Raw genomic sequence first — 55,889 nt, forward strand, 5'->3', positions numbered from 1 at the left:
CAGGAGGGCGGCTATCTCGGCGCGTCCGGACCGACGGCCCCGATTCGTCGCGCGGTCGGCGCGACCATCGGCGTGTGGTCCGAGCTGCGCTCGGACGAAGCGCGGCACAAACTGTCGCCGACCAGGGAACCCGATCTCGGCTTCGTCGACGGCGTGTACAAATGGGCGCGCGGCGATGGATTGGCCGAGTCGTTGCTCGCCAGCGGCGATCAGGGCGCGCCGCTGTCGGCCGGTGACTTCGTGCGCTGGTGCAGACAGGTGATCGATCTGCTCGATCAGATCCACGGCACCGCCGACGATCCCGAGGTCGCCGCGACCGCCGCCAAGGCGGTGCGGGCGATCCGGCGAGGTGTCGTGGCGGTGGACGCCGCCTGAGCGGCGCGAGCTACGGGCGCGCGGCGGGCGGCAATAGCAACACGGCGGATTCGATTGTGATTTGATTTCTTTCGCGTACCGACCGTGGCGGAGTAGTCGTGTCATGCGACGAGGCCCACGCGGGGGGCTACCGTGTGTACAACGATGCGAGTGGAGGCAAGCAGATGAGCGGCCCGTACGGACCGAACGACCCCGGGGAGGGACGCAACGATCCCACCCAGCAGTGGGGTGGACAGCAGGCGCCGGGCGGGGCCGGTCCCACGCAGCAGTGGGGCGGTCAGCCGCAGACCCCGGCCTCGGCTCAGCCGACCCAGCACTGGGGTGACCAGCAGCAGTGGGGCCAGCCCCAGCAGCAGTGGGGTCAGCAGCCGCAGCAGCCCCAGCAACCGCAGTGGGGCCAGCAGCCTGCCCAAGGCCAGCAGCCGCAGTGGGGCCAACCGCAGCAGCAGGACTGGGGCCAGCAGGGTCAGCAGCCGCAGTGGGGGCAGCCGCAGCAGCAGCCGCAGTGGGGTGCTCCCGGTCAGCAGCCGCCGCAGCAGGGCGGCAAGAACAAAGGCCTGATCATCGGGCTGTCGGTGCTCGGTGTCGCGGTGGTCGGCGCCATCGTCGCCCTCGTGCTCGTGTTGACCGCCAAGGACCAGCTGGACCAGGCCGCCGTGCAGGACGGCGTGAAGAAGGTGCTGTCGGACTCCTACGGCATCCAGGACATCAGCGACGTCTCCTGCCCGTCCGGCCAGGAAGTCAAGGTCGACGCCACCTTCGAGTGCAGCGTGAAGGTCAGCGGCGAGGCCAAGAAGGTGACCATCAAGATCACCAAGGACGACGGCACCTACGAGGTCGGCCGCCCCAGCTGAGGTGGGAGGTCGGTTTTCCAGCGCCTTCGGCGCTGGGGATCCGGCCGTATCGCACTCTTCCAACGCCCCGCGTGATTCGTGCGACGCGCTTGCGGGTCAGGCGGTGCGGGCCGCTAGTGCCGTGATCAGGCGTGTGACCGGACTTTCGGCGTTGTAGGCGGTGGCGAGGGCGCGCAGGCGGTCGGGGTCGGCCGGTTCGGTGGGCAGGGCGTCGTCGCGGGACAGGGTTACTTCGGCGTCGCGGACCACCCGCACGACCGGTGCGGCGGCCTTCAAGTAGGCCTCGGCGGCGCGCAGCTTGGCGCGCACGCCTTGCGCCAGGTCGGCGCCGGGATCGTCGACGGCGGCGACCAAGGCGTCCAGGGAACCGAAGCGGGAGATGAGAGTGGCGGCGGACTTCTCGCCGATGCCTGCCACGCCGGGCAGGCCGTCGGAGGCGTCGCCGCGCAGCGTCGCCATGTCGGCGTAGGCCGGGCCCGCGTTGCGCAGCGGCACACCGTACTTCGCCGACACCTCGGCCGGGCCGAACAATTCCGCCTTTGCCAGCCCGCGCCCGGCGTAGAACACCCGCACGGGGGGTGCGGGTTCGTCCCGGACCAGTTGCAGCAAGTCGCGGTCGCCGCTGACCACGACCACCTCGGCGGCGCGCTCCCTGGTCGCCAGGGTGCCCAGCACGTCGTCGGCTTCCAGGCCTTCGGCGCCGCCGGTCGCGATCCCGGCGGCGTCGAGCACCTCCAGGATCATCTCGACCTGCGGGGTGAGCGTGTCGGGAACGGTCTCGGCGCCGGGCGCGGCCTCCGGCGAGGTGTCCAGCCGGTGTGCCTTGTAGGACGGGACCAGTTCGACTCGATACGCAGGCCGCCAGTCCAGATCCAGGCACACGACCAGCCGGCTGGGGGCGAACCTGGTGATCAGCGACGCCACCATGTCGGTGAAACCACGCAGCGCGTTCACCGAGCGGCCGTCGGGCGCGGTGATCTTGTCGGGGATGGCGTGGAAGGCGCGGAACCACAGACTGGCTCCGTCCAACAGCAGCAGGGGCCCACCGGAAGCAGAGGTCACGGGCTGAGGCTACTCGGTCGCACCGACACCGCCCGGCGAAGTTGGGCGTTCGCCGGGCGGTCGCGGCGGGTAACGTCGGACGAATGAGCGCGCATACGGATTCGAGGTTCGCGGCGGACGTCTACGGAGCACGGCTGGAGCGGGCGGTGGAGCTGATCCGGGCCGCCCACCTGGATGCCATGCTGATCACCCCCGGCCCGGACCTGCGCTACCTGATCGGCTCGGCGGCCGAGTCGTTCGAGCGGCTGACCTGTCTGGTGATCCCGGCGGACGGAGCGACGCCGTCGGTCGTGATCCCGAAACTGGAGCTGGCGTCGCTGGAGGCCTCGGCGGCGGGCGAACTGGGGCTGCAAGTGCTGGAGTGGGTCGACGGCACCGACAACCCGTACGCGCTGGTGAAGTCGGCGCTGCACGTCGGTTCCCGGGTGGCCGTTGCCGACGTCATGCCGGCTCTGCATCTGCTGCCGCTGGCCGAGTCGTTCACCGGTCTTCCGGTGTCGGCCACACCCGTCCTGCGCGAACTGCGCATGATCAAGGATCCGGCCGAGGTGGACGCGCTGCGGCGGGCGGCCGCCGCGATCGACCGGGTGCACGCGCGCATGGGCGAGTTCTTGCGGGCCGGGCGCACCGAGGCGGAGGTCGGCCGCGACATCGAGGACGCGATCGTGGCCGAGGGGCATACCGAGGCGGCGTTCGTCATCGTCGGCAGCGGCCCGCACGGAGGAGACCCGCATCACCGCGTGTCCGAGCGCCGGATCGAGACCGGCGACGTGGTGGTCATCGACATCGGCGGCTCGGTCGAGCCCGGCTACTACTCCGACTCCACTCGCACCTACGTCCTCGGCGAGCCCGATCCGCAGGTGGCCGCCCGATACGCCGAACTGGAACGCGCGCAGGCCGCCGCGGTCGCGGCGGTCCGCCCCGGCGTCACCGCGGCCTCGGTGGACGCCGCGGCGCGCGAACCGTTGACCGAAGCCGGTCTCGGGCACGCCTTCGTGCATCGCACCGGGCACGGCATCGGCCTGTCGGTGCACGAGGAGCCCTACATCGTCATGGGGAACGATCTGGTCCTGCGGCCCGGCATGGCATTCAGCGTGGAGCCGGGCATCTACTTCCGCGGCGAGTGGGGTGCGCGCATCGAGGACATCGTGGTCGTCACCGACGACGGCGGTGAATCGCTGAACCAGCGGCCGCACGGCCTGATGGTGCTGTGATCGACGGCTGACGGCGAGCGATGACGGCGCAGGGAGCCGCTACGCGCCGGCGCCGTTCCCTTCCGCGGCCGGTGCGACCAGCGTGCTGCTGGACAGGACGCGCCGGACCTGGATGGCGATCACCACGCGTGTCGGGTTCTCCCGCGGCACGCGATAACGACCCGCGTACCGCTCGACCGCCTCGGCGACGTCGTCGGGGGCGTCGAGCACCGTGGCCGGGCCCTCCAGCGTCAACCACCGGATCCCGTCGACCTGGCTGACCGCCGCATAGCCGGAGCGGCGCACGTTGCGCACTTTCACCGACCCGTCGTTGGTGATGACGCGCGCGATCCCGGCCTCCTGGTCCCAGGTGAAACCCACCGCCACCACATGGGGCGTTCCGTCCGCGCGCAACGTCGTCAGCGTGGCGAGGTGCCGTTCGGCGACGAACTCGAGGGCGGCGGGCGACAGCTCAGCAGTACTCGTCGGCATTCCCCGACCGTAGCCTTCGGCGCCCGACGACGCCGCACCAGCCCGGAGCCGGGGATGCGGCCGCGCCGGTGCGCGATGACGAGCCCCGCCGGCGCGAATGACAGACTGGGCGCATGGGAACGCGTGGTTTGCCCGATGGGACCGTGCTGCTGCTCGGCGGCCGGAGCGAGATCGGGCTCGAGGTGGCGCGGCGGCTGGCACCGGGACGAGCGGTCGTGCTCGCGGCCAGGCGCAGCGGCGACTTGGACGCGCAGCGCGCGGAGATCGCGGCGGCGGGTGCGAGCGAGGTGCACACCGCCGAATTCGACGCCGACGACATGGCGAGTCATCCGGTGTTGCTGGAGAAGATCGCCGCCGAGCACGGGCCGATCGCGATCGCGGTGCTCGCCTTCGGCGTGCTCGGTGATCAGCAGCGCGCCGAGCGGGATCCCGCCCACGCGGCGGCGATCCTGCACACCGATTTCGTCGCCCAGGCCGGTGTGCTCACCACGCTGGCGAATCTGCTGCGCGCGCAGGGCACGGGACGGATCGTCGTGTTCAGCTCGGTCGCCGGGGTGCGGGTCCGGCGCGCGAACTACGTCTACGGCTCGGCCAAAGCGGGACTCGACGGCTTCGCCTCCGGTCTCGCGGACGCCCTGCACGGAAGCGGCGTCGGGTTGCTGCTGGTCCGCCCCGGATTCGTGATCGGGCGGATGACCGAGGGGATGTCTCCCGCGCCGTTCTCCAGCACGCCGGATGAGGTCGCCGACGCGGTGGTCCGTGCCCTGCGCCGTGGCGCGAGCCGGGTGTGGGTGCCCGGCATCCTGCGACCGGTGTTCTTCGCGATGCGCCTGCTGCCGCAAGCGATCTGGCGCCGGATGCCCCGATGAACGCGACGCCCGTCTCGTGGGCCGGCGCGCCGATCACGGTCATCGGGATCGGCGCCGATGGCTGGGACGGCCTCGGTCGCGCCGCGCGGGAGGCGGTCGGCGGCGCCGAGGTCCTGTTCGGTTCCGCCCGTCAGCTGGCGCTCGTGCCGCCGGCCGTCGCGGCGCGCCGCGTGAGGTGGCCTTCGCCTTTGCTACCCGCGTTGCCGGATTTGCTGGAACGGCACAGCGGGGCACGGTTGTGCGTCTTGGCCAGCGGTGATCCGATGTTCTACGGAATCGGCGTCACCTTGGCCCGGTTGCTGGGCCCGCAGGCGCTGCGGGTGCTGCCGCAGCCGTCTTCGGCTTCTCTCGCCTGCGCCAGGCTGGGCTGGCCGCTGGCGCAGACACCGGTGGTCAGCGTGGTCGGGCGTCCGTTGGCGACGGTGCTACCCGAGCTGGCCGACGGAAGGCGGCTGCTGGTGCTCAGCGCCGACGAGCACACACCGCGCGATCTGGCGCAACTGCTGGGGCGCAACGGTTTCGGCGGTTCGGAGCTGACGGTGCTCGAGCAACTGGGCGGCCCCGCCGAACGGCGCCGCGCCGGAATCGCGAAACAGTGGGAACTGCCGCCGGGCGATCCGCTGAACATCGTGGCGATCACCTGCTCGGCGGACCGGGACCAGCCGCGTGCCACCCGCTTACCCGGACTGCCGGACGAATTGTTCGGCGGAGACGGCCAACTCACCAAGCACGAGGTCCGCGCGCTGACGCTGGCGGCGCTGGCGCCCGCTCCCGGGGAACTGCTGTGGGATGTCGGCGGCGGTTCGGGCAGCATCGCCATCGAGTGGTGCCGGGCGCATCCCGGCAACCGGGCCGTCGCGTTCGAGCGGCTCGAACGCAGGCGGCGCCAGATCGCCGACAATGCCGAGGCGCTGGGCGTGCCGCACATCCAGGTTCGCGGCGAGCTGCGCGCCGAAGTCGCCGCCGACGCCGGAATCGCCTCGCCCGACGCGATTTTCGTCGGTGGTGGCCTGACCCAGGATGGCGTGCTCGAGACATGCTGGGCGCAGTTGCGTCAAGGCGGCAGGCTCGTCGCGAACGCGGTGACGGCGGAATCGGAATCGCTGCTGCTCAGCTGGGCGGGCGCCGAGGGTGGCGGATTGCGGAAGTTCCAGATCTACCGCGCGGAACCGCTGGGATCCTTCACCACCTGGCGTCCGCAGCTTCCGGTCACGCAGTGGTCGGTGGTGAAAACCGCGCGGGCGTTCCCCGCGCAGGGGTGAACACGTTACCGGTCACGCGGTAGGGTCGGGGCCGAGTTCCGATCATTGATCGGAAATCCGAATCCTGTTGGGGAGATAGATGAGATACAAGAAGTTCGCCGCTACCGCATTGCTGGCCGTCGCCGCCACCGGAGTCACCGCAGGCACCTCCTACGCCGCTCCGGTGCCGCCCGCGGCGCAGGACCAGGCCGCCGCATCGCCCACCGTGACGGGCACCGATCAGGGCGTCGGCTACGCGCTGCAGCTCGCCGACGCGGGCAAGTCGGTGGTCACCAGCGTTACCGGTGGCGCGTTCAGCGTCGATACCGACAACCGGTCGGTCACCCTGAAGAACGCCGCGGGTGAGACCGTCACCACCGTTCCGCTCACCGCCACGGCCAAGGGCCAACAGGTCCGGATCGCCGCGTCCGTCGCCGACGAGGGCAGGCAGCTGACGCTGACGCCGCAGGTGGCGCCGACCGCGAACGCGCCGGTCGCCGCCGAGTTCATCGGCGCGCAGGAGTGGTTCTTCGCGGAGTTGCAGCGCGCCTCGCTCGGCGCCCTGGTCGGTGGCCTGATCGGCGCCGCGATCGGCATCGTGTTCTTCGGCGTCGGCATCCTGCCCGGCGCGGTGCTCGGCGCGCTGATCGGTCTGGCCGTCGCGGGCGGGCCGTCGCTGCTGAACGCGGGTATCGCCTACTTCAGCGGCCAGCCCTGAGAATCCTGATTCTGGGCGGCACCCGGGAAGCGCGGGAGCTGGCCCATATCGCTTCCGGCGAGCGAGGATGGGAGATCGTGTCCTCGCTCGCCGGTCGTGTGCGCGCGCCCTTGCTGCCCGAGGGCAAGGTCCGCATCGGCGGCTTCGGGGGCGCCGAGGGGCTGCGCGCCTGGCTCGCGGCCAACGACGTGGCCGCGATGGTCGACGCCACCCATCCGTTCGCGGCGGCCATCAGCGCCAACGCGGCGGACGCCGCGCGAGTTTCGGGTGTGCCGCTGGTGCACCTGCGCCGGCCCCGGTGGGTGGAGCAGAAGGGGGACAGGTGGACGCGCGTACCCGATCTCCCCTCGGCCGCGACGCAAGTCGCCGCGCTCGGCGAGCGCGTGTTCCTGACCATCGGCAGGCAAGGCGTCGACGCGTTCGCCGGACTCGCCCGGCAATGGTTCCTGATCCGTACCATCGACCCGCCGGAGGGCGCGCTGCCGCCGCGGCAGGAACTGCTGCTCGCCCGTGGGCCGTTCGCGGTGGAAGACGAAGCGCGGCTGCTCGCGCGGCACCGGATCGACGTGCTCGTCACCAAGGACAGCGGCGGGGAGCAGACCGAGGCCAAACTCGCCGCCGCCCGCGCCGCGGGCATCCCGGTCGTCGTGGTCGACCGCCCGCCACTGCCGGAGGGCGCGCGGATCGTGGAATCCGCTGCCCAGGCACTGGATTGGTTGCGCGACCGGCGCGGCTGACACGGGTCCTGGCCGTCAGCCGGAGCGATCAGCTGCCGAGAAGTTCCGGCAGGTGATCGAACCAGTCCAGCACCGTTCGTTCGTAGCGAATCCCGAAATCCAAAGTGGCGCGGGCGAATGCGGACTTGCCCTCCGGGTCCTCGGCGAGATATCTGGTGAGCCGGGCCTGATGGATCTCCCGGTTGGCGGCGATGATGCCGTCGAGCCGATCGCGATCGAGATGCTCGCCGAAGGAGAGCGTGAGCAGCAACGGCACCCGGATGGTTTCCCCGCCGGGGTCGCGGGCGATCCATTCCAGGAACGCTTCCCGGCCCGCGTCGGTGATGTGGTAGGGGGTGCGCTCCCTGGCTCCGGTCTCGCCCTTCTCCACGAGTCCCGCCGCGTCCATGGCGGCGAGTTCCCGGTAGACCTGGCTCTGCGTGATGGTCCAGAAATCGCCGATGCGGTCCTGTGCCTCGGTCACCAGATCCCATCCCGACATGGCGCCTTCGTGCAGAAATCCGAGCAACGACGCCGCCGTCGAGTTGAGTGCCTTGCGTTTGGTCGCGGTATCGGTCAACGACTGCTCCCTTCGCTCTCAACATTCCATAGTGGAATGTTACCTGAACGGGGTGGGTCAGGCGCGGCCGGTCAACTCGTCGAGCCGGGCGAGCACCTGCGCCATTCCCTGCTCCAGCCGTTCCTGTCCTTGTTCGAGCTGTTGCTGCCCGCGGGCGAGCGCGGCCTGCCCCTGTTCCAGGCGGACCTGCCCCTGTTCGAGCACGGTGACCCTGCGGGTGAGTTCGCCCACATTCTCGCGCAGGTCTCCGACGTCGCGGCGCAGCTCGCCGACGGCTTGGTCGATGGATTCCGCGCGCCGGTCGATGCGGCCGATCCCGTCGAGCGCCTTCCTGGTCAGCGCCGCGACTTCGTTGAGGACCTCGCCCTGCTCGTCGAGTGCCTGTTCGCTCGCGGTGGCCCTGGCCTCCAAGGCTCGGGCGCGCAGCGTCAGCTCCGACAGTGTCGCGGCCAAGGTCCCTCCGATCTTCGGTGCGTCAGGCGATCCTACGCGCCGCCGAGGGCCGCGTCGCGCGCGCGACCGTACCGGCGGGAGGTGTAGACCCGGGTGCCCGCGCGGGTTTCCAGCGCCGTGGTGGTGGACGCGCCGATGATCAGCAGTGTCCGCATGTCCACCTCCGCGGGGTCGAGGTCGCCGAGCGCGACCATTCGGACCGATTCGGTGGGTCCGCCGACGTCGCGGCCGATGACGACGGGGGTGTCCGGCTTGCGATGCTCCAGCAGCAGATCCCGCATCGCGCTCACCTGCCAGGTGCGTTGCGAGGACGCCGGATTGTAGATCGCGATCGCCATGTCGGCCGCCGCGACGGCGGAAAGACGCTGCGCCACAACCTCCCACGGCTTGAGCCGATCGGAGAGCGAGATCATCGCGTAGTCGTGCCCGAGCGGTGCGCCCGCGCGGCTGGCCACCGCGTTGGCCGCGGTGAGACCGGGCAGCACCCGCACCGGCACCTCGCGCCACTGCGGGTCGGCGGATTCCTCCAGCACCGCCGCCGCCATCGCGAAGACCCCCGGATCGCCCGAGGAGACGACCGCGACCCGCGCGCCTCGCTTGGCCAGATCCAAGGCCATGGCCGCGCGTTCGGACTCCACCCGGTTGTCGCTGGCATGACGACGCTGGCCAGGGCGTTCGGGCACCCGGTTCAGGTAGGTGGTGTAGCCGACCAGATCGGTGGCCTCGGCCAGCGCCGCGCGCACTTCGTCGGTGGTCCACTCGGGCGCGCCGGGACCCAGCCCCACCACCACGACCTCACCGACCCGCTCGGTTGTGTCCTGCTCGCGATCGCCGACGATGTCTCCGTCCAGGCGGGGCAGCGGCGTGGTCGGCTCGGGCCCCGGCACGAGGGTGATGGCGAAGTAGGGCACCTCCGCGTCGTCCACCGCACCCGCGTGCAGCACGCGCTGTTCGGTGCTGCTCGCGCGCTCGACGTAATACGCGCCCGCGAGCCGGCCGGAGTCGGCGAGTGCCTGGCGCACACCGGGATAGGTGCGTCCCAGCTTCATGATCGCGGCGGCGTCGGTGGTGCGCAGCCGCCGGGTGAGCTCGTCGACCGGCATGGTGCCCGGCAGCACGGTGAGCACCTGCTCGCCTTCGACCAGCGGCGTGCCCAGCGCCGCCGACGCCGCGCTCACCGAGGTGATGCCCGGGATGATCTCGGCTTCGAACCGGTCGGCCAGCCGCCGGTGCATGTGCATGTAGGAGCTGTAGAACAGCGGGTCGCCCGCGGCGAGCAGTGCCACCGAGCGGCCCGCGGCGAGGTGCTCGGCCAGCCGCTGGGCGGCCTGTTCGTAGAATTCGTCGATCGCGCCCTGGTAGCCGCCGGGATGGTCGGTGGTCTCGGTGGTCACCGGGTAGACCAGATGCTCCTCCAGCTGACCGGGGCGCATGTACGGCGCCGCGATCCGGCGGGAGATGCTGCGGCCGTGGCGCGCGCTGTGGAACGCGATCACATCGGCGGCGCCGATCACGTTGGCCGCCTTGACGGTCACCAACTCGGGATCGCCGGGACCGAGTCCGACGCCCCAGAGCTTGCCCGGAGTGCTCATTCCTGTTCGCTCGCAATCGCGTTCAGCGCCGACGCGGTGATGGCGCTGCCGCCGCGCCTGCCGCGCACGGTGAGGTATTCGACGCCGCCGAACTCGATCAGCGCGTCCTTCGATTCGGCCGCGCCGACGAAGCCGACCGGGATGCCGAGCACGGCGGCGGGCCGCGGCGCACCCGCGTCGAGCAGGTCGAGCAGATGGAACAGCGCGGTCGGCGCGTTGCCGATCGCGACGACGGCGCCGTCCAGACGGTCTTGCCACAGTTCGAGCGCGGCCGCGGAGCGGGTGGTGCCCCTGGCCGCGGCCAACTCCGGCACCCGCGGGTCGGCGAGGGTGCACAGCACCTCGTTGTCGGCGGGCAGTCGCTTCCTGGTCACGCCGGAGGCGACCATGGTGGCGTCGCAGAGAATCGGCGCGCCCGCGCGCAGCGCCGCCCGTGCCGAGGCCACGACGCCGGGGGAGAAGGCGATGTCCGCGGCGAGATCCACCTGACCGCAACCGTGGATCATCCGCACCGCCACCTGCGCCACGTCCGGCGGGAACCCGCTCAGATCGGCCTCGGCGCGGATCGTCGCGAACGAGCGACGGTAGATCTCGGCCCCGTCGGTCAGGTAGCTGGCACGTACGTCGGACATGCGGTCCACCATATGGGTGCGGGTCCGGACAGATCGGTCCGGGTCGGGCGCTGCGCGTCACGGGCCGGACGGCAGCACAGCGCGGCGACGGCGCCGCCGGATCAGGTCCGCGGACGCTCGAGAATCCGGGACATGACGATGGCGCTGCGGGTGCGCCCGACTCGCGCGTTCTCCCTGATCCGTTCCACGGTCACCTCGATCTCGGTCATGTCGGTGGCCATCACGTGCACCAGCGCGTCGGCTTCGCCCGCGATCGTCCACACGCCGACCACCTGCGGGATCGGTTCCAGACTGCGTTTGAGTTCGGCCGGGGAGATGTTGTCGCGGTAGTACACCTCGACGTACGCCTCCGTCCTCCAGCCCAGCGCGGCGGGATTGACCAGCGCGGTGAAGCCGGTGATCTGCTTGCCCGCGACGAGCCGGTCTACTCGCCGTTTCACCGCGGGCGCGGACAATCCGACCACGCCGCCGATCTCCTGGAACGAGGCCCGCGCGTTCTTCAGCAGTTGTTCGAGAATCCGCCGGTCGAGGTCGTCCACGTCACACCTTCCCGCCGTCCGCGCAATAATCCGCGCAATTTTCGCTGAGATGCGCAACGAATCGTCATTTCTGGCGCAATGCTATGCGACTTACCGTCGTGGCAGCCGCAAGTTCCCATTCACTGCCGGGAGTTCCGTTGACGTCTGTAGCCACCCTCCCCCTCGAATCCGCCGCCCGCCGTTGGTCGCCGCGCCGGTTCCTGATGTGCCGTCCCGACCATTTCGACGTCACCTACTCCATCAATCCCTGGATGAATCCCGCCGAGCCCGTCGACCGCGCGCTGGCCATCGCGCAGTGGGAGAAGTTGCGCGCCACGTACACCGAATACGGGCACACCGTGGAGGTGGTGCCCGGTGTCGCGGGCCTGCCCGACATGGTGTTCGCCGCCAACGGCGGGCTGATCGTCGGTGACCGCGCCATGTCGGCTCGTTTCACCCATTCCGAGCGCGCCGCGGAAGGCCCGGCCTATCACGCCTGGTTCGCCCGTGCCGGCTTGCCGAACCTGGTGGCCGCCGCGGAATGCAACGAAGGCGAAGGCGACTTCCTGCTGGTCGGCGACCGGTTGCTGGCCGGAACGGGATTCCGCAGCTCACGCGCCGCGCACGAGGAGGTGGCGCGCCACTTCGGATTACCCGTGGTGTCGCTGGAACTGGTCGATCCGCGCTTCTACCACTTGGACACGGTGCTGCTTCCGCTGGACGCCGACACCATCGCCTACTACCCGCCCGCCTTCAGCCCCGCGGCGCGCGCGGTGCTGGCCGACCTCTATCCCGACGCGATCGTGGCGACCGACGCGGACGCGGCGGTGCTCGGACTGAACGGGGTCTGCGACGGCGCCAACGTCTTTCTCAGCAGCGCGGCCGCCGACCTGAGCGCGGCCCTGCGCGCCCGTGGTTACCATCCGGTGGGTATCGAGATGTCCGAACTGCTCAAAGCCGGTGGCTGCGTCAAATGCTGCACCCTCGAGATCCACGGCAGATGACCTGACGCAGGCATCACGGGAGGCGGCGCGGCCGGACGATATAGCCGTCGCCGGTAGCGACGATGTCGGTGACCTCTCCACGGGGACGGCCGCAGCGGCGATCGCATCCGGACCAGTGCTGACGCCCGGCCACCGCGACGTCCGCGGCGGCTGTCGTCGGCGGTGGATCGAGCGGAACGGCCGGTCCCGGCAGGACTCGGCCCGTGGCGACGGCGTCCGCCGCGTCGGCTCGGACGTCGGTGTGCGATTTCGCGCAGCCCGGCTGCCCGGCGCACGCGCTGACCAGCAGCCACGGGGAGTCGGCGTCGAAGATCGAGCCCATCGGCGCGAGCACGCGCACCACCTGTTCGGCGGTCCACTCCGCCAGATCGGTGATCACCAGACTGCGCCACGGCGTGACGAAGACCGGTCGTTGGACCGCGGCGATGAATTCGGCGGTGCGGGCGGGCAGGGAGCCGAGGCGCACGCCGACGCCGAGCGAGACCGATCCGTCGTCCTGCTGTAGCCAGCCGATCGGAACGCTCGGCGAGGCGGTGAATGCGAGTCTTTCCGCACCAGGGGACAGGCCCAGACGATCGACGACGCGTTCGGCCCCGTGTTCGATCTCGTGCAGCCGCCACCGGCCGGGGTCGTCGCCGCGCAGATCCAGGAATTCGTGCGCGGCGGCCAGCATGACGTCCACAGCATCGGCGGCGGACAGCCGCAGGCCGCTGTCGCCGCCTGCCAGCAGCAGCGCGAACTCGTCCTGCCCGACCGCGTGCACGCCGATGTCGGGGCCGAGGCCGCTGACGTCGCCGCGTCCGTCGTCGAGGGTGAACAGCACCCGGCCGGGCAGGCCGGCCAGCCGCGGCGCCGCGAGCAGGCCGGTGTCCAGCGGGGGAACCAGCGGGCGCACGTCCGCCAAGCCGCCGATCCGGCCCGACAGTGGTGAGGCGATGATGTTGCGCACCCGTTCGTGCGTGGTGCTCGGCAGCAGATCCGCCGCCGCGAGCCGGTCGGTGATGGCGGCCGCATCGCTCACCCGGCGCAGTTGCACGTTGCCGCGCGAGGTGAGCTCGATGGTGCCGTCCGCCAGGTCGCGCGCGGCCTCGGCCAGCGCCTGCAACTGGGCGGGTTCCAGTCGGCCGCCGGGCACGCGGACGCGGGCCAGCGGCCCATCGGCCGCCTGATGCAGCCGCAGCACGCCCGGACAGGAATCAGGAGCACCTCGTGTCATAGCGGCTCCAGCCTACGGACGCCGCCGCCGGGCGGAACGGCCGGTCACTGCCCGATCGATCGCACCCAGTCGACGACGGCGGCCCGGTATTCGGCGGTGTTGCGGGCCAGATTGACCGAGTGCCCGCTGCCGGGCAGCACGAAGGTGCGCAGTCGCGCCGCCGGGCCGAAGAACGGCGCTTCGGTGGCGCGCAGTGTCTCGGCGTCCGCGCAGACGGCGTACGCGGGGCCGCAGGACAGCCGGTCCAGGCTGCCGTTGACGACCAGGACCGGGACGTCGACGAAATTGGTCATCGGCGGAATGGTGGAGGTCAGGCCGTCGGGATACTCGGTCGGCGAGAACACTTCCTTGTTCGCCTCGTCCACCGCGAGAACGTCGGGGTCGGCCGTCTCCGGTGCGAAGAAACTGGCGGCGCGGGTACCGGGTCGCGTCGCGAGATAACCCGGGTCGTAACCGCGCCCGGCGAATGCCGGATCCTCGGCGGCTTGGTGGTAGGTGGAGATGACGCCGAGCACCTCGGAGACGTTGAGCGCATGGGAGAAACCGGTGAGCAGAACGCCGTCGACGTCCTGGTACGTGGTCGCCTCCAGGACGTCGATGCCCGAGCTGAGCGAATGCCCTCCGGTGATGACCTTGCCGAACGGGGGCGCGCCCGCCAGCCCGGCGCGCAGGGACCCGACGATGTCGTGCAGGGCACGGGCGGAGACCGTCGCCGTCACCTGCGTGCTCGGCGGGCGGGTGCTCGCCCCGTTGCCGAGCCGGTCGACCACCAGCGTCGCGATGCCAGCGGCGTTCATCGCGCGCCGGAAGCTGTAGGTCTCCGCAGCGTAGGGGAAATCCCAATAGGTCGCGTTGTAGTTGGAACCCGCGATCAGCACCATGACGGTGTCGGTGGCGTGTGCCGTGGGAGTGCACAAGGAGCCGGCCATCTCTCCGAGCGGTACGGGGATGGAGACCGATACGCAACGTCCTGGCGCGGTGTCCTCGGCGTGGGCGGTGCTCGGTGCCAGACAGAGAAGGATCGCGGCCGCGGACGCGGCGATCGACCGTAGCGAGGTTCGCACGCGACGCAGGCTATGCGTCCACTTCGCCGGACGCAATACCTCTCGTCGCAGGCCGCAGCTGCGTGTGGGCTCCGTAACACCGTTTCCGCCAATCTATTTCGGCGCGCGAGGCGCAGCTGTCGAGATCGGTCGCACGTGCCGATCTTCGCGAGCGTCATCGATCGCGAAGGACAAGACGGAACTGATGTTGTCCGGCGAACGGCCATACCGCGCACAATGATCCGTGGCTATCACGCAGTCGATGCCGCATGCGTGTACCCGGCCGCGCCCGATATCGCGTCGGGACGGCGGATGTCCGGGACGACGCGATGGACAAGGAGCGCGGGAACGTGGGTGCGACGGGACAGGAGGCGGGTATGCGAACGGTGCACTTCGTCGGAAGTTTTCCGGCCGATAGCACGGACGTCGCGATGCGGGCGATGCTGGACAGCGCGGGAACGCGACTGCGTACCTTGCCCACCGGGGAGACCGGGCGCTACGAGTTCTACATCCAGCCGATCATCGAAGACCTGGTCGACCAAGGGGTTCTTGCGGTGAAGAAGCAGGGGACCTGGGGATCGAGCCGGCAGCGGACGATTCATCGCGTCGCGCGCGGCGCCGAATTGCCCGGCGAGACCATGCGTCTGGGCTATCTCGCGGAGGCCGAGGAGGCGCTGCCGATCTTCCGCGCGTTGCGCGCCGAGCGCGAGATGCCCGGTCTCGCACTGCAGATCGGCATGCCGACCGATTTCACGCTCACGTTCATCGCCATGGGAGCCGCAGGCGTGCGGCGGCATCGCCGCGCCTTCCTCGACGCCACCGTGCGTGACATCACGGCCATCCGCGAGCTGGCCGGCGACGACGTCGTCGTGCAGCTGGAAGCCACCGCGGAACTGGTGCTGATGGCGAAGGCGCAGCCGGCGCACCGGCCGGCCGATCGGGCGCTGGGCCTGGGGAAGGGCATCGCCGCGCTGGCCGCGGCCGCTCCCGAGGGCACCCGGTTCGGGGTGCACCTGTGCCTGGGCAGTCTGCGTAACAAGGCGCGCGGCCGCTTGCGCGATGCCAGGCCGCTGGTCGATCTGGCCAATTCGGTCGTCCGGCACTGGCCGCGGGGGCGCGTGCTGGAATACGTGCACGGTCCGCTCGCGGGGGGCGATGTGCCGCCGTCGGAGAAGGCCGAGTTCTATGCGCCGTTGGCGGAACTGGCCCTCGATCCGGGCACGAATTTCTACGCGGGGTTCGTGCACGACGTTCCCACCGAGACTCAGCAGTCGCGGACATTGCGGGTGATCGAGAAGGCGCTGGGCCGCCCGGTCGACGGCGTCGCCTGCGCATGCGGTTTGGGCCGCCGTCCGCGCCCGGTGGCGGACGAGCTCATGGCGCGAGCGCACCTGCTCGCGGCGGGTGGGACGCCCGCCGTGTGAGCCGGTGCGTATGCCGATTCGAAGAGCGCTTCCCACAACGAGATTCGCTACGCTGGTGCTATCGCACGGTCGGGATTGGCAGCGATGGTGCGCGACTGTTTGTCAGGATCCTGATCGGGGCGATCGGGAGGTACGGTGTCCGGCATGGAGCGAGCACCGCGGGGCGTCGATCCGAACCTGCCGAACTCCGCCCGGGTATACGACTATCTCCTCGGTGGCAAAGACAACTACGAGGTGGACCGGGCAGTCGCGCACCGCATGCTGTCCATCGCCCCGGATACCAAGACCCTGGCCTGGTTCAGCCGCCAATTCCTGGTGCGGGCGGTCCAGTCGGCCGCCGAGGCTGGGATCCGGCAGTTCATCGATCTGGGCGCGGGTATCCCGACTTCGCCGAATGTGCACGAGGTCGCCCACAAGGTCGATGCGTCGGCGCGAGTGGTGTACGTCGATTTCGACCCGGTCGTCCACGCGCACTGCAATGCCCTGCTCGCGCACGCGGACGGCGTGACGGCGATGCTGGGGGACGTGCGCCGTCCGGACGACATCATCGACCGGCTGATCAGCGGGGGTGCGATCGACTTCGCGGAGCCGGTCGCGATCACGCTCGTCGGTGTCCTGCATTTCGTGATGGACGACGAAGGTCCCGCCGAGATCGTCGCTCGGCTGCGCGAAGTCATGGCTCCGGGCAGCTATCTGGCGTTCACGCACGGCTCAGACGACAGCGATCCGGACTTCATCAACCAGTCGTCGTCGGATACCGCGAAATCCTCGGCGCAGGTGGTCTATCGGTCCGCGGCCGTGGTCGAGTCGTTCTTCGAAGGATTCGAGATGATCGAGCCCGGTGTGGTTCCCCTGCAGCGGTGGCTCGGTGACGACCTGCCGGAAACCGCGCTGGTGCTGCTCGGCGGTGTGGTCCGCAAGGCGCGGGACGCGCGCGCCGACTAGGGTCGGCGTATGTCCGAAATCGCCACTCTCGCCGACCGGCTCGCCATCATCGATGTGATCACCAAGATGTTCGTGTACACCGATCAGAAGCGCTGGGAGGACTTGTCGGCGGAGGTGTTCACCGCGACCGTGGATTTCGACGGCGGGTTCGGCGGGCCGGTCGGCGAGCGCGCCGCGGCCGACATCATCGCGGACTGGCGCACCGGGCTCGCCGACCTCGACGGGGTGCACCACCAGTCGGGCAACCATCTCATCGATCTGGACGGTGACACGGCGCGCGTGCACGCCGACGCCATCGCGGTGCACGTCAAGAACGCCGCGACCGAGGGCAAGACGCGCACCTTCGTGGGCAGCTACTCCCTCGGTGTCGAGCGCACCGCGCAGGGCTGGCGGGTCAACCGGTTCCACTACCACCTCGAGGTGATCGACGGGAACGCCGACCTGGTCTGATCCGGCGCGCCGGCCGACGCGGCCGTGGTGAAGTGTTCGTGGTGTGCCGGCGAGCGATCGTCATGGTGTCGTCGTCGATCGCGTCCGCGCTCCGGACGCCGGGTTCGCCGTCCTGCGTGAGGCGCGTCCCGGGGCCCAGACGCCGATGAGGATCGCGGCGACGAAGGTGACTACGGCCAGTGCGAGCGCGGCCTGCTGGGCACCGTGCACGAAGGCCGATTCGGCGAGCTCGGCCAAGGGTGCGGCTTGCGGGCCGATGTGCTCGGTGACCTGCAGCGCCGCCGCCAGCGAGTCGCCGACCGGTTCGCGCACCTGTTCCGGCAGCCGCGGCAGGGCGGGCGCGATGCGGTGGCTGTACCCGGCGGCCAGGATGCTGCCCGCGATGGCGATGCCGATCGCCGCGCCCACTTCGCGCGCCGCGTCGTTCACCGCGGCGGCGACACTGTGCTTCTCCACCGGGGTGCCCGCGATGATCGCGGCCGTCGCGGGCGCGGTGCACAGCCCGGTGCCCGCGCTCATGACGAGGAACGGCCAGAGCAGGTCGGCATAGGTGGTGTCGACCTCGACGCGGGAGAGCGCGACGAGCGCGATGCCGATGATCACCAGCCCGCCCGCGATCGGCACACGCAGTCCGACTCGTTCGGCGAGTCGGGGCGCCACCGCCGAGACCGCCACCATCGGCACCATCATCGGCGCCATCGCCAGGGCCGACACGATCGGCCGGTATCCGAGGATCAGCTGCAGGAACTGCACCATCAGCAAGAAGGTCCCGAAGCAGACGAGGAACTGCAGGGTCACCGCCGCGGTGCCGGAGCCGAAGCCTCGATCGGTGAACAGGCGCAGATCCAGCAGGGGGTGCGCCGCCCGCTTCTGCAGCACCACGAACGCCGCGGCCGCCAGCACCGCCACGACGGCGGCGCCGAGCACCAGAGGGTCCGGCCATCCGCGCTCGGGCGCCGTGATCGCGGCCAGTACCAGCGTTCCGACAGCCGTGGCCGAGGTGATCGCCCCCCACCCGTCCAACCTGGGACGATCCAGGTCCACCGACTCCGGCAGTGTGCATCCCGCGATCAGCAGAACCAGTCCCGCCGCGGCCATGGCGAGGAAGATCGACACCCACGACCACCGCTCCAGCAGCAGCCCCGAGCCGAGGATGCCGAGCACCGCGCCCGCGCCGGCGACGCCCGCCCACAGCCCGACGGCATTGCCTCGGCGTGACTCCGGGAATCCGGCGGTGATCAGCGACAGCGTCGAAGGCATGACGAGAGCGGCGCCAACCCCGGCGACCGTACGGCCCGCGATCAACCACCCGGGCGCGTGCAGCAGCGCAGGCGCCGCCGAGGCCGCGGCGAACACGAACAGCCCGATGACCAGCACCGCGCGCCGGCCGAAGCGGTCGCCGAGCGCGCCGGCGGGAAGAACCAGGCAGGCCAGCGCCAGGGTGTACCCATCGACGACCCAGGTGAGCTGCTGCTGACTCGCGCCCGTCGCGGCGGCGATCTCCGGCAGCGCGGTGTACAGCGCCGCCATCGATGCGATGACCAGGGCCACGGTGAGGCAGGAGATCGTCAGCATCCAGCGGTGCGCGGCTGACAAACGTGTCGTGGTGGACCCCACGGCGCCTCCCGGACTGAAACAAAACTGTCAGTATCGCTACGCTACTATCAGTAGCATAAGTGAGCGGGGTGGCGATAGGCGCGACGGAGGAGCAATGTTCGACCCATGACCGGTGCCGCCGACCCGACCCCGCGCGAGTCCACTGCCGACGACGACGTCGACCCGCGCAAGGCGCGCTCCCGCGCCAGACTGCTCGACGCCGCCACCGCGCTGCTGAAAACCGGTGGGCTGGAAGCGGTCACCGTCGAGGCGGTCACCACCATGTCCAAGGTCGCGCGAACCACGCTGTACCGGCATTTCGACAACGCGACGCAGTTGCGCGCCGCCACGCTCGAGCGGCTGCTGCCGCCGGTGATCGAGGCTCCGCCCGCCGGTCCGCTCCGGCGACGACTGATCGAACTGCTCAGCAGGCAGGCCGCGGTCGTCAACGAGGCGCCCTTGCAGATCTCCACGCTGGCGTGGCTGGCCACCGGCGAGCGCGGGGAATCAGGGGCCGGTCCGGATTTCACGTCGCTGCGCCGTCGGCTCATCGAGCAGTACCGCAAGCCGTTCGACCAGCTCTTCGGCGATCCGGAGGTGCGGGCCCAGTTGGGTGACCCGGACGTGACGTTCGCGCTGACCCAGCTCGTCGGTCCGATCGTCTTCGCCAGGCTGGTCGGGCTCGAACCGATCACTCCGGCCGACTGCGCCCGGCTGGTGGACGACTTCTTGGCGGCCCGCGCGAGCGACCGCCCCGCGGGCGGACGGGCGGGGCGCGCGCAGGAGGCCGATCCAGGCGGCAGGTAGCATCGGCGTGCTCGGCGGACGACGAGGAAACCGGTGAAAGTCCGGTGCGGTCGCGCCACTGTCGAAAGCCAGACCCTCCCCGGCGAGCAGCGAACCCCCGATGGGCGCGTCACCCGAGGAAGGCTGTCACCCGTGATTGTGCTGTTGTCCACGTCCGACACCGATCTGCTCAGTGCCCGCGCCAGCGGCGCCGACTACCGGTGGGGAAACCCGGCTCGTCTCCTGGTCGACGACCTGCCCGCCTTGCTCGACGACGCCGACCTGGTGATCGTGCGCGTCCTGGGCGGCAAGCGGGCCTGGGAGGACGGCCTGGAGGCGCTGCGGGCCAGCGGGATTCCGCTCGTCGCGCTCGGCGGCGAGATCGCCCCGGACGCCGAACTGATGGAATGCTCCACCGTCCCCGGCGGCGTCGCGGCCGACGCGCACAACTACCTGGCCGCCGGTGGCCCGGAGAACCTGCGTCAGCTGCACAATTTCCTGTCCGACACCGTGCTGCTGACCGGCCACGGTTTCGAGCCGCCGATTCAGCTGCCCAGCTGGGGCGAGTTGGACCGGGTCGCCGCCGAGCCGGCCGACGGGCCGACCGTGGCGGTGATCTACTACCGCGCCCAGCATCTGGCGGGCAACACCGCTTACGTCGACGCCCTGTGCACCGCGATCGAACGGGCGGGCGCGCGGGCGCTGCCGCTGTACTGCGCGTCGCTGCGCACCGCCGAGCCCGAGTTGCTGGAGACCCTGCGCCGTGCCGACGCGCTGGTGGTGACGGTGCTGGCCGCGGGAGGCACCAAACCGGCCACCGCGTCCGCCGGTGGCGAGGACGAGGCATGGGATGTCGGCGCGCTGGCCGACTTGGATGTGCCCATCCTGCAAGGGCTGTGCCTGACCACCGGGCGCGCCCAGTGGGAGGCCAACGACGACGGCCTCTCACCGCTGGACGTCGCCACCCAGGTCGCGGTGCCGGAATTCGACGGTCGGATCATCACGGTGCCGTTCTCGTTCAAGGAGTTCGACGCCGACGGCCTGTCCACCTACGTCCCCGACGCCGAGCGCGCCGCCAGGGTCGCGGGCATCGCGACGCGCTACGCGCGGCTGCGTCACATCCCGGCCGAACGCAAGCGCGTCGCCGTCATGCTGTCGGCCTACCCGACCAAGCACGCCCGTATCGGCAACGCCGTCGGCCTCGACACCCCGGCCAGCGCGATTCGCCTGCTCACCGAAATGCGCGCCGCCGGTTACGATCTCGGCGCGCCCGGCGAGATCCCCGGCCTGGACGAACAGGACGGGGACGCACTGATCCACGCCCTCATCGCCGCCGGAGGTCAAGACCCCGACTGGCTGACCGCCGAGCAACTGGAGGGCAACCCGATCCGCATCGGCGCGGCGACCTACACCGCTTGGTTCGACACCCTGCCCGGCGACCTGCGCGACGCGGTCGTGGAAGCGTGGGGGCCGCCGCCGGGCGAGCTGTATGTCGACCGCTCCGCCGACCCGGACGGTGAGATCGTCATCGCCGCATTGCGTTTCGGCAACGTCGTGCTCATGGTGCAGCCGCCGCGCGGTTTCGGCGAGAACCCCGTCGCCATCTATCACGACCCGGATCTGCCGCCCAGCCACCACTATCTGGCCGCCTACCGGTGGCTCAGCGCGCCCGAGGGTTTCGGCGCCGACGCGATGGTGCACCTGGGCAAGCACGGGAACCTGGAGTGGTTGCCCGGCAAGACGCTGGGCATGTCGGCCTCCTGCGGCACCGATGCCGCTCTCGGCGATCTGCCGCTGATCTACCCGTTCCTGGTGAACGACCCCGGTGAGGGCACCCAGGCCAAGCGCCGCGCGCACGCCACCCTGGTGGATCATCTGATCCCGCCGATGGCGCGCGCCGAAACCTACGGCGACATCTCGCGTCTGGAGCAGTTGCTCGACGAGCACGCCAATATCTCGGCCCTGGACCCGGCCAAGCTGCCCGCCGTCCGCCAGCAGATCTGGACGCTGATGCGCGCCGCCAAGATGGACCACGACCTCGGCCTGACCGAACGTCCGGACGAGGAATCCTTCGACGACATGCTGCTGCACGTCGACGGCTGGCTGTGCGAGATCAAGGACGTGCAGATCCGCGACGGTCTGCACGTGCTCGGCACGGCCCCGGCGGGGGAGAGCGAACTCGACCTGGTGCTGGCCATGCTCCGCGCGCGTCAGTTGTGGGGCGGCGAGCGCACCGTGCCCGGCCTGCGCGAAGCCCTCGGGCTCGACGAGTCGGGAGGCGAGGCGCGCGAGCGTGTGGACGCCGTCGAGGCTCGCGCCCGCGCCCTGGTCGCGGCCTTGCAGGCGGCGGACTGGTCACCGGAGGCGGTCGACGGCATCACCGACGACCCGCAGGTGCGGCTGGTGCTGCGGTTCGCGGCCACGGAGGTGGTGCCGCGCCTGCGGCAGACCGGCGTGGAGATCGACCGCGTCCTGCACGCGCTGAACGGCGGGTTCATCCCGGCAGGCCCGAGCGGGTCGCCGTTGCGCGGTCTGATCAACGTCCTGCCGACCGGACGCAATTTCTACTCGGTCGATCCCAAGGCGGTGCCGTCCCGGCTGGCCTGGGAGACCGGGCAGGCCATGGCGGAATCCCTGCTGGAGCGCTACCGCGCCGACCACGGCGCATTCCCGCGGTCGGTGGGCCTGTCGATCTGGGGCACTTCCGCGATGCGCACCTCCGGCGACGACATCGCCGAAGTGCTCGCGCTGCTCGGCGTCCGGCCGGTCTGGGACGAGGCCAGCCGCCGCGTCCGCGCGCTGGACGTGATCTCGCTCGCCGAACTCGGCCGTCCCCGCATCGACGTCACGGTGCGCATCAGCGGTTTCTTCCGCGACGCCTTCCCGCACGTGCTGGCCCTGCTGGACGACGCGGTGCGCCTGGTCGCCGATTTGGACGAGCCGGACGAGTCGAACTACGTCCGCGCGCACGCTCGGGCCGACCTCGCCGAGCACGGCGACCAGCGGCGCGCCACCACCCGTATCTTCGGCTCCAAGCCGGGCACCTACGGGGCGGGCCTGTTGCAGCTGATCGATGCGAAGAGCTGGCGCACCGACGACGATCTCGCCGAGGTCTACACCACCTGGGGCGGCTACGCCTACGGGCGCGACCTGGACGGCGCGCCCGCCGCGGAGGACATGCGCGGCGCGTATCGCCGGATCGCCGTGGCGGCCAAGAACACCGACACCCGCGAGCACGACATCGCCGACTCCGACGACTATTTCCAGTTCCACGGCGGCATGGTGGCGACGGTGCGCGCGCTCACGGGCAAGAATCCGGAGGCCTACATCGGCGACAGCACGCGCCCGGACGCGGTGCGCACCCGGACGCTGTCGGAGGAGACGGCGCGGGTGTTCCGGGCCAGGGTGGTGAACCCACGCTGGCTCGAAGCGATGCGCAGGCACGGCTACAAGGGCGCGTTCGAAATGGCCGCGACCGTGGACTATCTGTTCGGCTACGACGCCACCACCAACGTGGTGGCCGACTGGATGTACGAAAAGCTGACGGAGAGCTACGTTTTCGACGAGGTGAACCGAAAGTTCATGGAGCAGTCCAATCCTTGGGCGCTGCACGGGATCGCCGAGCGGCTGCTGGAGGCGGCCGAGCGAAAGCTGTGGGAACACCCCGAATCCGGCACGCTCGAGCGGCTGCGGCAGGTCTATCTGGAGACCGAGGGGGAGCTGGAGTAGCGTCCGCGGTCGTCCCATTTTCCGGATTCGTCACCAAAAACGCTGGCGCGCAGGACATTTCGGGCATCATCAACTGCCCGAACCGGTGATGCGCAACGTCTATAATCGCTAGTGTTTCACGGCTGTACCCAGGTAACGACAGATCGATTCTGCTGAGGATGGGAAGGCTCATGACGTTCAGGAATTTGGTTGCGACCACGCTGCTGACCATCGCCGCCACCGGCGTGACCGCGGCGACCGCGTACGGGCAAGCCGACATCGACGGCGCCGCGGCGAGCGGCGGGAACGAGATCGGCTACACCGCGACCGTCGCGCCGGACCGGTCGAGCGCCGCGATCACGCTCACCGCCGGCTCGTTCACGGTCACGCCGGACGGAAGCATCGCGGTGCTCGGGCCGGACGGGTCGCTCGTGACGTCCGTGCCGACGACCGTGCAGTCCGTCTTCGGCCAGCAGGTCGAAGTGGCTCCCGACATCGATGCGACCGGGACGACGCTGACCTTGACGCCGGTCGGAGCCGCCATCCCGGAACCCGGCGCGCCGCAGTTCATCGGTGACGCGACGACCACATTGGGCGGGCTGGCGATCGGCTGCGCGATCGGGGCGCTGGTCGGTCTGGTCTTCTTCATCGTGGGGGTCTTCCCCGGCTGCGTGGTCGGCGGTCTCATCGGCGCCGCCGCGGGCGCGAGCCGGTAGTGCGGGACTGACCCAGATCGCGGGGGATCGGCCGCGCTCGGCGACGAGCGCGGCCGATTCGATGACGACGCCTAACCCGCCTGCGTCATGCACGGCTCGACGGTGAAGTCGAGCCCGAAATTGTTCAACGTCACCGGCAGGGGAGCGTCCGGGTTGGGGCGCGGCGTCGACCGCAGCCGGAAGTCGGCCGAGGTCAGCAGGTGCGCGAGCAAGGTGCTGGTGACGAACAGCACCAGGTTGCGCCCGGGGCAGTCGGCTGGGCCCGCGCTGAACGGCACGAGCTGGGGGTATCGCTCCGCGCGGCCGTCGAGCCAGATCTCCGGGACGAACTGGTCGGCGAACGGCAGCAGATCGGCGTCCCGGTGGAACGCCGGGACCGCGATCATCAGCGCGGCACCCGCCGCGATGGTGAAGCGCTCCTCGCCGTCGCGCCACTCGGTGTCGGCGGTGATGTCGCGCAGCAGCATGGGGGTGGTCGGCCACAGGCGGACCGACTCGAGCACGCAGGCGCGCAGATAAGCGCGCAGGTCCACCCGGTCCGGATCGGCGGCGTCGGCCAGCGCGCGGGCGTGATGCTCGGGGTGCGTGCTCAGCACGGCCAGCGCCCGGCTCAGCGCGATGCCCGCCGCGTCGAAGGCGAACAACCAGTGCGGTATCTGCCCGACCGGATCGATGGCGCCGCCCGCGGGCACCGCGGCCAACGCCCCGGCGAGACTGTCCGCCGGAGCGGACTCCACGTGGCGATACAGCCGATTGGTGAACTGGTCGCGCTGCCTACGGTGCGCGGGGGCCAGGAACGACCAGTTGCCCGCCGAGCGCAGCCGGGACAGTTCGTCGGTGAGCACGGTGTCGTCGCGACCGCGCTCGCCGAGCACGATCCGCCGCACCAGCCGCCACCAGCGCGTGGTGAACTGCCGCGCGTCCAGGTGGCCGCGGTGCAGGGCCGACAGGATGATCTCGCGCGCCTCCTCCGCGATCGCCTCCGCGAACGGCCCGGCCAGGCGATGCAGCGGTTCGGCCGAATCCAGCGCCGCCTCGTTCACCGCGCGGCGCTGATCGCGGATCGGTCCCTCCGAGAGCAGCACGCCGTGCGGCTGGAACTGGCGCAGCGCGGCGCGCTTCTCCCGATTGGCCGGGCTGAACGGCGTCGGCGCGTCGGCCAGCACCCGTCCTACGTCCTGCGGATCGAGAACGACCACGATCCGGCGCCCCGGCACGACGAGCTCGACCGGGCCCGCGCCGAACTCCCGCCGCAGTTGCCGCACCCGCTCGATCGCTCTGGAATCGGCTCCGGTGCGCTCCAGCAGGCCCAGCACCGGCCTGCGACGCGCGATGACGCCCGAGGCGACCGAGGCGAATCCGAGATCCGCCAGCGCCGCCACCGCGGGCACGCCCACCAATCGGTGTTCGCGGTTTTCTGCCATACGGCCTCCTCCCGGTGCGCACAGGTCGACACGGTGCCGACGACCGGTCACATACCCGGGGACGCGGGCTCGAAACCGCGGCGGGGGCCGAGCGGCGCCGATGCGGCGCCGGGAGAGCTCAGTTCGGCGCCTGCGTCTCGTTCACCGCGAGCGCGGCCTCGACCGAGTCGAACACCGTGAGCAACCGATCCAGCGCGGTCACCTCGATGGGCCTGCGCGCGGCGTCGCTGGGGACGACCCGCAAGCCACCGGAGCCGGTGGCCTCCGAGGCCGCCAGCAGCACGCTCAGCCCGGCGGAGCCGAGGAAACCGACCTTCGTCATGTCCACCACGACCGCGCCGGGCGCGTCGCGCAGCGCCTCGTCGAGGGCCGATTGCAACCGGGGCGCGGACGCCATGTCTATCTCGCCGTGCACGCTGACGACCACCGCGTCCTGCGCCGACCGCACCTCGACCTCCAGCGCTCGGGGCGCGCTTTCGGAACTCACAATCCACCTCCCGTGCCGGCGACGCGTCCACGGCAGTACGCCACGTCGACCTCCGCTCCGGTTCGCGTCTCGTGCGCACTGGTAGTGGCGCAGAGAGCGAGCATTCCGCGGCCAACTTACCCCATCACGGCCGCGGGTAATCACACCGAGCGCCGGACACCGCCGCGGACCAGGCGGTATCGCGTGGCCGGACGAGAACCGCGCGCTGGGCGGGGAACAGCGATCGCGGCGGTCTCTCGGAGCCGGACGATCGCTGGGGGAGGTGTGCGTCATCACGAACAGGCTGTGCTCGGACACACAGAGCAACCGCCGTGACCCGAGCAACGTCGAGTCACGGCGGCAGTGTTCTCCCACAGCGGCGAGGCGCCGCTTCCGCGCGGTGGCGCTATTCCGGCCAGGTCCCGGTGAGCGACTTGTGGCCCGTGGCGCCCGCGCGGTCGATCGCGGCCTTCACCAGACCGAAGACGGCGCCCTGCAATGCCGCGGCGAACAGCACCTCGCGCCAGGAATGATCCCGCGCGGTCGACGACGGAGCTTGCCGCTCGCCGGTGATCTGCTTCCACACCTTGGTGAACACGGCGTTCGCCGCGAGACCGCCGAGCACGCTGATCAGCAGGCCGAGTGGTTTGTAGAGCGTCTTCATCGCCGCCTCCGTACGATCTGCCACACCACGGCCGCGAGCACCGCCGCGCCGACAGCCGCGGGGATCGGGTGGGCGCGCAGTGCGCCACCGGCCTGCCTGCCGCGTTCGGCCACCGGCTCGGGTGTCGCCGCCGCCACCCGGTGGGCGAGGTCCGCCGCGCCCGCCCTGGCCTGCTGGGCCTTGTCCGCGACGGCGAGCGCCGCATCGGACGCCGCGTGCTGCGTCGCCTCGACGGCCTCGTGTGCCTTCTCCTTGCCGCGCGCGGGCACGTCGAGCTTGTGGCCGAGCTCTTCGACCGTCCGGCCGAGATCCGCCCTGGCCTGGTCGCGGTCGCGCCGCAGCGCCGCGACGTCGTCGGTGGGTTGCCCGGCCCGGGGTCGGCTGTCACTCATCCCCGCCTCCTGTCCTTGATCACCTCGATGTCCTCGCGCACGCCATCGACCGCCTCGCGCGGGATCGGCGGACTCGCCTCCGCCACGCTCTTCTTCCCGGCCAGTCCGAGCACCGCAGCGACCACCAGCAGCGCGCCCGCGACGATCAGCGCGGACGCCCAGCCGGGCAGCACCTCGGTGAGCCCGAGCACCGCCGCGGCGACCAACGCCGCGCCGCCGTAGAACGCCAGTAGCGCCGCCACACCCGCCAAGCCGGCTCCGAGGCCGAATCGCTTGCCCTTCTCCCGCATCTCGACGCGGGCGAGCTGCAGTTCGTCGCGGATGAGCCGGGACAGCTGGGTGGTGGCGTCCTCGACCAGCTCGGAGACCGACCGTGAGTTCGCGGGTGGGCGAACCTGTGTCGTCTCGGTCATGAGACCTCCTTCGGCATGTCACACTTCCTGCCCCGCGACTACCCGCGCGTCCGGATTCCAATCGGACGCCGCCTTGGTCTGGCGGGGTGGGTCGGGTGCGACGCGTGAAACGGCCGACGCAGGATCGGAGCCCGCAACGGCTCCGAAACCGTTGCCATGCAGTCAGATTCGTTACCCGGTCAGTTGAGGTAGGGGCCCATCTGCGGGATCGCCTCGACCGGGTGCTCGGCGCGCAAGCCCGCGCCGAGGTCCTGGAACTGCCAGGCGCCGTCGGTGCGGCGCACGCGGCCGAGCACCAAGCCGGTGTGCGGGCCGCCGCCGTTCAGCTCGTGGCGGGCGAGCTCGGTGCCGGCGACAGTGTCGATCACCCGGCAGTACGCGTTGGCGATCCGGTCGAATGTCTGGCCGGTGTAGCAGGTGACGAGGAACAGCACGGTCGTCACCTGCGCGGCGATGCGCGACAGGTCGACGGCGATGATCTCGTCGTCACCCGCGCCTTCGCCGGTCATGCTGTCGCCGTGCAGGCGGACGGCGCCGTCCGTCGAGCTGAGCTGCTCGTGGTACACGACGTCGACGAGCCGGTCCGCCGCGAACAGCAACGCCGCGACGTTGAGATCGATCTCCTCGCGCCGCCGGAACAAGCGCGAACGCTCGGCCGGATCCCAGCCGAGCGCCACGGTGACGTGCTCGAGCGGGACGCCGCGCTCGTCACGGAGTTCGGTGCGCATCGGTGTCTCCTCCGCATCGGAAAGTGGACGGGCCGGGACCATCGGAACGACTTCGGCGGACGAGCAGCGTACCCGTCTTCGCGTCGAATATGGCGAGAATCCAATCCGCGAGGTGGAGCGCCGCGAAGTCATGGCATGCGGGTTGGCACAGAGCAGGTGCGCCGAGACCGCGACGCGGGTCGATCCACGCACGGTCGTACGCCCGCGGAGGCCCCGGTCCGTGCGCGCATCCGGGTCGCGGCGCGACCGCACCCGGCGCCGCCGGTCGGACGAGGCGACCGGCGATGACCGGCACGAAGTCCTGTCGTGCGGATCTGGTCGATCTGGCGTACCCGTACGCGATGGACGCGGTGGCCGAGATCGAGCGCAGACGCATCGAAAGCCGGCTCGACGCGGCCGATTCCGGGACCGCCGCGGCCTTCGCGGCCGTCGTACGGCGGATCCGAGAGACGCTGGCGGCGCTCAGCGTCACCGCCGCGGTGAATCCACCCCCTACGCTCGAGTCGAAGATCTTGCGGGCGATCGACGACTCGGCTCCGCAACCGTGGCGCGGTCGCGGTGCGCCGAGCGAGATGTCCGGCATGCGCCGCCTCGCGCGGGTGGCCATCGGGGCCGTGCGCGTGCCGCGCTGGTGGCCGAGCGGATCGCGGCGTGGTGCCCCGCGCCGGATACGGTCGGCCGGATCGTGGGCGGACCGGACGCGCGATCCCGGGTGACCGGCCTTCCGTGTCGGGGGCGCTATGACCGTGCGCGTTCCGGACCGGCTCGCCACGGTCGGGATCCCCTTCGGCGCGGTCGCCCCCGCCCGGACTGAATGGCGTCCGCCGCGGCGCGCGGCCACCGGCGTGCTCAGTTCAGCGGCGCTCCGGTCGCCGGCGTCGCGGGCGAGTTCCCCGGCTGGTCGCAGCCTTCGAGGGTCGCGCGCGCCACTTCCTCGACGACGTCATCGATCGACCCGCGTGCCCGCAGCGCCGCGATCTGCCGGTGCGCCCCGTTGCCGCGCGCGAGCAGGCGGGCGAACGCCTCTTCGACGAATCGGCGGTCGCCCGCTTCGTCCAGCGCGGGCGCGGCGTGGTCGATCAGCCGGTCCAGCAGGTCGCGCACGGGCGCTACCGTGCCGTCACGGGCGTCGACGCCGTCGCCGGCCAGTCCCGAACGCGCTGCCTTCCAGTACGCCGCCCGCAACATCTCGGCGGACACCTGCGGCGCGCTCCGGCCCGCCGCGAGCGATCGCTCCGCCATCACGACGATGGCGCGCACCAGCGCGGCCAACAGCGCGGTCTCCTCGACGGTGGCCGGAATATCGCTCACCCGGATCTCGACGGTCGGGAACGTAACGGAGGGACGGACGTCCCAATAGACCATCTGCTTGTCGAGGATGCTGCCGCTGTTGAGCATCATCGCGACCATGGCCTCGTAGTGACGCGCGGACTCGAAGTAGGGCGGTGGCCCTGCGCTGGGCCAGCGGCGCCACAGGATGCTGCGCCAGCTGGCGAAGCCGGTCTCGGTGCCACGGTAGATGGCCGAGTTCGCGGTCATCGCGAGCAGGTGCGGCAGCCACGGCCGCAGGTGGTTGCTGACCTGGATCGCGGTTTCGACGTCGGGGATGCCGATGTGCACGTGACAGCCGGACAGCCCCTGCTCGTGCGCGAGCATGCCGAAGTTCTCCTCGATGCGCTGGTAGCGCGGGGTCTCGGTGACCGGGAAATCGTGCGGGATGGTGGGCGGGATGCCGACCGCGAGCAGACGGGCGTCGTTGCGCTCGGCGCAGGCGGCGATGCCGCGGCGCAGTTCGCGCAGCTGCCGGTGCAGTGCGCCGATATCGGTGTGGACCGCGGTGCTCGTCTCCACCTGACAGCGGGTGAGCTCGAGTTGCAGGTCGATGCCGAGGTCCCCGGCGGTGCGGGCCACCTCGACATTGCGTGCCAGCGGTTCGCCGGTACGCGGATCGACCAGCAGGAATTCCTCTTCCACTCCGATGGTCAGCCGCCCATCGTCCATGCTCTCGCAATACCCAGGGGCGGCCGGGCTAGTCACCGCCAGGGGTCGCCCATCGGTAGCCGGCCGTGGTCGGCTCGGTTTGAGCGGCCGGAGGACGGCAACGCGAACGACAAGGGGGCTGCGCGAGAAGGAGTTGTCACATGTTTCGGATCGCCGCTCATTTCACCGTGACCGGGGGTTTCGCCGCGCTGATCGCCGCCGCCGGGGCGGGGGTGGCCGCCGCGGAACCGACGTTGACGGCGGACACCAGGGACGACGGCGCTATCGCGGTGGGTAGCAGGCCGCCGTCGGAGACCTGGAACTGCGTGCTGGTCGGCTCGGCCGAGGAGGCCGGTCCCCGGGTGGACGTGGCCGGGACCGGGGAGACCCGCGGCGGCTTCGCGGAGGGCAGCACCGTGGCCGCGGCCTGCGCCGGGCCGCAGTGGCCGCTGGTGGCCGTGACCACCGGTGTCACGTCGCTCGAGGATGCCGACTGATCCGCGCCTCCCAGGGGCGGTGCTGCGGGAACGGCGGCGGCGGGCGCCGCTCGATAATGTCGCCCCATGCGGATCGTCGTCCTCGGCTCGGGCATCTCCGGTCTGTCCACCGCGGCCGAACTGCTGCGGGCCCGGCACGAGGTCGTCGTGGTCAGCGCCGAGCCGATCACGGCGACGACGTCCTTCCTCGCCGCCGCGGTGTGGTTTCCGACCGCCGCGGGCCCGGCCGATCGTGTCCTGGCCTGGAGTGAGACGACCTTCGAGCACTTGGCGGGGCTGGCTGCCGCCGGTGCGCCCGGGGTGCGGATGTGCGCGTCCATGGCGTTGTATCGCGAGCAGCCATCGATTCCGGCGTGGTCGCGGTCGGTGCGCGCGTTCCGGCAGGCCGACCCGGCGGAGCTGCCTCCCGGTTACGGATTCGGCTTCCGCTTCGAGGTCCCCTTGGTGGAGATGCCCGCCTACCTGCCGTACCTGAGCGCGCGAGTGGACGCGGCGGGCGCGCGCCGTGTGCTGCGCACGGTGCGACGGCTCGACGATCTCGCGGACCTGTCGCCGGATGTCGTGGTCAATTGCGCCGGTCTGCGCGCCGCCGAACTGGTCGGCGATCCGCAGGTGTATCCGATCCGCGGCCAGATCGTCCGGGTGAGAAATCCCGGACTGTCGGTGTCGGTTCGCGACGAGGCGCATCCGCTCGGCCGCGCCTACGTCCATCCGCGCGCGAACGACTGTGTTCTGGGCGGTTCGCTGGACAGCGGCGCATGGGACACCACGCCCGACCCCGAGCTCACCCGATCGATTCTGCGGCGCTGCCGCGATCTGGTTCCCGGCCTCGCGGGCAGCGAGGTCTTGGACACCGTGGTCGGCCTGCGCCCGGGTCGCCGCGAAGTGCGCGTGGAACTGGACACGGCGGTGCTGCCCGGCACACCCGTCGTCCACAACTACGGCCACGGCGGCTCCGGCATCACCATCGGGCACGGATGCGCGGTGGACAGCGCCGCGCTGGTCGCCGCCCTGTGAGCCGCCATCGATCCGGTCGGGATCAGCTGGCGTAGCTGCGCGCGACCACCGAGTTCAATGCCTCCAGGAATTCGCTGAGCACGCCGGGCTCGACCCGATCGCGCGCGGTGCGCAGGCCGGGGGCATCCGTCGCGGGTACGGCGAGGCCCGCGTCGACACTGTCGCGCAGGACGGCGTGCACCGCTTCGATCGGGATGCCCGCCTCGGCGCATCGGGTCGCCGCGTGCTCGAACCGGCCCAGGGCGAGACTTCCCGCCGCCTCGGCCGCGTCGACCAAGACGAGGGCCAGTTCCAAACCCATTCTGAGCAACGCGTCGGGACCGCCGCGATGGGCGCCACGATGGAATCTCACGGACACTTCGGTGCTGTCCCGATCTTCTTCGTGCGGGCCGATGTTCATGGCCCTCCCTCCGCGCGGCGACCCTGGCGCCACCGACGTTACGACGGGGATCGAAAGATTTCGACCGCGCGATTACGACTTGTGAGGCTTCACAGACGCGCCCGGCGTGGTTCGGGTGGTGTCCCCAACCGGGGGCTCGAACCTCGGCAGGCCGACCCGGTCAAGTTACCGTGGAGTACTTTCCGCGATCGGGGAGGGAAGGAGTCACATGTCCATCACCGATTCGGCAGGCCCGGATCTGACCCTGTCGGGCCGCCCGGCCAGTTCTTCACTACGGGACGTGCGGAATCTGTCGCGCAAGATGGTCGGCCATTTCATCGAGACCGTCGCGCACTGCCGGACGCTCCCCGGTGAGGCGCTCAACGGCGACATCACCAACATCACCCGCCTGTGTCTGGAACTGGCCGTCAGCATGCTCGACGGCACCGACATTCCCGAGAAGACCCTCCTGCTGCGCAACGCGGCGGCGGGCTGGGCGCGCGAAGGCATCCCGATCGACACCATCCACCACGCCGTGCACGAGGGATTCAAACTCGGCTTCGACCTCATCGTCGCGAACGCGACCGCCGCGGACTTCGACAGTCTCAAGGAGATCAGCCGCCGCCTGCTGGAGATCCTGGACACCATCACCTCGACCGTCTCGCGGGCCTATGTGACCGAGTTGCGCGCCGTGGTCGGCGAGCACCACACGGCCGCGCACACCCTCGCCTCGGCCCTGCTCGGGGGGCACCCGACCTTCACCATGGCCCGCGAATGCGGCATCCAGATCGCCGACTCTTATGCCGTTGTCGCGCTTGCGATCCCGCCGCACCCGGAGGAGCGCAACCCGCATCTCGACGGTGCGGTGGTCGCGCGCCGGAAGCTGCGCCGGGTGCAATCCGAACTCGCCACCCGCTGCGGCGAAACGGTGCTGTCGCTGCTGAGCGTCGACGGCGGCACCATCCTGCTGCCGTCCGCTTCGCCGGAGGACAAGGCGTTGGACGAACTGGTGGACAGCCTCGGTCGCGCCGCGCAGGTGCCGATCGTCGCGACGGTGATCGCCGCGACCCCGGTGGAGGTCCCGACGGCCGCCGACCGCGCGCACGAGCTGCTGGACATGGTGCAGCGGCTGCGCTGGACCCGTGGGCTGTTCCGCTTCGACGACCTCGCGCTGGAGTATCAGCTCACCCGGCCGGGGCCCGGACTGGAAACCCTGCGCACACTGCTGGATCCACTCGACGAGCACCCCGAACTGCTCGAGACGCTCAAACGCCATATCGGCACGAACCTGAACCGGCAGCGCACGGCCCGATCGCTGCACATCCACACCAACACCGTGGACTACCGGCTCAAGCGCATCGGTCAGCTCACCGGCTTCGACCCCGCCCAGGCGTCCGGGGTGTGGTACCTGCGCGCGGCGCTGGTCGCGCGCAGCTACCGGGATTCCGAGGGCGAACCCCCGGTCGGCGCGTGGCCAGGGGCGGCCGCGGTCTCGTCATAGGCGCGTCGACTCGCCCTCGCCGAGCAGGGCGTGGACCGTCTCCGGGGTCCAGTGCCGGTCGGCGCCGGGGCGCGTGGCGAGATACTCCGCGGTGGTCCGGGCCGACCAGCCGTGAGCCGCGCGCAGACCCGCCGCCAGATACCGCAGGTACGCGGCGGCGGGTGGATTGCCACGGACGTCGCGATACCGCCAGGGGGCGGTGAAGGTGAGCACCGGGTGCCCGGCGTGCGCGCCGGCGCACACCACTGTTTCGTAGCGTCCCGGGCCGAGAGTCGCCGTCCCGTGCGCGATCGCCGCGCCGAGGTCAACCTCCGTTCCCGGCGCGCGGTACATCTCTTGCGCCACGATGTCGGAGAACTGCGCGGCGGTGAGCAGGTGGGCGTGCACAGCGATCTCGCCGGGGCAGCCGGGGTCGTAGAACGCGCGGCCGCCGCTCCAGGTCAGCGATTCGGTCGCGAAATACAGCACGCCCCGCAGCAGGAGGGGCGTCGAGCGGATCGGATCGGCGTGGTCGCGGCAGCCGGGCAGGGTGAGCGTTCCGCCGTCGGGCCTGCCACCGCGAAGATAGGTGCGCAGCCTGGCCAGGCTCATATTCGAGCCGTACGCCGCGTACCAGACCAGATCCGTGCGCGGGGGCGATGCGTTCCGGTGCCCGTCCGGTCGCATGCGGGGCGCCTCCGCGCCGCGTGTGCCTTCGGTCTGCCGCACCTTCATGGCATACATTCTCGGCCGTTCACGACGCCGCGCCACCTGCCTCAGGTAACCGACGCCCACCTGCGCACTGCGCCGGAACCACGCGAGGAGTGCAACCCGCTTATCGTCCGCCCCTCGGACGGACCTGCGGCATGGCCGGCGGACGGTCGCCGGAGCGACCGCACCGGTCCTTGCTCGCGACATGCGCATCCGGCGGGCATGAGCCCGGTGCCGCGCGAATACGAGTCGCGGTCGCCGGCCCTGGCGCCGAGACGCCGCAGGAACGAACGGTGGGACACTAGTCACTCGCACCGTCCGCCGCACACCGCGCCAGCAGTTCCGCCGGTCCGCCCGGGGGCGATCGACGACGCCAGATGGCGCGGAACTTGCGGGTGAGGACGACGGAATCCGCGGTCTTCACCGCCACCAGGGCGCCACTGTGCAGATCGGCTTCCGCGATCAACCGGCTCAGCACCGCGGGTGCGGCCCCGGCCCGGGCCGACGCGATGATGGCCGCCGCCGAGCCCAGTTCCGCCGCGGGGCGGGCGGGCTGACACTCCGCCCCCAGTATTTCCCAGACGGTGTCGCGGGTGCCGGACCCGGGCTCGCGCCACAGTAGGGGAGTGGTGGCGAGCTCGCGCAACGTGACCGGTCGTCGGCGGCGGGCCCACGGATGGCCCGGCGCCACCACGACGACGAGTTCGTCCGTGCCGAGCACCCGGCTGCCCAAGCCTGGCGGCGGGTGCGGCCCCTCGACGAAACCGATGTCCGCCCGGGCGTCGCGGACCAGTTCCTCCACTCGCCGGGTGTTGTCGACTTCGAGGGAGATCCCCACCTCGGGGTATTGCTCACGTAAAGCGTTCAGCCACCGAGGCATTCGATGATCGGCGATGGTCTTCGACGCGGCGATCCGCAGCCGCGGCACCGCAGCGGCGTGCAGGGCGGCCACACCCGCGCCGAAGGCCCGCGCTGCCTCGAGCACCGGTCGCGCGTGCCCGACGACCGCGCGCCCCGCGTCGGTGAGCGCCGATCCGGTCGGGCCGCGGTCGAGCAGCCGCAGCCGGAGCCGTCGTTCCAGGGCGCTGATGCGCATGCTCGCGGCGGGCTGGCTGATGCCGTGCCTGCGCGCGGCCGCGCCGAGACTGCCCAGCTCCGCGACGGAGACGAGCAGGTCGAGCACCTCCAGATCGGGTGTTCCCGGCGGCAGCGTCATGGGCAGATTATGGGCGGTGGGGGTGGCGCGGCATGCCGCACCCCATCAGCGCGGCTTATGAGGTGCTGTCCGATCGACGGCTACCTCGATGGACGGTCTGCCGCGATCGTTGTCGAGATGACGCATCTTCGCTCGCACGGTCCGGGCCTGCTGGCGGCGGCCGGGCTCGCCACCGCCGCGACTTTCCTGGGCACGGTGTGGCCCGTCCTCGGCGTGCCCGTGCTCGCACTGGCCGGTGGCGCGGCGTTCGGCCTGGTCGCGCGCCGCGCCGGCGCCGAGCGCTTCGCTCCGGGGCTGGCCTCGGTTCAGCAGCGACTGCTCGGCGCCGCCATCGCCCTGCTCGGTCTCGGTTTGCCGGTCGGCGCGGTGCTCGGCGTCGGCCGCGGCACGATGGTCGTGCTGGTCGGCACCCTGCTCGTCGGCGGGCTGGCCGCGCTGGTCGTCGGCAGACTGCTGGCCCTGGACCGGGAGTCCGCCATCCTGGTCGCCGTGGGCACCACCATCTGCGGCGCCTCCGCGATCGCCGCCGCCACCGTGGTCATCAAACCCGATCGCGATCGCGTTGCCTACGCTACGGGCACCATCTTCGTCTTCAATGTGCTTGCGGTGCTGGCTTATCCGCCGCTCGGCCACCTGCTCGGCATGTCCGATGAGGCATTCGGCCTGTGGGCGGGCACCGCCATCAACGACACGTCCTCGGTGCTCGCCGCCGCAGTGGCCTACGGCTGCGCCGCCGCGCAGTTCGCCGTCGTCGTCAAGGTGGTGCGCAGCCTGGCGATCATCCCGCTGTGCGTCGGATTGCGGCTCGGAGCCGGGGACGACTCCGGCGGCACGCCGCTGTGGCGCACCATCCCGCTGTTCGTGGTGTTGTTCCTGGCCGCGTCGGTCCTCGCCGCCACCGGCGTGGTCCCGTCGTCGTGGACGGCCGCCCTCGGTCACCTCAGCGCCTGGCTGATCGCCGCCGCCCTGGCCGCCGTCGGCGCCACCCTCACGCCGCAGGGCCTCCGCGCCGCAGGCCACCGCCCCCTGTTGTTCGGCGGCATCCTCTCCGTCGTTCTCGCGACCTCCAGCCTGGCCCTGCAATTCGCCACCGGCTGGCGGTGAGTGCTCATCATCCCGATGGTGCCGTTCATCGGATCGTGGGCTTGCCGATATCGATCTCGGCGTGGCACCGGCTCGTCCGGGCCGATGGACTGCCTCTTGTGTCTACGTCCGTAGGCGTAATGACGAACCGTTCCGCGATCGGATGTCGTCGCTGCTGCGCAGGCCTACCGTTTCCCTATGACGTGGAACGAGATGAGTCAGAGCAAGTATGTGCGGCTGACGACCTTCAGGAAGGACGGGACGCCGGTCGGCACGCCCGTCTGGGTGGCTCCCGATGGTGACCGGATCGTCGTGTGGACCAATGCGGGGGCAGGCAAGGTCAAGCGGATTCGCCGCAATCCGGACGTCGCGCTGCAGATCTGCGATGGGCGCGGACGGCCGACGGGGCAGGAGGTGCTGGCGGGCAGCGCGCGCATTCTCGACGCGGCGGGCACGCAGCGCGTGCGCGATGTGGTCGCGAACAAGTACGGCATCATCGGCAAGCTCGCCATTCGCGGGCACAAGCTGCTGCGCGGCGCGGACGCTTCCGTCGGGATCGCGATCGCTCCGAAGGCAGCGGGCGATCCGGCCTAAGCCGACTCGGCCAGTGCCGCCGAGCGCCAGATGTCCGCCAGAACCTCGAGCGGGAGCGACAGCGTCTGCGCCAGTGCTACCACGGTGCCGAAAGCGGGGGAGGGCAACCGGCCGGTCTCGATCTTCCGCAGCGTCTCCGGTGAGATGCCCGCGGCGCGGGCGACGTCGGTGAGCTCGCGGTCCGCCCGGGCCGCGCGCAGGGCGGAGCCGAGGCGGCGGCCCGCTTCGATCTGCGCGGGAGTCAACGGGAGGCGGACCATGCGCTCAGGCTACGGACGGCGGTCGGATGCCGCAAGACGGATTGGTATAAAAATACCGTCGCCAGTAGGGTGGTATTAAAATACCGGCTTACTGGAGGAATGATGGTCGAGTTGAAAAGCCCCGCCGAGATCGAGCGGATGCGAGTGGCGGGGCGCTTCGTCGCCGACGTGCTCGCCGAGTTGCGCGAGCGGGCGCGGGTGGGCGTGAACCTGCTCGACCTGGAAGCCCATGTCCGCGAACGCATCCGCGAGCGCGGCGCCCAGTCCTGCTACTGGGACTACGCGCCATCGTTCGGGCGCGGACCGTTTCGCAACACCGTTTGCCTGTCGGTGAACGACGCTGTGCTGCACGGCCTTCCGTTCGACTACGCGCTGCGTGACGGCGACGTGCTGAGCATGGACCTCGCGGTCGGCGTCGAGGGCTGGGTCGCGGACGCGGCGACCACGGTCGTGGTCGGCTCGGCCGCGGCGGAGGACGTGCGGCTGGTGCGGGCGACCGAGGAGGCGCTGGCGGCGGCGATCGCGGTCGCGCTGCCGGGCAACCGCATCGGCGACATCTCCGCCGCCATCGCCGAGGTGGCGCGCGCGTACGGCTATCCGGTGAACACCGAATTCGGCGGTCACGGCCTGGGCCGCACCATGCACGAGGACCCGCATGTGCCCAACGACGGCCGCCCGGGGCGCGGCTACCGGTTGCGCCCCGGGCTCACCATCGCGATCGAACCGTGGTTCGCGCGCACGACCGACCGCATCGTCACCGATCCCGACGGCTGGACCATCCGTTCGGCCGACGGCTCCCGCACCGCGCACTCCGAGCACACCGTCGCGATCACACCGGACGGGCCGCAGGTGCTGACCGCGGCCTGACCCGCTATGCCTCCGACAGCCACGCGGACAGGTCATCGGAGGCGCGCAGCTCGTCGGCGATGGACGCGCGCTCGTCGGCGGACAGCCCCATCGCTCGCAACCGTGTCCGGAATCGGCCGGGGCCGTCCGGGTCGCCGGTCGCGACGGCCAGCTCCGCGAGTGCCGCCAGGGCGCGCGCCACGTCGAGCCGGGGCGCCTCGGCGCGGAACCGGCCGAGGCCGACCTCGAGCACGCGGAACGCGGCCTTGTCGTCGTTCTTGAAATCGCGCAGGATGCGGGCGTTGTCCAGCACTCTGGCCAGTCCGTCCAGCTCTTTCGACCCGCCGTACTCCACCTCGGGGGGCTCGTCGCGCTGGATGTAGATCACCTGGTTGCCCGCCGGATCGATGACGGTGAAGCGGGACTGCCCCGGCCGGAACCGGGTGATGCGCGGCAGTCCCTTCGCGGGCACCTTTCCGTAGCGGCTGCGCAGCGCCGCGGTGAAGGCCTGATGCCTGCCCGCGACGTCGTCGACCAGCACGATGCAACCGGCACGTTCGGCCGGGGTGTCTGCGTCCTTCGGCGCGGGCACGAAGTGCAGGGCGCAGCCGTGGTCTTCCACCGCGCCGTAGACGTAGGGGCGGGTCTGTTCGTGGGTGACCGTGTAGCCCAGTGTCCGGTAGAAGTCCAGCGTGCCGGTCAGGTCACCGGTCCACAGTTGCGGCACCGCCGTGTCGGCCATGAAAAACTCCCGATCGCCGTGGTAGTCAAATTTGATTAGTTACCAACGTAGGGCCGGTCACCGCTGGAAGTCAAACTTGACTACTATGCGATCCCGGAGTGAAAGGAGTGCGCGGTGTCGGTGGTTCGCCTGCTCGTGCTGGGGGTGATGCGCCTGCGCCAGCCCGTGCACGGCTACGCGGTGCGCCAGGAACTGCTGTCCTGGCGGGCCGAAACGTGGACGAACGTCAAGCCCGGCTCGATCTATCACGCCCTCAAGCAGCTCACGCGGGAAGGCAAATTGAGCGCGTTCGCCACCGAGGCCAGCGACCGAGGCCCGGGGCGTACGCTGTTCGAGCTGACCGAGGCGGGGGAGGCCGAATTCCGCCTGCTCATGGACGAGGCGCTGGTCAGCGTCGACATGGAGGAGCTGGGCGCTGCCATCGCCTTCATGGACGCGCTGCCGCGGGCGCACGTCATCGCGAAATTGCGTGAGCAGCGCCGCCGCAGCGCGCAGGTGCGGGCCGACCTGCTGGCCATGATCCCGGACTTCCCCGGGCGGTACGAAGCGCCGCACGCGACCGACTTGCTGGAGCTGTGGAGCGGCGTCTTCGAGAATCTGTCGAACTGGACCGACGGAGTGCTGGCGCGCCTGGAAGCGGGGGAGTACCGGATGCCGGAGTGAATATCCGGCGCCCGGCGCGCGAATCGGCCGCCTTTCCCGGGTCGCTCACCGCGCGAGGATGCGGGATACGCTGCCCGCATGACGAATTCGCTGGACGCCGTCGCCGAGGCCGACTACGTGCTGCTGACCACCTTCCGCAAGGACGGGACGCCCGTCGGCACCGCCGTGTGGGCGGTGTCCGAGAACGGCAAACTGTATGTCTGGACCGTGACCGACAGCTGGAAGGTCAAGCGCCTGCGCCGCAATCCGGCGGTCACCGTGCAACCGTGCAGCGCGACCGGCAAGCCGCACGGTGCGGTGATCGAGGGAACCGGCCGGATCCTCGATGCCGAGGGCACGGAGCGGGTGCGCAAGCTGCTGCGGCGCAAATACTGGCTCACCGGTCCTCTGGTCATCCTCGGCAGCAATCTGCGGCGCGGCAAGTCGGGGACCATCGGCATCGAGATCAGCCCCGCCGCCTGAGCCCGGCCGCGCTCAGGTCGCCTGGCTGACCGAGGACATGTGGAAGTCCGGAATCCGCAAGGGCGGCATCGCGGTCCGGGTGAACCAGTCCTTCCATTCCCGCGGCAGCGTGAGCTCGGTCGCGCCCGCCTCGCTCACCCGCCGCAGCAGATCCAGCGGGCTCTCGTTGAACCGGAAGTTGTTCACCGCGGCGGTGACCTCGCCGTTCTCCACGAGATACACCCCGTCCCTGGTGAGACCGGTGAGCAGCAGCGTCGCCGGATCGACCTCACGGATGTACCACAGCGTGGTCAACAGCAAGCCGCGCTCGGTGCGCGCGATCATGTCGTCGATAGTGGCTTGCGAACCGCCGGTGAGCAGCAGGTTGTCACCGGGAATCGTGACCGGCGCATCGAATTCGGCGGCGGTGGCCCGCGGATAGATCAGCGCGGAGATCACGCCGTCGCGCAGCCAGTCGACGCGTTCGACGGTCAGGCCGTTGTCGAACACCGACATCGATTCCGACGACGCGGTCGCCGCGACGAACGGCTGGTATTCCAGCCCTGGCGCGTGCGGATCCGAGTAGAGCGTGAGCGGGATCTCGCTCAGGCGTTCGCCGACCCTGGTCCCGCCCGCGCGCGCGAACGCGGTATGACCTTCCTGCGCGCCCCTGCCCTCCATCGACCAGGCCAGGTAGATCATCAGATCGGCAACGGTGGAGGGCGGCAGCAGCGTCTCGTAACGGCCCGCGGGCAGCTCGATCTTCCGTTTGGCCCAGTCCAGGCGGCGCGCCAGGTCCGCCAGCAGACCGGAGACGTCGACGTCGGCGAAGTCCGCGGTGCCCACCCCGACCCACGCGCTGGCCAGATCCGCGCCCTCGCCGCGTTTGCCGTTGATCTCCACCGAACCGGTGGGTTGCACGAAGCGGCGCCGGATGCCGGTCGACGTGCCGAGCCAGGTGGTGTGCATCTGATGGTGGGCGAAGCCGTAGAGGCGGTCGGCGCTGTCGAATCCGGCGGACAAGCCTTCGGCCAGATCGGCGAACACCTCGATGCCGGTGCCACCCGCGGGGGCGCTCCAGTCGTCGTCGACGGCGTCGGGCTCCAGCAGCGGCATCGCGTCGCGCGCGGGTTCGGCGCCGCGCGCGGCCTCCTCGCTGGCGCGCACGACGGCCTCGATGTCGTCGGGATCGACGCTGGTCGAGGCGATGGTACCGACCCGGGCCCGGGTGGGCCCGTCGCGGAACACCGAGATCACCGCCCATCTGCGGGACACCGACGACCCGTTGGTGGTCATGGAATTGCCCGCCCAGCGCAGCGACGCCTCGTGCTCGTCGCGGACTATCACCATCGCCTCGTCGGCGCGGGACAGCGCCAGCGCGCGCTCCACGGTGGCCCCGGCGGGGAACAGATCGCCGCTCACTGGCCTGCCTCCGTCCGGGTGTTGAGAATGTTGACGCCGCGCACCAGGATCGACGGGCAGCCGTGGCTGACCGCGGCGACCTGGCCCGGCTGCGCTTTCCCGCAGTTGAACGCGCCGCCGAGCTGCCAGGTCGACGGGCCGCCGACCGCTTCCATCGCGCCCCAGAAATCGGTGGTGGTGGCCTGGTAGGCGACGTCGCGCACCTGGCCGTCGAGCTTGCCGCCGCGGATGCGGAAGAATCGCTGGCCGGTGAACTGGAAGTTGTAGCGCTGCATGTCGATCGACCACGACCGGTCGCCGACGATGTAGAGACCGTCGTCCACGCGGGAGATGAGCTCCTCGGTGCTGGTGTCGCGGTCGGGGTCCGGTTGCAGCGACACGTTGGCCATCCGCTGGATCGGCACGTGATGCGCCGAGTCGGCGTAGGAGCAGCCGTTGGACCGCTGCAGGCCCAGGCGCGGCGCGAACACCCGGTCCAGTTGATAGCCGACCAGGACGCCGTCGCGGACCAGATCCCAGCGCTGCCCGGCCACGCCCTCGTCGTCGTAGCCGACCGTGGCCAACCCGTGCTCCTGGGTGCGGTCGCCGGTCACGTGCATGATCGGCGTGCCGTAGCGCAGCGACCCGAGCTGATCCGGCGTGGCGAAAGAGGTGCCCGCGTAGGCGGATTCGTAGCCGATGGCCCGGTCGTACTCGGTGGCGTGGCCGATCGATTCGTGGATGGTCAGCCACAGGTTCGTCGGATCGATGACGAGGTCGGTCGGCCCGGCCTGCACGCTGGGCGCTTTCACCTTCTCGGCCAGCCACTCCGGAATCCGGGCGAGCTCGCCGTCCCAGTCCCACACCCCGTCGGCTCCGGTGACGTACTCCCAGCCGCGGCCGACCGGTGCGGCCAGCGTGCGCATGGACTCGAACACCCCGGCGGAAGCGTCCACCGTGATCGCCTCCAGGCTCGGGTGCAGCCGCACCCGTTGCTGGGTGATCGCCGACCCCGCGGTGTCGGCGTAGAAGGTCTGCTCCTTGACCTGCAACATGTTCGCGGTGACGTGATCCACCCCGTCGGCGTGCGACAGGCGCTCCGAGTAGTCCTGCAGCAGCGCGACTTTCTCGCCGGTCGGCACGGCGAACGGGTCGATGTCGTAGGCCGACACCCAGCGCGCGCCGGCGTAACGCGGCTCGTCGGCCAGTTCGACGCGTTCGCGGTTGAGCGCCCGCAGCGTGGTCGCGACGGTGACGGCGGTGCGCGCCACTTCGGCGGCGGTATCGGGAGTGAGCGCGGCGTGCGAGGCGAAACCCCACGTGCCGTCCACGATCACCCGGACGGCGAAACCGAGTTCGGTGCTGTCGGTGACGGCCTCGACCCGCCCGTCGCGCAACCGGATCGATTGCGTCACCAGGCGGTGCACCCGCAGGTCGGCGTGCTCGGCGCCGGCCGCGGTGGCCGAGGCCAATGCGGCGTCGGCGAGCGCGGCCAGCGGCAGGTCGAGGAACTCGGCGTCCACGTCTCTGGAAGTCGCGATGCTCACCGGCCCCAACCTAGTCGGTCCCGCCGCGTGTGCGCGGTGAGTACACGCCGTGCGAAAGCGCATCGCATGCAGATTTGCCCGGAATGCGTAGTCGCGCCTCGGGAACGGCGCGCGCGACACTCGGCCTTACCGCGTGTTGCTCGCCGGATGCCGTACTGTGCCCGCGTGCCGCCATCCGCCCTCCGTGACCGTAAACGCGAACGTACCCGCCGAGCCATCCTGGAAGCCGCAGCCGAGCTGTTCGAGACGAACGGCTACGAGGAGACCACGGTGGCCGACATCGCCGCGGCGGCGGACGTCGGCACGCGCACGTTCTTCAACTACTTCGCCAGCAAGGAAGAGCTGCTCTTCCCGGAATCCGACGAGCGGGTGCGCGCCGCGGTGGCGGCGATCGCCAGCAGGCGTCCTGGCGAACGGCCGGTGGAGGTCATGCTGCGCGCCTTGCGCGCGGCCGGGGACAATCCCGGCGAGCATCTCGTCGACGATCTCCACGCCAGGATCGGCGCGCTGCGCGCCCAGGTGTCGCGGACCGTGCCCGCGGTGAGCGGTCGCGCCGCGCACGCCCAGCTGGTCACCCAGCGTGAGATCGCCAGGCAGTTGCACAAGGCGTTCCCCGCCGAGCTCGACGAGGTCGGGGCCGCCGCTCTGGTCGGCGCGGTCGTCGGCGCCGTGTCCGGCGCGCTGACGGTCCTGTTCCAGCGGCCGGTGGCGGGCGCGGAGGACGGCGAGCGCCTGCAACGCGAGATCCACGAGACCACCTCGCGGGTGCTGCAACCGTGGCTGGCCTCCCATCACGCGCAACCGGTGGGCTGATCAGCCGAACTGCTGCCAGCCCAGCCGCAGCACCATCCCGATCACCACCACCAGCAGCACGACGCGGACGAATTCGGCGCCCTTGCGCAGCGCCATGCGCGCGCCGACCACGGCGCCCAGGACGTTCGCGACGGCCATCGCGGCGCCGAGCGCGAAGAGGATGTGCCCGGTCGCGCCGAAGAAGACCAGAGCGCCGAGGTTGGAGCCGCAGTTGATCACCTTGGCCATGGCGGCTGCCCGCACGAACTCGGTGCCGAGCAGGGTCGCGAAGGTGATGATCAGGAACGTTCCGGTACCGGGCCCGAGCAGGCCGTCGTAGCAGCCGATCAACCCCGCCGCCAGCGCCACCGTGAGGACGACCTTCCGTCTACTCGGTGGCTGCGTGGCCAGGGTGACCCCGATCGAGGGACGCAGCGTGACGAACACCGCGACGCCGACCAGCACCACCATGACGATCGGAATGAACAGCTCCCGGTCGATCAGCGAGACCGCGGCCGCGCCGAGCGCCGCCGCCACCGCCGCGATGACCGCCGCGGGCAGCAGGAGCCGCCAGCGCATCGGCACCTTGCGCGCGAAGGTGAGCACCGAGGCGCTCGTCCCGGCGACCGCGGCGAGCTTGTTGGTCCCCAGCGCGGTCTGGGGCGCGATACCAGGGGCGACCACGAACAGGGTCGGCAGCACGATCAGCCCGCCGCCGCCCACCACCGCGTCCACCCAGCCCGCGGCCGTCGCCGCCGTCAACAAAACCGCCCAGTCTCCGATCTGCACCCGGCCAGACAACCAGATCCCGGGTCCGGACCGCGCCGGGTGCCCACGGGGAGAGTCACCCGTCCACCGGGCGCACCTACCCTGATCCCCGTGCGTCGTTTCAGTCTGTGGCTCCGGGGCAAGCCCGTCGTGGCCGATTCGGTGCTGGCGGCGATCTTCGTGGTGCTGGAGATCATCGGTGTGGGCAACGCGCACAACAAGCTCGCCTATCTGGCCGTCGGTGTGCTGCTGCCGCTACCGCTGGCGCTGCGGCGGGTGTACCCCCGGGCCATGGCTGCGGCCACCTTGGCGTTGTCGCTGACGCAGACGCTGGTGGGCTTCGTCTTCCAGGACGACGCCGACCACATCGGGCAGCTGGCGCACGGCATCATGCTGTACACGCTGGTCGCCTACGTCGGCAGGCGGGACGGCCTGTGGTACGCGCTCGGCCTGGTGGTGGATCTCGTGCTCTCGATCGTCGCGATCGGCAAGCCCGCCGGGTCCGACAGCGTGTTCACCGCCATGTTCTACGCCTTGTGCTGGACGCTCGCGGAGTTCATCGGCGCGCGGCACGCCTACGACGCCGAGGTGGCGGCCCGGCTCGCGGTCGCCGATTACGACAAGGAGCGTCGCGCGCACGACGCGGTCGCGGCCGAACGCACCCGCATCGCGCGGGAACTGCACGATGTGGTGGCCCACGCGGTGAGCGTGATCATCGTGCAGGCCGACGGGGCCAAGTACGCGCTGCGCCGCGACCCGGACGCGGCCGAGCAGGCGCTCACCACCATCGCGAGCACCGGCCGGGAGGCGCTGCGCGAACTGCGCCGGACCGTGGCCCTGCTGCGCACCGAGCACGCGCCCGACCAGTTGCCCCAGCACGGCACCGCGGGCATCGCCAAGGTCGTGGAGATGATGCGCGGCACCGGTCTGGCCGTCGAGCTGGAATTGACCGGCGAGCTCGACGACATCGCGCCGGAGGTCAGTCTCGGCGTGCACCGCATCGTGCAGGAATCGCTGACCAACACGCTGCGGCATGCCGGGCCGCACCCGAAGGCGTGGGTGCGGGTGCGCCGCACCGATGCCGACGTGCTGATCGACGTCACCGACACCGGTGGTGTCCCGCCGCTCGAGCCGGGCGCGCGCATCCAGGGCAGCGGGCTCGGTCTGGTCGGGATGCGCGAACGCGTCGCGGTGCTCGGCGGCAGCCTGGACGCCGGCCGTGACGCCGACGGAGCGTGGCGGGTGCACGCCAGGATCCCGCTGCGGTCCGACCCGGCGGACTGAGTCGGTCGTCAGCTGCGAGTGACACGAAATTCGTTGTAGCAAAACGTTTTCGGGATCACATCGACCGAATGCGCGAGACCGCCGCGCAGACGCCCCGCCCGGCGCGCCGGCGCGGCCACGTTACATTGGGGAACGTGCCGATCACCGTGCTCGTCGTCGATGACCAGGAACTCATGCGGATGGGATTGAAGATGGTGCTCGGCGCGCACCCCGACATCGAAGTGATCGGCGAGGCGGCCAACGGCGCCGCCGCGGTCACCACGGCGGCGGAACTGCGACCCGACGTGGTGTTGATGGACGTTCGGATGCCGGTGGTGGACGGGGTCGTCGCCACCACCCGCATCGTGGAGGCCGGGCACGGCAGCCGGGTGCTCGTCATGACGACCTTCGATCTCGACGAGCACGCGCTCGGCGCGCTGCGGGCGGGGGCGAGCGGATTCCTGTTGAAGGACACCCCGCCGGAAGATCTCGTCTCGGCCATCCGCAGCGTCGCCGCCGGTGACGCCGTGGTGTCGCCGAAGGTCACCAAACGCCTGCTGGACCGGCTCATCGCGGAGGACCCGGCGCGCACCCGCGATCCGGGCGTGCTCGACGTGCTCACCGCCCGTGAGCGTGAAGTGCTCGAGCAGATCGCGGCCGGACGGTCCAACGCGGAGATCGCCGAGCAGTTGTACCTTTCGGAGGCCACGGTCAAGACGCACGTGGGCCGCGTGCTCACCAAACTCGGCCTGCGCGATCGCGTTCAGGCGGTGGTGCTGGCGTACGAGACCGGGCTCGTGCGGCCGGGCGGCTGAAGGCGGCGACGCTCACAGCGACCTATCAGGTGCGGCGGGGAGAAAAAGCCGGGCGCGGGACGTTGACCGGGTAGATCGTCCGAAAGGATCGCCCATGCCCGCCTTGTTGTTCGTGCTCTACCTCGTCGTGGAAGTCACCGCGCTGGTCGCGGTCGGCCAGCTGATCGGCGCGCTGCCCGCCGTACTGCTGCTGATCGCCGGATCGGGCGCGGGCATGCTGCTGGTCGGCGCGCAGGGGCGGCGGGTGTTCGAGCAGTTCCGCCGGGCCGCGCGCGGTGAGGTCGCGCCGGGCACCGCCGTCGCGGACGGCGCCATGGTCGCGGCGGGCGGTGTGCTGATGTTCGTGCCCGGCCTGGTCACCTCGCTGTTCGGTCTGCTCCTGCTGCTGCCGCCCACGCGGTTGCTGGCGCGTCCCGTGCTCGCGGCTTTCGCCGCGCGGCGCTTCCGCAGGCTGGTGGCGGCCGCGCCCTACCGCGGTGTGGTCGTCGACGGCGGCGACGTGGTGGACGGTGTCGTCGTGGGGCAGTGGTACGACGACGGCCAGGGCAACGCGCGCCGCCCGCTCACCTCGTCCTGAACCGAACCCCGGCGTACCCGGTTCCGCGCAAGGCCGTGAAGGACTATCGTGACGCGATGGCCACCGAGCAACTCACCGTGACGGTGAGCGAGGAGCTGGCCGCCGCGGTGAAACGAGCGGCGGCCGCTGCGGGACAGTCGATTTCCGGATTCACGGCCGCGGCGCTGCGGCTGGAGCTGATCGCCGTCGAGGCGGGCTGCCTGCCCGCCCCGGCCGGGGCAACCGGTGGTGCGCCGCCGGAGTACGCGGAGGTGATGGCCGTGCTGGCGCAGCCGGAGGACTCGGCTCACCATCCCGTACTGAACGGCTGACCGGAACCGCCGGATCAGGCATGGGGCAGACTGGTGCCTCGTGAGTACCCAGTTGCTGATCGGCGGTCGTTTCTACAGTGCCAGTTCACCCGACGCCACGGCGATGGCGGTGAGCGACGGGACCGTGGTCTGGCTGGGCGCCGAGCAACCAGGCCGCGCGCTGCATCCGGACGCCGAGATCGTCGATCTCGACGGCGCCTTCGTCGCGCCTGCGTTCGTCGATCCGCACGTGCACGTCACCGCGCTGGGCTTGAAGCTGACCGGGCTCGACCTGTCGGCCGCCCGGTCGCTGGAGCACTGCCTGCGGCTGCTGCGCGAGTTCGCCGCGGCACACCCCGACGGCGCGGTACTGGGCGACGGCTGGGACGAGACCGCCTGGCCGGAGCGACGGCCGCCCACCGTCGATGAGATCGACGCGGCGGCGGGGGCGGGCAGGCACGTCTACCTCTCGCGCGTGGACGCCCACTCCGCGGTGGCGTCCTCGGCGCTGCTGGACACGCTGCCCGAGCTGGCGGCGACCGACGGCTTCACCCGCGGCGAGCCCGTGCGCGCCGCCGCCCACCACGTGGTGCGCGCGGCCGCGATGGCGGGACTGTCCCGGGCGCAACGGGATCGAGCGCGCGCCGCGGCGCTGGACCACGCCGCCGCGCACGGTGTCGTCGCGGTCCACGAATGCGCGGGCCCCGAGATCGCGGGCCGCGCCGACGTCCGCGAACTGCTCGAATTCGAGCACGGCGTCCAGGTGCGGGCCTATTGGGGTGAGGCGGTGCGCAGCGCCGAGCAGGCCCGTGCCCTGATCGACGACCTCGGCGTGCACGCACTCGGCGGCGACCTGTTCGTCGACGGCTCCTTCGGATCGCGCACCGCCTGGCTGCGCGCGCCCTACATGGACGGATCCGGTTGCGGCCGAAGCTATCTGGATGCCGACGCGATCGCGGACCACGTCCGCGCCTGCACGGTCGCGGGTATCCAGGCCGGATTCCACGTGATCGGCGACGCCGCGATGGACGCCGTGGTGGCCGGGATCGAACGGGTGGTCGCCGAACTCGGCGGCCCCGCCGTGGCCGCGCTCGGGCATCGCGTCGAACACGCCGAACTCCTCGACGGCGAGCACATCGCCCGGTTGGCTCGCTGGGGTGTGATCGCCAGCGTGCAGCCGGGCTTCGACGCCGCGTGGGGCGGCCCCGCCGGCATGTACGCGGCGCGGCTCGGCGCCGAGCGCGCCGCGGCGCTGAACCCGTTCGCCGCCATGGCCTCCGCGGGCGTGGCTCTGGCGATCGGTTCCGACGCGCCGGTCACCGCGCTGGACCCGTGGGCGGCGGTGCGTGCCGCCGCCGAGCACCGCACACCCGGCCATGGCCTGTCTCCGCGAGCCGCGTTCGCCGCGGCCACGCGCGGCGCCTGGCGGGCGGGCGGAGTCCGCGACGGTGTGGCGGGCACCCTGGTGCCGGGAGCGCCGGCTTCCTACGCGGTCTGGGATGCGGGCGAGCTCGTCGTCGCCGCGGCCGCCGACTCGGTGCAGCGCTGGTCGACCGACCCCCGGTCGCGCGTCCCGGGATTGCCCGCGCTGGCAGCGGGCGCACCACTGCCCACCTGCCTGCGCACCGTGCACCGGGGAGTGACGATCTATGCGAAATGAGCGGGCGTCGATGGAGCCCGCGACGGTTCCCGCCCGTCCCGTTCCCGGCATTCGGTGGCGTCATGCGGCTGGTGAGCAGCATGGCCCCGGCCGTGCGTCCACAGAGCGGGCGGATGCGGGGCGGGCCTCGGGCGTAGCTTCGCCACCACGTTCGGATGATGCGCCGTCCTCCGCTCGGCCCCTGCTGCGCCGCTCGTCCGGGCAGGCCTCGCCCGGCTGTTCATCGGTAGCCTCCGGGCTCGCGGCGGCTCGGCGGCCGGTCGCGCATGGGCGGCACCGGGACAGCTGGAAGTCCCCGTCGTCGGCTGCTGTGGCCGGGTGTCCGTGTTGCGACGTCGATCGCAGATGGGTCCCACGGCAGTCGGATGATCGCTCGTCGACGATCGACTATCGATCGGCTCCCGGCGCAGGGGATCTCTGGACGGCAGTCGGCAACGGCTGGTTCCGCGGCGCGGTCCCCGCGGAGCGAAGGACGGTAACCGGGTTTCTGGTCTGTGATCGGCGCCGAGAGCGATTCGGACGTGGATCGAGAACGGCTGGGGGGTGCGCGCCCGATGGCCGGACTCGACACGATATAGGCAGCGTGCCGGTTGCGGGGTATTTGTCGGAATTTCTCCCATTCCGACACCGGGCGAAAGACATCCGGTATCGAGTGTTTTCTGTCCGTCGATGGTGGTGTGCAGTGGCACTGCGTGCCAGGTTTCGATCTTTTCCGTTTGCCGGACTATTTCCGGGCAATCCCTGGCCCGACGAGAATCGGCGGCAGTGGCCCGGTCGGCGGCGGATTGTTCGGCCGGCGGGTTCGCAGATCGCTGGTGTGCGTGAAACGGCTGGAAGAGATCGGTTCGTTCGACGCGGCGCGACCGGAAAATCTATATCCGGCGACCGGTGGCTAACGATCCGGTGGCGTCCGGCGATGCACAAGTGGACATCGGTCGATTCGTGTGCGGCGGTCCGCGGTGGCACATGCCGCGCCACCGTCCGTTCGATCGTGTGCGGCGGATTCGCCGCAGGGTCGGCGCGGGTCGGCTGGTGCGCCGAGTTTCGGGTGCGTAGTCGGAGTATGGCGGACTTCGTATTGCATGTGACAAATATCACGGCTGCGACTGGGCCGTGGTTCGTGATGCGGTGCGCTCCGGTGGCGGGCCTATCGGCGGTCGGGTGGCCGACGGCAGACCGGCGGTGGCCGGTGCGATGGCGGACAGTGGCCGAGTGATGGTGCGGGAGCAGGTGCTCGGGTCGGTGCGGCAGGTGTCCGCGGTGGTACGCCGTTATCCGGTGGCGACGCGATCGGTGGCGGCGGTGGCCTCGGGCCTGTTGCTGTTCGGCAGCTTCCCGCCCCGGCCGTGGTGGTTCCTCGCGCCTTTGGGCGTGGCGGTGCTGACCCTCGTCGTTCGCGGTGACGGCCGCCTGCGCGCTGGCTTCGGATACGGATTGCTGACGGGGCTGGCGTTTTTCGTCCCGTTGCTGCCGTGGACCGGCATCTACGTCGGGCCGCTGCCGTGGCTGGCGCTGTCCACCGCCTGCGCGGTCTACCTGGGCGTATTCGGTGTGCTCGCCCGGCTCGTCGGCGTGCTGCCGGGTTGGCCGCTGTGGGTGGCACTGGCCTGGACCGCGGCCGAGTGGGGCAGATCGAGCTTCCCCTTCGGTGGTTTTCCCTGGGGCCGTTTGGCATTCGGCCAGGCCGACGGCTGGTTCCTGTCGCTGGCCGCGGTCGGCGGCGCCCCGCTGGTCGGGTTCGCGGTCGCGCTCACCGGAACCGGCATCGCCGCGGCGGTGACCTTGCTGTGGTCGGCGTGCGCGGCGGCCGACGGGCGCGAAACCGCCGTCCCCGGCTCCGGCGCGCCCGGGCCGGCCGTCGTGGGCCGGCCCGCCCCGGCAACCCGACTGGGATACGCCGCTGTGGCTTTCACCGTCCTGGTCATGCCGCTCGGCGGCTTGCTGCTCCGATCCGCACTGCCCGACCCGGACACGGGCGACCGGACGGTCACGGTCGCGGCGATCCAGGGCAGCGTTCCTCGCCTCGGGCTGGACTTCAACGAGCAGCGGCGAGCCGTGCTGGACAATCACGTCCGGCGCACCGAAGAACTGGCCGACGAGGTGGCGGCGGGCCGCGCGCCGCATCCGGATGTGGTGATCTGGCCGGAGAACTCCTCCGACATCGATCCGCTGCGCAACGCCGACGCCGCCGCCCTGATCACCGCGGCCTCCGAGCGGATCGGCGCACCCATCCTGGTCGGTGCCGTACTGATCAACGCGGATCACACCACGACGAATTCGGTGATGGTGTGGAACGGCGCGGCGGGTCCGGGCGAACGGCACGACAAGAAGATCATCCAGCCCTTCGGTGAGTATCTCCCGATGCGGAGTTTCTTCCGGCTCTTCTCCGAATACGCCGATCGCGCGGGATATTTCGTGCCGGGAAATGGTGACGGAGTTGTGCACGCGGCAGGTATCGACATCGGCGTCGCGACGTGCTATGAGGTGGCCTTCGACCGATCGTTCGAGGACGCTATGCGCGCGGGCGCTCAACTGCTGACGGTGCCGACGAACAACGCGACCTTCGGCGACACCGAGATGACATATCAGCAGCTGGCCATGTCCCGCGTTCGCGCCGTCGAGCACGGCAGAGCGCTGGTCGTCGCGGCCACGTCGGGGGTCAGCGCCATCATCGCCGCCGACGGCAGCGTGCGGCAGGAATCGGCGTTGTTCGTGCCCGCCGCTCTGGTCGCGGAGCTGCCGTTGCGCAGCGACGCCACACTCGCAACACGAATCGGCCCTGCACCGGAGCGGATTTTCGTTATCCTGACGGCTGCCGCCGCACTGGCCGGGGTCCGCATGCGCCGATCCGCGCGCCCCGACGGTGAAGTCGTCGGCGACCGATAGATCCAGCCGGACGAGCTTTTACCGAACACGCGGTATGTTCTTGCCCCTACCGCCCCGAAAGCGAAGGTGCGTAATCAAGTTGCGCGCTGTTCGCCAGGCAATGGACGCGATCGGCGGAGTATCATCGAACAGTCTGGTCAGGACCCGTTTTGCTTCGGTTCGACCTAGTTGAGTCGCAATGTTTGCGGAAATGTAACCAACCAAAGTGGCCTTCTGCCAAGGACGTTGGATGTGAAACAAATCCAAAACGTCGGCAATCCGGCTGATGCGACGCTCCGAATCATAGGGCGTGGATCACGTCCTGCGGCTGGCGCGCGTGCGCTTGCTGGGACGGTGCTCGGGGAGTTGCGTCAACAGCGGCAGAACGGAGTGATTGATGAGTTCATTGGCCACGGATCGCGTCGACCAATGTTCATCCGGCGAATTCTCGGCCCAACCGTTTGCTCTGTCACCCGCGCAGACAGCTCTCTGGTACGCGCAGCGAATTCGCCCCGACGTACCGCTCACGATCTCCCAGTACGTCGAGATACGCGGTGACCTGGACGAGGGGAGGCTGCTGTACGCGATCGAGCGTTTCGGCGCCGAGACCCAGGTGGGTCAAGTCCGCCTCGTGGAAATAGATGGCACTCCGTATCAGATCGTGGACCCGGAGCACCGGCCCGGGTGGGAGCGCATCGATCTGCGCGGCGAGCCAGACCCGTACGCCGCGGCGCTGCGCTGGATGCACGAGCACACCAGTGCGCCGATCGATCTGGAAGGCGACCCGCTGACCTCCAACGCGGTGCTGCGGATCGGAGACTCCCACTACATCTGGTATTCGTTCGCCCACCACATCGTCATCGACGGCTACGGTGCGATGAACGCGCTCACCCGTACCGCGGAGATCTACACCGCGCTGGAGAACCGGACCGAGCCGGTCGCCTCGCGGGCGACGCCGCTGGCGGAGATCTACGCCGACGAGGCGCGCTACCACGATTCCAGCCGTTTCCAGAGCGACCGCGAGTACTGGCTCGGGCAGCTGTCGGGCGTGGGGGAGCCGGTGAGCCTCGGCGGCGCCCGGCTCGGCGCGGCCACCCACGACGCGGGCCGCAGGCTGGCCACCGCGGTGCTCGACGACGAGCGCCACGCCGCGATCGAGGCGGCGACCAGCGCGTGGAACACCACCGACGCGGCGATGTTCGTCGCGGCGATGGCTGCCTACGTGCGTTCGGTGACGGGCAACGCCGACGTGGTGCTGAGCCTGCCGGTCTCGGCGCGCACCACGGTGTCGCTGCGCCGCTCGGCGGGCGTGATCTCCAACGTCGTGCCGATCCGGCTGCGGATCGATGCGGCGACCACGATCGGCGACCTGGTGAAGGCGGCCGAGCTGCAGATCACCGGCGCCTTGCGGCATCAGCGCTACCGGCACGACGACATCCGGCGCGACAGCGGCTACTCGCGCGACGCGCGCGGCTTCTTCGGCCCGATGGTCAACCTGATGCTGTTCCACGACGAGCTGCGTTTCGGCAGCCTGGTCGGGTCGATGCACGTGCTGGCCACCGGCCCCGTCGAGGACCTCTCGGTCAACGTCTACAACGGCGCAGGCGGCCGCCTGCACGTCGACTTCGAGGCCAATCCCCGCCTCTACGGCGAGGCCGAAGTGAGCGTGCACCACGCGCGCTATCTGGACTTCCTCGGCCGCTTCCTGGCCGCCGACCCCACGGCGCCCGCCGAGTCGCTCGGCGCGATCACCCATGCCGAGCGCGAACAGGTGCTGCACGGGTGGAACGCCACCGCGGCGCCCCGGCAGGAGGGGACCCTGGCGGGCCTCTTCGCCGAACGCGCCGCGTCCGATCCGGACGCGATCGCGCTCGAGTTCGGCGAGGAGTCGCTGACCTACGCCGAGCTCGACGCCCGCGCCAACCGCCTGGCCAGGCGGTTGATCGCGCGCGGCGCCGGACCCGATACGACGGTCGGCCTGTGCCTGCGCCGCAGCCTCGACCTGGTGGTCGGCATGTACGCGATCGTGCAGGCGGGCGCGGCGTACCTGCCGCTGGACACCGAGCACCCGGCCGAGCGGATCGCGCAGATCGTGCGTCAGGCCGAGCCGTTGTGCGTGCTCACGGCGAGCCGCGACGACGTGGAACTGCCCACGTCCGTCACCAGGCTGGACGTCGACACCGCCTCGGTAGCCGAATTCGACGACGCGCCGATCACCGACGCCGACCGCACGGCCGGACTGCGCCCTGACCACCTCGCCTACGTCATCTTCACCTCCGGATCGACCGGAAAGCCCAAGGGTGTCGGCGTCAGCCATGCCGCCATCGTCAACCGGCTGCGCTGGATGCAGCACGAGTATCCGCTCGGCCGCGACGACGCGGTGCTGCAGAAGACCCCGGCCACCTTCGACGTCTCGGTGTGGGAGTTCTTCTGGCCCCTACAGGTCGGTGCGCGCTTGGTGATCGCCGCCCCCGACGGGCACCGCGACCCGGGGTACCTCGCCCGGATCATCGCCGAGAAGCACGTCACCACGGCGCATTTCGTGCCGTCGATGCTATCGGTCTTCGTCGCCGAGGCCGATCTGAGCGGCTGCGCGGGCCTGCACCGGGTCTTCTGCAGCGGCGAGGCGCTGCCCGCCGCCGCGGTGCGGGAGTTCTACGCGGCCCTGCCCGCCGCCGAACTGCACAACCTGTACGGCCCGACCGAAGCGGCCGTCGACGTCACCTACTGGGCATGCCCGCCCGACGCCACCGCCGTGCCGATCGGCTCGCCGGTGTGGAACACCCGAACCTACGTGCTGGACGACCGGTTGCAACCCGTCCCGCCCGGCGTGGTCGGCGAACTCTACCTCGCCGGGGTCCAGCTGGCCCGCGGCTACCTGAGACAGCCGCGGCTGACCGCGGACCGGTTCGTCGCCGACCCCTTCGCTGCCGGCGCGCGGATGTACCGCACCGGCGACCTGGCACGCTGGCAGATCGGCCGCTCCGGCGCCGAGCCCGGCGTGCTGGAGTACCTCGGCCGCAGCGATTTCCAGGTCAAGATCCGTGGCTTGCGCATCGAGCTCGGCGAGATCGAGGCCGCCTTGCTCGAGGACTCGCGGGTGGCCCGCGCGGTGTGCGTCGCGCACACCGGACGCACCGGCGACGAACTGGTCGCCTATGTGGTCGCGGCGAAGCACGACGACGACGATGCCCCGCTGGACACGGCCGCGCTGCTGACCGGACTGCGCCGCACCCTGCCCGGGTACATGGTGCCCTCCGCGCTGATGGAACTCGACGAGCTGCCGCTGAGCGCCAACGGCAAGATCGATCGCAAGGCGCTGCCCGCGCCCACCCCCGGCACGCGACCGATCGGGCCGATCGCCGAACCGCGCACCGAAGTCGAGCGAGTACTCGCCGGCATCTTCGCCGAGGTGCTCGACACCGAGGTCGGCATCGAGGACAACTTCTTCGACCTCGGCGGCAACTCGCTCATCGCCGCACGGGCGGTGTCCAGGATCAACGCCGCGCTCGGCACCGCGCTGACCATCCGGGATCTGTTCGAGTCCGCGACGATCGAGGCGCTCACCCGCCGGTTCGCCACGCAGCCCACCGATGTCTCCTCACCGCGGCTGACGCCGGCCGAACGACCGGAGCGCATCCCGTTGTCGCAGGCGCAGCAGCGGCTGTGGATCCTGAACCGGTTCTCCGAACACGCCGCCGCGTACAACATGCCGCTCGCGGTGGAGGTGGA

At 70.8% G+C, this 55,889-nt stretch carries 56 protein-coding genes (2 of these 56 cut by a window edge); 31 read left to right on the forward strand and 25 right to left on the reverse strand.

Annotated elements, in window-relative coordinates; genetic code table 11:
* Positions 1–375: the final stretch of a DEAD/DEAH box helicase gene (locus tag U3653_RS14815; RefSeq protein WP_195080030.1), read on the forward strand. It extends 2,328 nt beyond the left edge of the window; 375 of the gene's 2,703 nt are visible here — the last part of the coding sequence; its start codon lies beyond the left edge, outside the window; its stop codon occupies positions 373–375.
* 164 nt (positions 376–539) lie between these two features.
* Positions 540–1,229 carry a DUF4333 domain-containing protein gene (locus U3653_RS14820; protein ID WP_195080029.1) on the forward strand — a complete coding sequence of 230 codons (690 nt, stop codon included), beginning with the start codon at positions 540–542 and terminating at the stop codon, positions 1,227–1,229.
* A 96-nt stretch (positions 1,230–1,325) separates the two neighbouring features.
* Here the strand turns inward: U3653_RS14820 and U3653_RS14825 are convergent, their stop codons facing one another.
* Positions 1,326–2,291 carry a 5'-3' exonuclease gene (locus U3653_RS14825; RefSeq protein ID WP_195080028.1) on the reverse strand — a complete coding sequence of 322 codons (966 nt, stop codon included), beginning with the start codon at positions 2,289–2,291 and terminating at the stop codon, positions 1,326–1,328.
* 83 nt (positions 2,292–2,374) lie between these two features.
* Between U3653_RS14825 and U3653_RS14830 the strand changes: the two genes are divergently transcribed.
* Positions 2,375–3,505 carry a M24 family metallopeptidase gene (locus U3653_RS14830; RefSeq protein WP_195080027.1) on the forward strand — a complete coding sequence of 377 codons (1,131 nt, stop codon included), beginning with the start codon at positions 2,375–2,377 and terminating at the stop codon, positions 3,503–3,505.
* 39 nt (positions 3,506–3,544) lie between these two features.
* Here the strand turns inward: U3653_RS14830 and U3653_RS14835 are convergent, their stop codons facing one another.
* Positions 3,545–3,976 (reverse strand): PPOX class F420-dependent oxidoreductase, encoded by a 432-nt coding sequence (locus U3653_RS14835; protein WP_195080026.1) that lies wholly within the window; start codon positions 3,974–3,976, stop codon positions 3,545–3,547.
* Between the two features lie 113 nt (positions 3,977–4,089).
* Here U3653_RS14835 and dprE2 point away from each other — a divergent pair, with 113 nt between their 5' ends.
* From dprE2 to U3653_RS14855, 4 genes are all read left to right on the forward strand, one after another.
* Entirely contained in the window at positions 4,090–4,845 is a 756-nt protein-coding gene (gene dprE2, locus U3653_RS14840) for a decaprenylphospho-beta-D-erythro-pentofuranosid-2-ulose 2-reductase (RefSeq protein ID WP_195080025.1), read from the forward strand.
* Positions 4,842–6,107 carry a precorrin-6y C5,15-methyltransferase (decarboxylating) subunit CbiE gene (cbiE, locus tag U3653_RS14845; RefSeq protein ID WP_195080024.1) on the forward strand — a complete coding sequence of 422 codons (1,266 nt, stop codon included), beginning with the start codon at positions 4,842–4,844 and terminating at the stop codon, positions 6,105–6,107. Before dprE2 ends, cbiE begins: the two co-directional genes overlap by 4 nt.
* Before the next feature lie 79 nt (positions 6,108–6,186).
* A complete protein-coding gene (locus tag U3653_RS14850) occupies positions 6,187–6,804 on the forward strand; it encodes a DUF8020 domain-containing protein (RefSeq protein ID WP_195080023.1) in 618 nt (205 codons plus the stop codon).
* A 2-nt stretch (positions 6,805–6,806) separates the two neighbouring features.
* Positions 6,807–7,541 (forward strand): cobalt-precorrin-6A reductase, encoded by a 735-nt coding sequence (locus tag U3653_RS14855; protein WP_323124034.1) that lies wholly within the window; start codon positions 6,807–6,809, stop codon positions 7,539–7,541.
* Positions 7,542–7,569: 28 nt separating this feature from the next.
* On the opposite strand, the gene U3653_RS14860 is transcribed toward U3653_RS14855, so the two are convergent.
* The 5 genes from U3653_RS14860 to U3653_RS14880 all read right to left on the reverse strand — a co-directional run bounded on the left by U3653_RS14860 (position 7,570) and on the right by U3653_RS14880 (position 11,316).
* On the reverse strand, positions 7,570–8,100 hold the full coding sequence (locus U3653_RS14860; RefSeq protein WP_195080022.1) for a PadR family transcriptional regulator: 531 nt from the start codon (positions 8,098–8,100) through the stop codon (positions 7,570–7,572).
* 57 nt (positions 8,101–8,157) lie between these two features.
* Entirely contained in the window at positions 8,158–8,553 is a 396-nt protein-coding gene (locus U3653_RS14865; protein WP_195080021.1) for a hypothetical protein, read from the reverse strand.
* 32 nt (positions 8,554–8,585) lie between these two features.
* Positions 8,586–10,145, reverse strand: a complete 1,560-nt coding sequence (gene cobJ / locus U3653_RS14870; RefSeq protein WP_195080020.1) for a precorrin-3B C(17)-methyltransferase — start codon at positions 10,143–10,145, stop codon at positions 8,586–8,588.
* Complete coding sequence (locus U3653_RS14875) at positions 10,142–10,777, reverse strand: precorrin-8X methylmutase (protein WP_195080019.1); 636 nt, start codon at positions 10,775–10,777, stop codon at positions 10,142–10,144. The genes cobJ and U3653_RS14875 overlap by 4 nt, the downstream gene beginning before the upstream one ends.
* Before the next feature lie 101 nt (positions 10,778–10,878).
* Positions 10,879–11,316: an Lrp/AsnC family transcriptional regulator gene (locus U3653_RS14880; protein WP_195080018.1), complete on the reverse strand. Its 438-nt coding sequence runs from the start codon at positions 11,314–11,316 to the stop codon at positions 10,879–10,881.
* A 137-nt stretch (positions 11,317–11,453) separates the two neighbouring features.
* On the opposite strand from U3653_RS14880, the gene ddaH reads away from it, so the two are divergent.
* A complete protein-coding gene (gene ddaH / locus U3653_RS14885) occupies positions 11,454–12,299 on the forward strand; it encodes a dimethylargininase (protein ID WP_323124003.1) in 846 nt (281 codons plus the stop codon).
* Between the two features lie 13 nt (positions 12,300–12,312).
* On the opposite strand, the gene cobG is transcribed toward ddaH, so the two are convergent.
* Positions 12,313–13,515: a precorrin-3B synthase gene (gene cobG / locus U3653_RS14890; protein WP_195080016.1), complete on the reverse strand. Its 1,203-nt coding sequence runs from the start codon at positions 13,513–13,515 to the stop codon at positions 12,313–12,315.
* 44 nt (positions 13,516–13,559) lie between these two features.
* Complete coding sequence (locus tag U3653_RS14895) at positions 13,560–14,579, reverse strand: alpha/beta fold hydrolase (RefSeq protein ID WP_195080015.1); 1,020 nt, start codon at positions 14,577–14,579, stop codon at positions 13,560–13,562.
* Between the two features lie 356 nt (positions 14,580–14,935).
* On the opposite strand from U3653_RS14895, the gene U3653_RS14900 reads away from it, so the two are divergent.
* The 3 genes from U3653_RS14900 (at position 14,936) to U3653_RS14910 (ending at position 17,377) form a co-directional block, all read left to right on the forward strand.
* Positions 14,936–15,982: a hypothetical protein gene (locus U3653_RS14900; RefSeq protein ID WP_195080014.1), complete on the forward strand. Its 1,047-nt coding sequence runs from the start codon at positions 14,936–14,938 to the stop codon at positions 15,980–15,982.
* Positions 15,983–16,126: 144 nt separating this feature from the next.
* Positions 16,127–16,927, forward strand: coding sequence for an SAM-dependent methyltransferase (locus tag U3653_RS14905; protein WP_195080013.1), 801 nt, complete (start codon positions 16,127–16,129; stop codon positions 16,925–16,927).
* Between the two features lie 9 nt (positions 16,928–16,936).
* The gene (locus U3653_RS14910; RefSeq protein ID WP_195080012.1) at positions 16,937–17,377 is read left to right on the forward strand and encodes a nuclear transport factor 2 family protein; all 441 of its coding nucleotides are present in this window, start codon (positions 16,937–16,939) and stop codon (positions 17,375–17,377) included.
* A gap of 60 nt (positions 17,378–17,437) precedes the next feature.
* Here the strand turns inward: U3653_RS14910 and U3653_RS14915 are convergent, their stop codons facing one another.
* Positions 17,438–18,952 (reverse strand): MFS transporter, encoded by a 1,515-nt coding sequence (locus U3653_RS14915; protein WP_195080296.1) that lies wholly within the window; start codon positions 18,950–18,952, stop codon positions 17,438–17,440.
* A 147-nt stretch (positions 18,953–19,099) separates the two neighbouring features.
* On the opposite strand from U3653_RS14915, the gene U3653_RS14920 reads away from it, so the two are divergent.
* The 3 genes from U3653_RS14920 (at position 19,100) to U3653_RS14930 (ending at position 24,183) form a co-directional block, all read left to right on the forward strand.
* Positions 19,100–19,780: a TetR/AcrR family transcriptional regulator gene (locus U3653_RS14920; RefSeq protein WP_195080011.1), complete on the forward strand. Its 681-nt coding sequence runs from the start codon at positions 19,100–19,102 to the stop codon at positions 19,778–19,780.
* A gap of 132 nt (positions 19,781–19,912) precedes the next feature.
* Positions 19,913–23,488, forward strand: a complete 3,576-nt coding sequence (gene cobN, locus U3653_RS14925; protein WP_195080010.1) for a cobaltochelatase subunit CobN — start codon at positions 19,913–19,915, stop codon at positions 23,486–23,488.
* 170 nt (positions 23,489–23,658) lie between these two features.
* On the forward strand, positions 23,659–24,183 hold the full coding sequence (locus tag U3653_RS14930; protein ID WP_195080009.1) for a DUF8020 domain-containing protein: 525 nt from the start codon (positions 23,659–23,661) through the stop codon (positions 24,181–24,183).
* 71 nt (positions 24,184–24,254) lie between these two features.
* Here U3653_RS14930 and U3653_RS14935 read toward each other — a convergent pair whose 3' ends face one another.
* The 6 genes from U3653_RS14935 to U3653_RS14960 all read right to left on the reverse strand — a co-directional run bounded on the left by U3653_RS14935 (position 24,255) and on the right by U3653_RS14960 (position 28,270).
* Positions 24,255–25,607 (reverse strand): cytochrome P450, encoded by a 1,353-nt coding sequence (locus U3653_RS14935; RefSeq protein ID WP_195080008.1) that lies wholly within the window; start codon positions 25,605–25,607, stop codon positions 24,255–24,257.
* Between the two features lie 118 nt (positions 25,608–25,725).
* Positions 25,726–26,094, reverse strand: coding sequence for an STAS domain-containing protein (locus tag U3653_RS14940; RefSeq protein ID WP_323124005.1), 369 nt, complete (start codon positions 26,092–26,094; stop codon positions 25,726–25,728).
* A 385-nt stretch (positions 26,095–26,479) separates the two neighbouring features.
* The gene (locus U3653_RS14945) at positions 26,480–26,737 is read right to left on the reverse strand and encodes a DUF4235 domain-containing protein (protein ID WP_195080007.1); all 258 of its coding nucleotides are present in this window, start codon (positions 26,735–26,737) and stop codon (positions 26,480–26,482) included.
* Positions 26,734–27,129 carry a DUF3618 domain-containing protein gene (locus U3653_RS14950; protein ID WP_195080006.1) on the reverse strand — a complete coding sequence of 132 codons (396 nt, stop codon included), beginning with the start codon at positions 27,127–27,129 and terminating at the stop codon, positions 26,734–26,736. Before U3653_RS14950 ends, U3653_RS14945 begins: the two co-directional genes overlap by 4 nt.
* Positions 27,126–27,542, reverse strand: a complete 417-nt coding sequence (locus U3653_RS14955) for a phage holin family protein (protein WP_195080005.1) — start codon at positions 27,540–27,542, stop codon at positions 27,126–27,128. The genes U3653_RS14950 and U3653_RS14955 overlap by 4 nt, the downstream gene beginning before the upstream one ends.
* A 179-nt stretch (positions 27,543–27,721) precedes the next feature.
* Positions 27,722–28,270, reverse strand: coding sequence for a TerD family protein (locus tag U3653_RS14960; protein ID WP_195080004.1), 549 nt, complete (start codon positions 28,268–28,270; stop codon positions 27,722–27,724).
* Positions 28,271–28,554: 284 nt separating this feature from the next.
* Between U3653_RS14960 and U3653_RS14965 the strand changes: the two genes are divergently transcribed.
* Entirely contained in the window at positions 28,555–28,986 is a 432-nt protein-coding gene (locus U3653_RS14965; RefSeq protein WP_195080003.1) for an RskA family anti-sigma factor, read from the forward strand.
* A gap of 133 nt (positions 28,987–29,119) precedes the next feature.
* Here the strand turns inward: U3653_RS14965 and U3653_RS14970 are convergent, their stop codons facing one another.
* Positions 29,120–30,271 (reverse strand): carboxylate-amine ligase, encoded by a 1,152-nt coding sequence (locus tag U3653_RS14970; protein WP_195080002.1) that lies wholly within the window; start codon positions 30,269–30,271, stop codon positions 29,120–29,122.
* 140 nt (positions 30,272–30,411) lie between these two features.
* On the opposite strand from U3653_RS14970, the gene U3653_RS14975 reads away from it, so the two are divergent.
* A complete protein-coding gene (locus U3653_RS14975) occupies positions 30,412–30,747 on the forward strand; it encodes a hypothetical protein (RefSeq protein ID WP_195080001.1) in 336 nt (111 codons plus the stop codon).
* Between the two features lie 66 nt (positions 30,748–30,813).
* The gene (locus U3653_RS14980; protein ID WP_195080000.1) at positions 30,814–31,764 is read left to right on the forward strand and encodes an FAD-dependent oxidoreductase; all 951 of its coding nucleotides are present in this window, start codon (positions 30,814–30,816) and stop codon (positions 31,762–31,764) included.
* A 22-nt stretch (positions 31,765–31,786) separates the two neighbouring features.
* Here the strand turns inward: U3653_RS14980 and U3653_RS14985 are convergent, their stop codons facing one another.
* A complete protein-coding gene (locus U3653_RS14985; protein WP_195079999.1) occupies positions 31,787–32,116 on the reverse strand; it encodes a hypothetical protein in 330 nt (109 codons plus the stop codon).
* A 256-nt stretch (positions 32,117–32,372) separates the two neighbouring features.
* Here U3653_RS14985 and U3653_RS14990 point away from each other — a divergent pair, with 256 nt between their 5' ends.
* Complete coding sequence (locus tag U3653_RS14990; RefSeq protein ID WP_195079998.1) at positions 32,373–33,644, forward strand: PucR family transcriptional regulator; 1,272 nt, start codon at positions 32,373–32,375, stop codon at positions 33,642–33,644.
* Here U3653_RS14990 and U3653_RS14995 read toward each other — a convergent pair.
* Both U3653_RS14995 and U3653_RS15000 read right to left on the reverse strand, forming a co-directional pair.
* Positions 33,639–34,358, reverse strand: coding sequence for a histone deacetylase (locus U3653_RS14995; protein ID WP_323124006.1), 720 nt, complete (start codon positions 34,356–34,358; stop codon positions 33,639–33,641). The two genes, U3653_RS14990 and U3653_RS14995, sit on opposite strands and share 6 nt — an antisense overlap.
* Before the next feature lie 277 nt (positions 34,359–34,635).
* Complete coding sequence (locus U3653_RS15000) at positions 34,636–35,550, reverse strand: LysR substrate-binding domain-containing protein (RefSeq protein WP_195079997.1); 915 nt, start codon at positions 35,548–35,550, stop codon at positions 34,636–34,638.
* A gap of 117 nt (positions 35,551–35,667) precedes the next feature.
* Here U3653_RS15000 and U3653_RS15005 point away from each other — a divergent pair, with 117 nt between their 5' ends.
* Positions 35,668–36,654, forward strand: coding sequence for a YeiH family protein (locus U3653_RS15005; RefSeq protein ID WP_195079996.1), 987 nt, complete (start codon positions 35,668–35,670; stop codon positions 36,652–36,654).
* A gap of 177 nt (positions 36,655–36,831) precedes the next feature.
* Positions 36,832–37,227 (forward strand): PPOX class F420-dependent oxidoreductase, encoded by a 396-nt coding sequence (locus U3653_RS15010; protein WP_195079995.1) that lies wholly within the window; start codon positions 36,832–36,834, stop codon positions 37,225–37,227.
* Here U3653_RS15010 and U3653_RS15015 read toward each other — a convergent pair.
* Positions 37,224–37,487: a helix-turn-helix transcriptional regulator gene (locus U3653_RS15015; RefSeq protein ID WP_195079994.1), complete on the reverse strand. Its 264-nt coding sequence runs from the start codon at positions 37,485–37,487 to the stop codon at positions 37,224–37,226. The two genes, U3653_RS15010 and U3653_RS15015, sit on opposite strands and share 4 nt — an antisense overlap.
* Positions 37,488–37,589: 102 nt before the next feature.
* Here U3653_RS15015 and map point away from each other — a divergent pair, with 102 nt between their 5' ends.
* Positions 37,590–38,354, forward strand: coding sequence for a type I methionyl aminopeptidase (gene map / locus U3653_RS15020; RefSeq protein WP_195079993.1), 765 nt, complete (start codon positions 37,590–37,592; stop codon positions 38,352–38,354).
* A gap of 4 nt (positions 38,355–38,358) precedes the next feature.
* On the opposite strand, the gene U3653_RS15025 is transcribed toward map, so the two are convergent.
* Positions 38,359–39,075 carry a DUF8817 family protein gene (locus U3653_RS15025; protein WP_195079992.1) on the reverse strand — a complete coding sequence of 239 codons (717 nt, stop codon included), beginning with the start codon at positions 39,073–39,075 and terminating at the stop codon, positions 38,359–38,361.
* Between the two features lie 114 nt (positions 39,076–39,189).
* Between U3653_RS15025 and U3653_RS15030 the strand changes: the two genes are divergently transcribed.
* Positions 39,190–39,738, forward strand: coding sequence for a PadR family transcriptional regulator (locus tag U3653_RS15030; protein ID WP_195079991.1), 549 nt, complete (start codon positions 39,190–39,192; stop codon positions 39,736–39,738).
* A gap of 78 nt (positions 39,739–39,816) precedes the next feature.
* A complete protein-coding gene (locus U3653_RS15035; protein WP_195079990.1) occupies positions 39,817–40,200 on the forward strand; it encodes a PPOX class F420-dependent oxidoreductase in 384 nt (127 codons plus the stop codon).
* A gap of 12 nt (positions 40,201–40,212) precedes the next feature.
* Here the strand turns inward: U3653_RS15035 and U3653_RS15040 are convergent, their stop codons facing one another.
* Together U3653_RS15040 and U3653_RS15045 are read right to left on the reverse strand one after the other, a co-directional pair.
* Complete coding sequence (locus tag U3653_RS15040) at positions 40,213–41,529, reverse strand: metallopeptidase TldD-related protein (RefSeq protein ID WP_195080293.1); 1,317 nt, start codon at positions 41,527–41,529, stop codon at positions 40,213–40,215.
* A 68-nt stretch (positions 41,530–41,597) separates the two neighbouring features.
* Positions 41,598–43,127: a TldD/PmbA family protein gene (locus U3653_RS15045; protein WP_397068524.1), complete on the reverse strand. Its 1,530-nt coding sequence runs from the start codon at positions 43,125–43,127 to the stop codon at positions 41,598–41,600.
* A 165-nt stretch (positions 43,128–43,292) separates the two neighbouring features.
* Here U3653_RS15045 and U3653_RS15050 point away from each other — a divergent pair, with 165 nt between their 5' ends.
* Entirely contained in the window at positions 43,293–43,940 is a 648-nt protein-coding gene (locus U3653_RS15050; RefSeq protein ID WP_323124007.1) for a TetR/AcrR family transcriptional regulator, read from the forward strand.
* Here the strand turns inward: U3653_RS15050 and U3653_RS15055 are convergent, their stop codons facing one another.
* Positions 43,941–44,708, reverse strand: a complete 768-nt coding sequence (locus tag U3653_RS15055) for a TSUP family transporter (protein WP_195079988.1) — start codon at positions 44,706–44,708, stop codon at positions 43,941–43,943.
* Positions 44,709–44,798: 90 nt separating this feature from the next.
* Here U3653_RS15055 and U3653_RS15060 point away from each other — a divergent pair, with 90 nt between their 5' ends.
* From U3653_RS15060 to U3653_RS15090, 7 genes are all read left to right on the forward strand, one after another.
* A complete protein-coding gene (locus U3653_RS15060) occupies positions 44,799–45,971 on the forward strand; it encodes a sensor histidine kinase (protein WP_195079987.1) in 1,173 nt (390 codons plus the stop codon).
* Between the two features lie 134 nt (positions 45,972–46,105).
* Positions 46,106–46,765, forward strand: a complete 660-nt coding sequence (locus U3653_RS15065) for a response regulator (protein ID WP_067807586.1) — start codon at positions 46,106–46,108, stop codon at positions 46,763–46,765.
* A 94-nt stretch (positions 46,766–46,859) separates the two neighbouring features.
* The gene (locus tag U3653_RS15070) at positions 46,860–47,342 is read left to right on the forward strand and encodes an FxsA family protein (protein WP_195079986.1); all 483 of its coding nucleotides are present in this window, start codon (positions 46,860–46,862) and stop codon (positions 47,340–47,342) included.
* 56 nt (positions 47,343–47,398) lie between these two features.
* Entirely contained in the window at positions 47,399–47,653 is a 255-nt protein-coding gene (locus U3653_RS15075) for a ribbon-helix-helix protein, CopG family (protein WP_195079985.1), read from the forward strand.
* A gap of 40 nt (positions 47,654–47,693) precedes the next feature.
* On the forward strand, positions 47,694–49,292 hold the full coding sequence (locus tag U3653_RS15080) for an amidohydrolase (RefSeq protein WP_195079984.1): 1,599 nt from the start codon (positions 47,694–47,696) through the stop codon (positions 49,290–49,292).
* 1,215 nt (positions 49,293–50,507) lie between these two features.
* Positions 50,508–52,178 carry an apolipoprotein N-acyltransferase gene (lnt, locus tag U3653_RS15085; protein ID WP_195080291.1) on the forward strand — a complete coding sequence of 557 codons (1,671 nt, stop codon included), beginning with the start codon at positions 50,508–50,510 and terminating at the stop codon, positions 52,176–52,178.
* Between the two features lie 376 nt (positions 52,179–52,554).
* A protein-coding gene (locus U3653_RS15090) for a non-ribosomal peptide synthetase (protein WP_195079983.1) crosses the window boundary here: on the forward strand, positions 52,555–55,889 show its 5' end (the start). 10,300 nt of this gene lie beyond the right edge of the window; 3,335 of the gene's 13,635 nt are visible here — the first part of the coding sequence; it begins with the start codon at positions 52,555–52,557; its stop codon lies beyond the right edge, outside the window.

It is taken from the genome of Nocardia implantans (assembly GCF_035544775.1).
Classification (GTDB): domain Bacteria; phylum Actinomycetota; class Actinomycetes; order Mycobacteriales; family Mycobacteriaceae; genus Nocardia; species Nocardia implantans.

Excerpts from the sequence above, each read along its gene's own strand:
- U3653_RS14820 (WP_195080029.1), top strand. The coding sequence starts at position 540 with ATGAGCGGCCCGTACGGACCGAACGACCCCGGGGAGGGACGCAACGAT.
- U3653_RS14830 (WP_195080027.1), top strand. The coding sequence starts at position 2,375 with ATGAGCGCGCATACGGATTCGAGGTTCGCGGCGGACGTCTACGGAGCA.
- U3653_RS14835 (WP_195080026.1), bottom strand. The coding sequence starts at position 3,976 with ATGCCGACGAGTACTGCTGAGCTGTCGCCCGCCGCCCTCGAGTTCGTC.
- dprE2 (WP_195080025.1), top strand. The coding sequence starts at position 4,090 with ATGGGAACGCGTGGTTTGCCCGATGGGACCGTGCTGCTGCTCGGCGGC.
- cbiE (WP_195080024.1), top strand. The coding sequence starts at position 4,842 with ATGAACGCGACGCCCGTCTCGTGGGCCGGCGCGCCGATCACGGTCATC.
- U3653_RS14850 (WP_195080023.1), top strand. The coding sequence starts at position 6,187 with ATGAGATACAAGAAGTTCGCCGCTACCGCATTGCTGGCCGTCGCCGCC.
- cobJ (WP_195080020.1), bottom strand. The coding sequence starts at position 10,145 with ATGAGCACTCCGGGCAAGCTCTGGGGCGTCGGACTCGGTCCCGGCGAT.
- U3653_RS14875 (WP_195080019.1), bottom strand. The coding sequence starts at position 10,777 with ATGTCCGACGTACGTGCCAGCTACCTGACCGACGGGGCCGAGATCTAC.
- cobG (WP_195080016.1), bottom strand. The coding sequence starts at position 13,515 with ATGACACGAGGTGCTCCTGATTCCTGTCCGGGCGTGCTGCGGCTGCAT.
- U3653_RS14900 (WP_195080014.1), top strand. The coding sequence starts at position 14,936 with ATGCGAACGGTGCACTTCGTCGGAAGTTTTCCGGCCGATAGCACGGAC.
- U3653_RS14905 (WP_195080013.1), top strand. The coding sequence starts at position 16,127 with ATGGAGCGAGCACCGCGGGGCGTCGATCCGAACCTGCCGAACTCCGCC.
- U3653_RS14910 (WP_195080012.1), top strand. The coding sequence starts at position 16,937 with ATGTCCGAAATCGCCACTCTCGCCGACCGGCTCGCCATCATCGATGTG.
- U3653_RS14915 (WP_195080296.1), bottom strand. The coding sequence starts at position 18,952 with ATGCTGACGATCTCCTGCCTCACCGTGGCCCTGGTCATCGCATCGATG.
- U3653_RS14920 (WP_195080011.1), top strand. The coding sequence starts at position 19,100 with ATGACCGGTGCCGCCGACCCGACCCCGCGCGAGTCCACTGCCGACGAC.
- U3653_RS14930 (WP_195080009.1), top strand. The coding sequence starts at position 23,659 with ATGACGTTCAGGAATTTGGTTGCGACCACGCTGCTGACCATCGCCGCC.
- U3653_RS14935 (WP_195080008.1), bottom strand. The coding sequence starts at position 25,607 with ATGGCAGAAAACCGCGAACACCGATTGGTGGGCGTGCCCGCGGTGGCG.
- U3653_RS14945 (WP_195080007.1), bottom strand. The coding sequence starts at position 26,737 with ATGAAGACGCTCTACAAACCACTCGGCCTGCTGATCAGCGTGCTCGGC.
- U3653_RS14950 (WP_195080006.1), bottom strand. The coding sequence starts at position 27,129 with ATGAGTGACAGCCGACCCCGGGCCGGGCAACCCACCGACGACGTCGCG.
- U3653_RS14955 (WP_195080005.1), bottom strand. The coding sequence starts at position 27,542 with ATGACCGAGACGACACAGGTTCGCCCACCCGCGAACTCACGGTCGGTC.
- U3653_RS14960 (WP_195080004.1), bottom strand. The coding sequence starts at position 28,270 with ATGCGCACCGAACTCCGTGACGAGCGCGGCGTCCCGCTCGAGCACGTC.
- U3653_RS14965 (WP_195080003.1), top strand. The coding sequence starts at position 28,555 with ATGACCGGCACGAAGTCCTGTCGTGCGGATCTGGTCGATCTGGCGTAC.
- U3653_RS14970 (WP_195080002.1), bottom strand. The coding sequence starts at position 30,271 with ATGGACGATGGGCGGCTGACCATCGGAGTGGAAGAGGAATTCCTGCTG.
- U3653_RS14975 (WP_195080001.1), top strand. The coding sequence starts at position 30,412 with ATGTTTCGGATCGCCGCTCATTTCACCGTGACCGGGGGTTTCGCCGCG.
- U3653_RS14980 (WP_195080000.1), top strand. The coding sequence starts at position 30,814 with ATGCGGATCGTCGTCCTCGGCTCGGGCATCTCCGGTCTGTCCACCGCG.
- U3653_RS14990 (WP_195079998.1), top strand. The coding sequence starts at position 32,373 with ATGTCCATCACCGATTCGGCAGGCCCGGATCTGACCCTGTCGGGCCGC.
- U3653_RS14995 (WP_323124006.1), bottom strand. The coding sequence starts at position 34,358 with ATGAAGGTGCGGCAGACCGAAGGCACACGCGGCGCGGAGGCGCCCCGC.
- U3653_RS15000 (WP_195079997.1), bottom strand. The coding sequence starts at position 35,550 with ATGACGCTGCCGCCGGGAACACCCGATCTGGAGGTGCTCGACCTGCTC.
- U3653_RS15005 (WP_195079996.1), top strand. The coding sequence starts at position 35,668 with ATGACGCATCTTCGCTCGCACGGTCCGGGCCTGCTGGCGGCGGCCGGG.
- U3653_RS15010 (WP_195079995.1), top strand. The coding sequence starts at position 36,832 with ATGACGTGGAACGAGATGAGTCAGAGCAAGTATGTGCGGCTGACGACC.
- U3653_RS15015 (WP_195079994.1), bottom strand. The coding sequence starts at position 37,487 with ATGGTCCGCCTCCCGTTGACTCCCGCGCAGATCGAAGCGGGCCGCCGC.
- map (WP_195079993.1), top strand. The coding sequence starts at position 37,590 with ATGGTCGAGTTGAAAAGCCCCGCCGAGATCGAGCGGATGCGAGTGGCG.
- U3653_RS15025 (WP_195079992.1), bottom strand. The coding sequence starts at position 39,075 with ATGGCCGACACGGCGGTGCCGCAACTGTGGACCGGTGACCTGACCGGC.
- U3653_RS15035 (WP_195079990.1), top strand. The coding sequence starts at position 39,817 with ATGACGAATTCGCTGGACGCCGTCGCCGAGGCCGACTACGTGCTGCTG.
- U3653_RS15040 (WP_195080293.1), bottom strand. The coding sequence starts at position 41,529 with ATGGTGATAGTCCGCGACGAGCACGAGGCGTCGCTGCGCTGGGCGGGC.
- U3653_RS15070 (WP_195079986.1), top strand. The coding sequence starts at position 46,860 with ATGCCCGCCTTGTTGTTCGTGCTCTACCTCGTCGTGGAAGTCACCGCG.
- U3653_RS15075 (WP_195079985.1), top strand. The coding sequence starts at position 47,399 with ATGGCCACCGAGCAACTCACCGTGACGGTGAGCGAGGAGCTGGCCGCC.
- lnt (WP_195080291.1), top strand. The coding sequence starts at position 50,508 with ATGGTGCGGGAGCAGGTGCTCGGGTCGGTGCGGCAGGTGTCCGCGGTG.